Source organism: Streptomyces sp. NPDC059169, from assembly GCF_042755225.1.
Lineage (GTDB): Bacteria > Actinomycetota > Actinomycetes > Streptomycetales > Streptomycetaceae > Streptomyces.
Window position 1 is genome coordinate 82,499 of the sequence record NZ_JBHZCF010000021.1, and the last position, 57,494, is coordinate 139,992.

General features: G+C 70.9%; 46 protein-coding genes and 1 tRNA gene (1 of these 47 cut by a window edge). 27 read left to right on the top strand and 20 right to left on the bottom strand.

The window, feature by feature from the left end; all coding sequences use genetic code 11:
- Window positions 1–315 precede the first annotated feature (315 nt).
- Both ACFXOM_RS30805 and ACFXOM_RS30810 read right to left on the bottom strand, forming a co-directional pair.
- Entirely contained in the window at window positions 316–2,157 is a 1,842-nt protein-coding gene (locus ACFXOM_RS30805) for a transketolase (protein ID WP_384941524.1), read from the bottom strand.
- A gap of 1 nt (window position 2,158) precedes the next feature.
- On the bottom strand, window positions 2,159–3,601 hold the full coding sequence (locus ACFXOM_RS30810; RefSeq protein ID WP_385040598.1) for an NAD(P)/FAD-dependent oxidoreductase: 1,443 nt from the start codon (window positions 3,599–3,601) through the stop codon (window positions 2,159–2,161).
- 356 nt (window positions 3,602–3,957) lie between these two features.
- On the opposite strand from ACFXOM_RS30810, the gene ACFXOM_RS30815 reads away from it, so the two are divergent.
- Window positions 3,958–4,563, top strand: a complete 606-nt coding sequence (locus ACFXOM_RS30815) for an ATP/GTP-binding protein (RefSeq protein ID WP_384941520.1) — start codon at window positions 3,958–3,960, stop codon at window positions 4,561–4,563.
- Here the strand turns inward: ACFXOM_RS30815 and ACFXOM_RS30820 are convergent.
- Complete coding sequence (locus tag ACFXOM_RS30820; protein WP_384944589.1) at window positions 4,556–4,984, bottom strand: PPOX class F420-dependent oxidoreductase; 429 nt, start codon at window positions 4,982–4,984, stop codon at window positions 4,556–4,558. The genes ACFXOM_RS30815 and ACFXOM_RS30820 overlap by 8 nt on opposite strands.
- A gap of 151 nt (window positions 4,985–5,135) precedes the next feature.
- On the opposite strand from ACFXOM_RS30820, the gene ACFXOM_RS30825 reads away from it, so the two are divergent.
- Together ACFXOM_RS30825 and ACFXOM_RS30830 are read left to right on the top strand one after the other, a co-directional pair.
- On the top strand, window positions 5,136–5,549 hold the full coding sequence (locus ACFXOM_RS30825; RefSeq protein WP_384941516.1) for a roadblock/LC7 domain-containing protein: 414 nt from the start codon (window positions 5,136–5,138) through the stop codon (window positions 5,547–5,549).
- Window positions 5,550–5,669: 120 nt separating this feature from the next.
- Entirely contained in the window at window positions 5,670–6,908 is a 1,239-nt protein-coding gene (locus tag ACFXOM_RS30830; RefSeq protein ID WP_384941514.1) for a DUF6397 family protein, read from the top strand.
- 16 nt (window positions 6,909–6,924) lie between these two features.
- Here the strand turns inward: ACFXOM_RS30830 and ACFXOM_RS30835 are convergent, their stop codons facing one another.
- Complete coding sequence (locus tag ACFXOM_RS30835) at window positions 6,925–7,989, bottom strand: phosphatidylinositol-specific phospholipase C domain-containing protein (RefSeq protein ID WP_384941512.1); 1,065 nt, start codon at window positions 7,987–7,989, stop codon at window positions 6,925–6,927.
- Between the two features lie 677 nt (window positions 7,990–8,666).
- On the opposite strand from ACFXOM_RS30835, the gene ACFXOM_RS30840 reads away from it, so the two are divergent.
- Window positions 8,667–10,217 (top strand): ATP-dependent DNA ligase, encoded by a 1,551-nt coding sequence (locus tag ACFXOM_RS30840; RefSeq protein ID WP_384941510.1) that lies wholly within the window; start codon window positions 8,667–8,669, stop codon window positions 10,215–10,217.
- Window positions 10,218–10,860: 643 nt separating this feature from the next.
- Here ACFXOM_RS30840 and ACFXOM_RS30845 read toward each other — a convergent pair.
- The gene (locus tag ACFXOM_RS30845) at window positions 10,861–11,424 is read right to left on the bottom strand and encodes a TetR/AcrR family transcriptional regulator (protein WP_384941509.1); all 564 of its coding nucleotides are present in this window, start codon (window positions 11,422–11,424) and stop codon (window positions 10,861–10,863) included.
- 56 nt (window positions 11,425–11,480) lie between these two features.
- Between ACFXOM_RS30845 and ACFXOM_RS30850 the strand changes: the two genes are divergently transcribed.
- The 8 genes from ACFXOM_RS30850 to ACFXOM_RS30885 all read left to right on the top strand — a co-directional run bounded on the left by ACFXOM_RS30850 (window position 11,481) and on the right by ACFXOM_RS30885 (window position 20,999).
- Window positions 11,481–11,906 carry a DUF1348 family protein gene (locus tag ACFXOM_RS30850; protein ID WP_384941507.1) on the top strand — a complete coding sequence of 142 codons (426 nt, stop codon included), beginning with the start codon at window positions 11,481–11,483 and terminating at the stop codon, window positions 11,904–11,906.
- Window positions 11,866–12,747: a DUF2993 domain-containing protein gene (locus tag ACFXOM_RS30855; protein WP_384944584.1), complete on the top strand. Its 882-nt coding sequence runs from the start codon at window positions 11,866–11,868 to the stop codon at window positions 12,745–12,747. The genes ACFXOM_RS30850 and ACFXOM_RS30855 overlap by 41 nt, the downstream gene beginning before the upstream one ends.
- Before the next feature lie 30 nt (window positions 12,748–12,777).
- Complete coding sequence (locus tag ACFXOM_RS30860; RefSeq protein WP_384941503.1) at window positions 12,778–12,948, top strand: hypothetical protein; 171 nt, start codon at window positions 12,778–12,780, stop codon at window positions 12,946–12,948.
- A 711-nt stretch (window positions 12,949–13,659) separates the two neighbouring features.
- Entirely contained in the window at window positions 13,660–14,922 is a 1,263-nt protein-coding gene (locus ACFXOM_RS30865; RefSeq protein WP_384941502.1) for a phenylacetate--CoA ligase family protein, read from the top strand.
- Window positions 14,919–16,202 (top strand): MFS transporter, encoded by a 1,284-nt coding sequence (locus tag ACFXOM_RS30870; protein WP_385040601.1) that lies wholly within the window; start codon window positions 14,919–14,921, stop codon window positions 16,200–16,202. The genes ACFXOM_RS30865 and ACFXOM_RS30870 overlap by 4 nt, the downstream gene beginning before the upstream one ends.
- Window positions 16,199–17,335, top strand: a complete 1,137-nt coding sequence (locus tag ACFXOM_RS30875; protein WP_384944582.1) for a GNAT family N-acetyltransferase — start codon at window positions 16,199–16,201, stop codon at window positions 17,333–17,335. Before ACFXOM_RS30870 ends, ACFXOM_RS30875 begins: the two co-directional genes overlap by 4 nt.
- Window positions 17,332–18,498, top strand: a complete 1,167-nt coding sequence (locus ACFXOM_RS30880; protein WP_384944580.1) for an acyl-protein synthase — start codon at window positions 17,332–17,334, stop codon at window positions 18,496–18,498. The genes ACFXOM_RS30875 and ACFXOM_RS30880 overlap by 4 nt, the downstream gene beginning before the upstream one ends.
- Entirely contained in the window at window positions 18,495–20,999 is a 2,505-nt protein-coding gene (locus ACFXOM_RS30885; protein ID WP_384944578.1) for an aldehyde dehydrogenase family protein, read from the top strand. The genes ACFXOM_RS30880 and ACFXOM_RS30885 overlap by 4 nt, the downstream gene beginning before the upstream one ends.
- A 253-nt stretch (window positions 21,000–21,252) precedes the next feature.
- Here ACFXOM_RS30885 and ACFXOM_RS30890 read toward each other — a convergent pair whose 3' ends face one another.
- From ACFXOM_RS30890 to ACFXOM_RS30900, 3 genes are all read right to left on the bottom strand, one after another.
- Window positions 21,253–21,678, bottom strand: a complete 426-nt coding sequence (locus ACFXOM_RS30890; RefSeq protein ID WP_384941493.1) for a VOC family protein — start codon at window positions 21,676–21,678, stop codon at window positions 21,253–21,255.
- A 548-nt stretch (window positions 21,679–22,226) separates the two neighbouring features.
- Window positions 22,227–22,301: transfer RNA gene (locus tag ACFXOM_RS30895), tRNA-Trp, on the bottom strand.
- 119 nt (window positions 22,302–22,420) lie between these two features.
- A complete protein-coding gene (locus ACFXOM_RS30900) occupies window positions 22,421–23,785 on the bottom strand; it encodes a neocarzinostatin apoprotein domain-containing protein (protein WP_384944576.1) in 1,365 nt (454 codons plus the stop codon).
- 482 nt (window positions 23,786–24,267) lie between these two features.
- Between ACFXOM_RS30900 and ACFXOM_RS30905 the strand changes: the two genes are divergently transcribed.
- The gene (locus ACFXOM_RS30905) at window positions 24,268–25,044 is read left to right on the top strand and encodes a VOC family protein (protein ID WP_384941489.1); all 777 of its coding nucleotides are present in this window, start codon (window positions 24,268–24,270) and stop codon (window positions 25,042–25,044) included.
- Between the two features lie 195 nt (window positions 25,045–25,239).
- On the opposite strand, the gene ACFXOM_RS30910 is transcribed toward ACFXOM_RS30905, so the two are convergent.
- Together ACFXOM_RS30910 and ACFXOM_RS30915 are read right to left on the bottom strand one after the other, a co-directional pair.
- Window positions 25,240–26,352: an XdhC family protein gene (locus ACFXOM_RS30910; protein WP_385040604.1), complete on the bottom strand. Its 1,113-nt coding sequence runs from the start codon at window positions 26,350–26,352 to the stop codon at window positions 25,240–25,242.
- 341 nt (window positions 26,353–26,693) lie between these two features.
- A complete protein-coding gene (locus ACFXOM_RS30915) occupies window positions 26,694–28,172 on the bottom strand; it encodes a glutamate-cysteine ligase family protein (protein ID WP_384941485.1) in 1,479 nt (492 codons plus the stop codon).
- Window positions 28,173–28,668: 496 nt separating this feature from the next.
- Here ACFXOM_RS30915 and ACFXOM_RS30920 point away from each other — a divergent pair, with 496 nt between their 5' ends.
- From ACFXOM_RS30920 to ACFXOM_RS30930, 3 genes are all read left to right on the top strand, one after another.
- Window positions 28,669–29,016: a hypothetical protein gene (locus tag ACFXOM_RS30920; protein ID WP_384941483.1), complete on the top strand. Its 348-nt coding sequence runs from the start codon at window positions 28,669–28,671 to the stop codon at window positions 29,014–29,016.
- A 394-nt stretch (window positions 29,017–29,410) separates the two neighbouring features.
- On the top strand, window positions 29,411–30,007 hold the full coding sequence (locus ACFXOM_RS30925) for an HD domain-containing protein (RefSeq protein ID WP_384941481.1): 597 nt from the start codon (window positions 29,411–29,413) through the stop codon (window positions 30,005–30,007).
- 542 nt (window positions 30,008–30,549) lie between these two features.
- Window positions 30,550–32,538, top strand: a complete 1,989-nt coding sequence (locus tag ACFXOM_RS30930; RefSeq protein ID WP_384941479.1) for a transglycosylase domain-containing protein — start codon at window positions 30,550–30,552, stop codon at window positions 32,536–32,538.
- 176 nt (window positions 32,539–32,714) lie between these two features.
- Here ACFXOM_RS30930 and aspA read toward each other — a convergent pair whose 3' ends face one another.
- Both aspA and ACFXOM_RS30940 read right to left on the bottom strand, forming a co-directional pair.
- Window positions 32,715–34,157, bottom strand: coding sequence for an aspartate ammonia-lyase (gene aspA, locus ACFXOM_RS30935; RefSeq protein WP_384941477.1), 1,443 nt, complete (start codon window positions 34,155–34,157; stop codon window positions 32,715–32,717).
- 131 nt (window positions 34,158–34,288) lie between these two features.
- Window positions 34,289–35,311, bottom strand: coding sequence for an asparaginase (locus ACFXOM_RS30940; RefSeq protein WP_384941475.1), 1,023 nt, complete (start codon window positions 35,309–35,311; stop codon window positions 34,289–34,291).
- Window positions 35,312–35,506: 195 nt separating this feature from the next.
- On the opposite strand from ACFXOM_RS30940, the gene ACFXOM_RS30945 reads away from it, so the two are divergent.
- Window positions 35,507–35,962 (top strand): Lrp/AsnC family transcriptional regulator, encoded by a 456-nt coding sequence (locus tag ACFXOM_RS30945; RefSeq protein ID WP_384941473.1) that lies wholly within the window; start codon window positions 35,507–35,509, stop codon window positions 35,960–35,962.
- A 99-nt stretch (window positions 35,963–36,061) separates the two neighbouring features.
- Here the strand turns inward: ACFXOM_RS30945 and ACFXOM_RS30950 are convergent, their stop codons facing one another.
- From ACFXOM_RS30950 to ACFXOM_RS30960, 3 genes are all read right to left on the bottom strand, one after another.
- The gene (locus ACFXOM_RS30950) at window positions 36,062–37,564 is read right to left on the bottom strand and encodes a glutamate synthase subunit beta (protein ID WP_385040607.1); all 1,503 of its coding nucleotides are present in this window, start codon (window positions 37,562–37,564) and stop codon (window positions 36,062–36,064) included.
- Between the two features lie 92 nt (window positions 37,565–37,656).
- On the bottom strand, window positions 37,657–39,534 hold the full coding sequence (locus ACFXOM_RS30955; RefSeq protein ID WP_384941469.1) for a serine/threonine-protein kinase: 1,878 nt from the start codon (window positions 39,532–39,534) through the stop codon (window positions 37,657–37,659).
- A 442-nt stretch (window positions 39,535–39,976) separates the two neighbouring features.
- Window positions 39,977–41,689 carry a ricin-type beta-trefoil lectin domain protein gene (locus tag ACFXOM_RS30960; RefSeq protein WP_385040610.1) on the bottom strand — a complete coding sequence of 571 codons (1,713 nt, stop codon included), beginning with the start codon at window positions 41,687–41,689 and terminating at the stop codon, window positions 39,977–39,979.
- Window positions 41,690–42,152: 463 nt separating this feature from the next.
- Between ACFXOM_RS30960 and ACFXOM_RS30965 the strand changes: the two genes are divergently transcribed.
- The 4 genes from ACFXOM_RS30965 (at window position 42,153) to ACFXOM_RS30980 (ending at window position 44,598) form a co-directional block, all read left to right on the top strand.
- Entirely contained in the window at window positions 42,153–42,398 is a 246-nt protein-coding gene (locus ACFXOM_RS30965; RefSeq protein WP_384941465.1) for a hypothetical protein, read from the top strand.
- 81 nt (window positions 42,399–42,479) lie between these two features.
- Window positions 42,480–42,917, top strand: coding sequence for a cupin domain-containing protein (locus ACFXOM_RS30970; protein ID WP_385040613.1), 438 nt, complete (start codon window positions 42,480–42,482; stop codon window positions 42,915–42,917).
- Between the two features lie 172 nt (window positions 42,918–43,089).
- On the top strand, window positions 43,090–43,827 hold the full coding sequence (locus tag ACFXOM_RS30975) for a PP2C family protein-serine/threonine phosphatase (RefSeq protein ID WP_384941461.1): 738 nt from the start codon (window positions 43,090–43,092) through the stop codon (window positions 43,825–43,827).
- A 141-nt stretch (window positions 43,828–43,968) separates the two neighbouring features.
- A complete protein-coding gene (locus ACFXOM_RS30980) occupies window positions 43,969–44,598 on the top strand; it encodes an LAETG motif-containing sortase-dependent surface protein (RefSeq protein ID WP_384941459.1) in 630 nt (209 codons plus the stop codon).
- Window positions 44,599–44,701: 103 nt separating this feature from the next.
- On the opposite strand, the gene ACFXOM_RS30985 is transcribed toward ACFXOM_RS30980, so the two are convergent.
- From ACFXOM_RS30985 to ACFXOM_RS31000, 4 genes are all read right to left on the bottom strand, one after another.
- On the bottom strand, window positions 44,702–45,643 hold the full coding sequence (locus ACFXOM_RS30985) for an ornithine cyclodeaminase family protein (RefSeq protein ID WP_384944565.1): 942 nt from the start codon (window positions 45,641–45,643) through the stop codon (window positions 44,702–44,704).
- Window positions 45,640–46,773: an aminotransferase class I/II-fold pyridoxal phosphate-dependent enzyme gene (locus ACFXOM_RS30990; protein ID WP_384944563.1), complete on the bottom strand. Its 1,134-nt coding sequence runs from the start codon at window positions 46,771–46,773 to the stop codon at window positions 45,640–45,642. The genes ACFXOM_RS30985 and ACFXOM_RS30990 overlap by 4 nt, the downstream gene beginning before the upstream one ends.
- A gap of 77 nt (window positions 46,774–46,850) precedes the next feature.
- A complete protein-coding gene (locus ACFXOM_RS30995) occupies window positions 46,851–47,498 on the bottom strand; it encodes a transcriptional regulator (RefSeq protein ID WP_384941453.1) in 648 nt (215 codons plus the stop codon).
- A gap of 118 nt (window positions 47,499–47,616) precedes the next feature.
- Window positions 47,617–49,170, bottom strand: a complete 1,554-nt coding sequence (locus tag ACFXOM_RS31000) for a phospholipase (protein WP_384944561.1) — start codon at window positions 49,168–49,170, stop codon at window positions 47,617–47,619.
- Between the two features lie 426 nt (window positions 49,171–49,596).
- Here ACFXOM_RS31000 and ACFXOM_RS31005 point away from each other — a divergent pair, with 426 nt between their 5' ends.
- The 3 genes from ACFXOM_RS31005 to ACFXOM_RS31015 all read left to right on the top strand — a co-directional run bounded on the left by ACFXOM_RS31005 (window position 49,597) and on the right by ACFXOM_RS31015 (window position 52,846).
- A complete protein-coding gene (locus ACFXOM_RS31005) occupies window positions 49,597–50,433 on the top strand; it encodes a DUF427 domain-containing protein (RefSeq protein ID WP_384941450.1) in 837 nt (278 codons plus the stop codon).
- Between the two features lie 505 nt (window positions 50,434–50,938).
- Entirely contained in the window at window positions 50,939–52,021 is a 1,083-nt protein-coding gene (locus ACFXOM_RS31010) for an aromatic ring-hydroxylating dioxygenase subunit alpha (RefSeq protein ID WP_384941444.1), read from the top strand.
- Between the two features lie 261 nt (window positions 52,022–52,282).
- Window positions 52,283–52,846 (top strand): universal stress protein, encoded by a 564-nt coding sequence (locus ACFXOM_RS31015; protein ID WP_384941443.1) that lies wholly within the window; start codon window positions 52,283–52,285, stop codon window positions 52,844–52,846.
- A gap of 269 nt (window positions 52,847–53,115) precedes the next feature.
- On the opposite strand, the gene ACFXOM_RS31020 is transcribed toward ACFXOM_RS31015, so the two are convergent.
- A complete protein-coding gene (locus ACFXOM_RS31020; RefSeq protein ID WP_384941442.1) occupies window positions 53,116–54,387 on the bottom strand; it encodes a cytochrome P450 in 1,272 nt (423 codons plus the stop codon).
- 105 nt (window positions 54,388–54,492) lie between these two features.
- Between ACFXOM_RS31020 and ACFXOM_RS31025 the strand changes: the two genes are divergently transcribed.
- From ACFXOM_RS31025 to ACFXOM_RS31035, 3 genes are all read left to right on the top strand, one after another.
- A complete protein-coding gene (locus ACFXOM_RS31025) occupies window positions 54,493–55,725 on the top strand; it encodes an FAD-dependent oxidoreductase (RefSeq protein WP_385040616.1) in 1,233 nt (410 codons plus the stop codon).
- A gap of 415 nt (window positions 55,726–56,140) precedes the next feature.
- A complete protein-coding gene (locus ACFXOM_RS31030) occupies window positions 56,141–57,142 on the top strand; it encodes a serine/threonine-protein kinase (protein ID WP_385040627.1) in 1,002 nt (333 codons plus the stop codon).
- A gap of 217 nt (window positions 57,143–57,359) precedes the next feature.
- Window positions 57,360–57,494: the 5' end (the start) of a T4 RnlA family RNA ligase gene (locus tag ACFXOM_RS31035; RefSeq protein ID WP_384941439.1), read on the top strand. The gene runs 1,074 nt beyond the window's last position; 135 of the gene's 1,209 nt are visible here — the first part of the coding sequence; it begins with the start codon at window positions 57,360–57,362; its stop codon lies beyond the right edge, outside the window.

Sequence of the window (57,494 nt, forward strand, 5' to 3'; positions counted from 1 at the left end):
TGGTGGGGCCTTGTAGTCGTGACAGTATAGGCGTTCTTTTGGTTGTGGTGGCCCTGAGGGAAAAAACCGGCCTAGCGCGCCTGCTCCCCCCCTTCCTCCCCCTCCCCCCCCCCCCCCCCGCGTCCGGTGGCCTTGCCTTGGCTCTTGACCGGCCCGGCCGGCGTTGCCCACGGTCCCGCAGCACGCCGGCGTCCGTCCGCTTCCCGCTGGTCCCGCGGTCGTCCCGCTGGTCCCGCGGTACTCCCGGGGCACGACCAGGGGTGCTCCGCGGCGGGCGACCGGTACACGTCCGTCGGCCCGCCGGGCGGCCCCGGATCAGCCGACGACCCGTTCCACCAAGAGCTTCACTGCCGCCGCGATCGATTCGGCGTCGATGCCCGCAGTGTGCAATTGCTCCTCCGGTGCCGCCGAGGCCGGCATGTGGGACACGGCGAGGCGGGTGAGCCGGGGAACGGGCCGCCCGTCGGCGAACGCCTCGGCGACGGCGTCCCCGATTCCGCCTTCCCTGCGGTGGTCCTCGACGGTGACGATGCAACCGGTCGCGTCCGCGGCGTCGTGGAGCGTCTCCGCGTCCACCGGTTTCACCGAGTAGAGGTCGATGACCCGGACCCGGATCCCGTCCGAGGCCAGTACGTCCGCGGCGCGTAGCGCCTCGTGGACCGTCGTACCGGCGGCCACGATCGTGGCCCGGTCGTCCTCGCCACGGCGCAGCACCTTGCTCCCGCCGATGGGGAAATCCTCGTCCGGCCCGTAGACGACGGGCGTCTCACCGCGGATGGTCCGCAGGTAGCGGACCCCTTCGAGGTCTGCCATGGCCGCCACCAACTTCGACGTCTGATTGGCGTCGCACGGGTGGAGCACGGTGGAGCCGGGGACGGCGCGGAACATAGCCAGGTCTTCCAGACCCATCTGGGAGGGACCGTCCGGTCCGATGGCCACCCCTGCGTGGGAGCCCACCAGATTGATCCCCGCCCGACTGACCGCCGCCATCCGCACGAAGTCGTGGGCGCGGGTGAGGAACGCTGCGAACGTCGAGGCGTACGGCACCCAGCCGCGCGTCTGCAGGCCGACCGCCGCGGCGACGAGCTGTTGTTCCGCGATATAGCACTCGAAGAACCGGTCGGGGTGCATTTCCTCGAAGTACGCCGACCTCGTCGAGTCGCTGACCTCCCCGTCGAGCGCCACCACGTCGCCGCGGGCCGAGCCGAGGGCCGCCAGCGCCTTGCCGAACGCCGTGCGGGTGGCTTCCTCCGTGCCGAGTTCGTAGCGCGGGAGCTCCGGCCGGGCGCCGTCCCCCTGCGGTCGCGCCGGCGCCGACGGCGGTGCGTGTACCTCGACCCGGACGAAGCGGGGGCCGCCCAGTTCCGCGATCGCCGCGTCGGCGTCGGGGAGGGGCTTGCCGTGCTTGCCCTCGAGGTCTTCCACCGACGCGACGCCCCGCCCCTTGCGGGTGGCCGCGATGACGGCCGAGGGGCGCCCCTGCACCTCGGCGGCCTCGGTGAAGGCCTTGTCGACGGCCTCCACGTCGTGGCCGTCGACCTCCACCGTGTGCCAGCCGAAGGCCTGGAGACGCCGCGCGTAGGCGCCGAGGTCGTGCCCGAGGCGGGTCGGCCCCCGCTGGCCGAGCCGGTTCACGTCGATGACGAGCGTCAGGTTGTCCAACTGCTCGTACGCGGCGTGCTCCACCGCCTCCCACACCGAGCCCTCCGCCATCTCGCTGTCACCGGACAGCACCCACACCCGGTAGGGGATCCGGTCGAGGCGCTTGCCCGCCAGCGCCGTCCCCACCCCGATCGGAAGCCCCTGACCCAGTGACCCGGTGGCGACGTCCACCCACGGCAGCATCGGCGTGGGGTGCCCCTCCAGCCTGCTCCCCGGCCTCCGGAAGGTGAGCAGTTCCTCGTCGTCGATCACCCCCGCCGCCTTGTAGAGCGAGTACAACAGCGGGGACGCGTGTCCCTTGGAGAGGATCAGCCGGTCGTTCGCCGGATGGTCCGGGGCGTCGAAGTCGTAGCGGAGGTGGTGGGCGAGCAGCACGGCCGCGAGGTCGGCCGCGGACATCGACGAGGTGGGGTGGCCCGATCCCGCGGCGTCTGCTGCCCGCACCGAGTCGACGCGCAACTGCTGGGCCAGTTCGCTCAGTTCTTCGTACCGCATGTCACTCCTTGGTCGGTTCACTCCTCTGCGGGGAGCCCGGTACGCGGGCGAGCTCGGGCGAGGTCGAGTCCAGCGGCACCGACCACGAGCGGACCAGGCCGAGTTGCACCGCCTGCCGCGGCAGCACCGCGTCGAGCAGCCAGTCGGCCGCCACCCGCACCCGGTTGCCCGGCATCGCAGCGAGGTGGTAGCCGCGGGTGACCGCGCCCGCGAGTGGCCCCGACAGCGGCACGCCCAGGGGGTTGGCCGCCGCCTGCACCCCTCCGAGGTCGACGGCGAATCCGAGGTCGTGGTGCCGGTACGGACCGGCTTGGCCGTGGCCGAGGGACGCGGCGACGTTCCGCGCGGCGACGTCGCCCTGGCGGGAGGCGTGCTGCGCGGTCATCGGGGTCAGGGCGAAGTCCGTTCCCCTGTGCCCGTCCGTTCCTCCGTGCCCGGGCAGGGGCCGGGTCAGATCGGGTACCGCGGCCGCGTCCCCGCACGCGAACACCTCGGGATGACCGGGCAGGTTCAGCCGCGGCGTCACCCGGACCCGGCCGCGCTCGACGGGTAGCCCGAGGGCCTCCACGAGCGGATCGGGCCGTACTCCGACGCACCAGACCAGCGTCCTGGTGGGGACGAACGCGCCGTCGTCCAGCCACACGCCGGCAGCGGTGGCCTCCTTCACGGACGTTCCGGTGCGAACCTCCACGCCGCGGCCGCGCAGCACGCGGTCCGCCGTGTCCGACAGCCGTCTGTCCAGCTCGGGGAGGACCCGGGGCGCGACGTCGAGCAGTAGCCAGCGCGGCCGCACCTCCGGTGATCGCCGGGCCTGCCCGTGCCCGCCCGGCTGGTTCGCCCGGGTCGTCCGGGCGTGCAGCGCATCCGTGAGGAGCTGGCCCTGGGCGGCGACCTCGGTACCCGTGTAGCCCGCGCCGACGACCACGAACGTGCTCCGTGCCTCGCGTTCCCGATCGTCCTCGGCCACGGCCGCGAGCTCCGTCTGGCGGGTGATGTGGTCGCGCAGGTACAGCGCCTCCGGCATCCCCCGGAAACCGTGTGCGTACTCGGCGACGCCGGGTACGGGCAGCAGCTTGTTCACGCTCCCGACGGCGATCACCAGCCGGTCGTAGGTCAGGTTCCGGTGCCTGCCCTCCGGGTCGGTGTAGTCCACGCGGCGGCCGATCAGATCGATCGCGCCCGCCTCGCCCAGCACCAGCCGGACCCGTGGAAGGGCGTGGGTCAGGGACACGGTCACGCGGCGCGGCTCGAGGATGCCGGCGGCGACCTGGGGGAGGAGCGGAAGGTACAGGAAGTAGTCGGTCGGATTGAGCAGGACGATGTCGGCCCGTTGTCCGGCGAGGACCCGGGAGAGCGTCCGTGCGGTCCGGAACCCGGCGAATCCGGCTCCCACGATCACGATACGGGGCACCGACGCCCCGGACGACTTCTCGGTGTGCACCACGAAACGCCTCCCACGCGATAGGACGTGCTGTGGACGGGACCGTCCGGGTGCCCGTCCCGAGCGCCTGCAAACGCCTCCTCGTCCATCCCGGCTTAGGTGGGCCGTTTCTCGTCGATCTGTCGCGACCATGCGCAGGCCGATTTCTTACGAACAGATTTCATGTCTGGAACCATCACATCGCGTAAAAAGTGATCACGCCTCCCGGCCGGAGGGCTGCCATTGCCATACTGCTGACCCCACCAGAACAGTTGTACTGGTGTCGGCCTCCTGTCGACCCGACCGTCCGCAGTGGCGGTCACGACGACAATGACCTGGCCTTCACCCTGGTCGCGCACACTCAATGAGAGAAGTGATCGATGGGCCCCGAGTTCCATGGCGGTACCGGTGGAGAATCCACCGCTCTCGCTCTCAAGATATTGGTCGCCGGTGGATTCGGGGTCGGCAAGACGACCCTCGTCGGGGCGGTCAGCGAAATCCGCCCGCTGCGCACGGAAGAACAGTTGAGCCGGGCTGGAGAAGCGATCGACGACACGGGGGGAGTCGACCGGAAGGCCACGACCACCGTCGCGATGGACTTCGGTCGCATCACCATCCGTTCGGGACTCTCCCTCTACCTCTTCGGAACGCCCGGTCAGGACCGGTTCTGGTTCCTGTGGGACGAGCTCTCGCACGGAGCGCTCGGAGCGGTCGTCCTCGCGGACACACGACGCTTGGAGGACAGCTTTCCGGCCGTCGACTACTTCGAGCACCGGAAGATTCCCTTCGTCGTGGCCGTGAACTGCTTCCCGGGAGCACGTACCTACGGAGCGCATGAGGTCTCACGCGCGCTCGACCTCGACCGCGGTACGCCCGTCGTGCTGTGCGACGCGCGGGACCGTGACTCGGGGAAGGAGGTGCTGGTGCGACTCGTCGAGTACGCCGGACGGATGTACACTGCCCGGCTGCTCGACTCGGTCAGTTAGACACGCCGGCCTCGGCCACGACCTGGTCGATGCGGATCCGCACGAGGAGTTCGCCGGGTACTCCGTTGCGCCTGCCGTACTCCTCCGCGCGGTCCTCCCCCATGTACCGGGCGGCGATCCGGGTTGCCCAGTCCCGCAGCCCGGCCGGGTCCTCACTCAGTTCCACCCGACCGCGGACCAGAACGAACGAGTACGGCGGGTGGTCGTGGTCCACGCACATCGCTGCACGTTCGTCACGCGCCAGGTTCCGATCCTTGACGCCGTGCTTGGCGGTCGTGAACACGACGTCGTCGCCGTCGAGCACGAACCAGACGGGTGTGACGTGGGGACTTCCGTCCGCGCGTACGGTGGACAGCTTTCCGGTACGCGTCCCCTCGGAGACGAACGCCCGCCATTCTTCCTGGGACATCTGCTTCGCCATGCCTGACATCCTCGGCGCCACCGGTCGCGCCGCGAAGGCGACGCTCCGCCGCCGTGCGCCCCGGAACGACTCCTTGCCCGGACGGGAACGGTGAGGAAGGCTTACGCGCAACACGGGGCAATGGGGAACAGATGAACGGGGAGGAACGGACATGGCATTGGACAAAGGTCTCGACTGGCTCCTGGACGACCTGACCAAGCGGGTGGAGTACATACGCCACGCGCTCGTGCTCTCGAACGACGGCCTGGTCACGGGGGCCAGCACGAGCCTCGCCCGGGAGGACGCGGAACACCTCGCAGCCGTTTCCTCGGGCCTGCACAGTCTCGCCCGGGGGTCGGGGCGTCACTTCAGGGCGGGCAAGGCCCGCCAGACCATGGTGGAGTTCGACGACGCGATGCTCTTCGTGACCGCTGCGGGGGACGGCAGCTGCCTGTGCGTACTGAGCGCGGCAGAGGCGGACGTGGGCCAGGTGGCCTACGAGATGACCTTGATGGTGAACCGGGTGGGCGAGCACCTCGCGGTGGGCGTACGGCAACCGGGGCGTACCGTGGTCTCCGACTTCTGACCCGCCTGACCTGCGGCTTCCGATCGCAGCGGAGGGGTTGTCCACAGGCTCGGCGGCGCGCCGTGACATCTGGCTATCGTCATCACGCAGAGTTGTTCTTCACCTACGGGGGAGTTGGGCATGCGCGACGACACGAAGGCCGCTACGACGAACGGTGCTACGACGAACGGTGCTACGACGAACGGTGCTACGACGAACGCCGCGAGCGGCGTCGAGACCGCTGCAGTGAGTAGCGCCGCCACCATCGCGACGCCGGGTGCGCGGGCCCGTGGGGGACCGGGTGGAGACCGGCCCCGGGCGTCCGCACCGTCGGGGAGCGGGAGGGCCGAGGGGGACGGTGCGGCGGGCACGGAGATGTTGACGTTCAGCCGTGCGGCCCCGGCACTGGAGTTGCGGAAGGCCGAGTTCGACCTCGCGGTGCACCTCGGATACGTCCGCACGGTGCGGGACGCCGCCGGTGGGGCCGGATCCGCGTCGGTGACGGGCACGGGGACCAGGGTGCGGCGGGGCGCTGTGCCCCGTGGGGAGATCGACCGCCTGCGGGCGACCGACGGGTTCCCGGGTGCGCTCCAGGAACGCGTGCGTACGGTGGGCACGGCAGAGGCGGCCGGGATCCTCGCCATCACCGCTGCCCGCTTCACCAGGCTGGCTCGCATGGGGCACCTCACCCCCGTGAGGTTCTCTGTGAACCGCTACCGCGCGGTGGTCTGGATGTATCTGGCGTCAGAAGTCCATGAGTTCGCCCGCAGGAACCCGGATCTGCTGGTGGGGAAGTTGCCGGCGCCGCTGCGTACGAGGGTCGCCTCCGGTGAGGACTGGCGCGCCCGCAACTGGCGCGGACGGCGTCTCGGTGCCCTCTTGCGTCAGGCTGACGGATCCTTGGAGCGCGCGGCGGCGTTCGCTTCCCTCCTCGATCCCGCGCAGGTCGCGGAGGTTGTTGACGACCCGTACGAACGGGTGTGCCTCGAGCGGCTGCGTCCCGAACCGCCCTACGCACACGCAGAGTCATCCGCGGTCCGCGAGGTGACGGCCCTCCTGCTGCAGGCGGACGACCCGGACGAGGTCCTGTGGTGCCGGACGGGCCTGGCCCGGTCCTTGGACGAGGCTCGCGCATCGTGCCAGGCCCTGCGCCCGGACGGCGGCTTGGAGCGCCTGCCGGGCCAGGGAAGCCGCGCGCCCGCGCTGCTCACCGGCAACGGCGTGAGCGAGGTCGACGTCGCGCCGGCCCGTGCGTGCGCGTGGAGACCTCCGATGAATCGCTGCGATGCTGTCGGACACCGGGGGTCGCCCGGGCGGGCGACGAAGGGGCTGCCGGAGCGTACGCTCCGCCGCAGGCCGTCCCCGTCGCCCACCGGTTGACACGCCGTAGTCCGTGCTAATCGCCCGCTGTGCCCCGCGGCACCACGGTGGACAGTACGGACGGCAGCGGATACCAGTCCGCTGAGACGACGCTCGCGTGCTCGCCCGCCAGGAGAGCGACCCTGTCGCGGGCTTGTGCTTCGGTGGGACGGGTGCCGTCGATGGCGGGGGGTACGCTGCCCGCGCTCGTCATGATGACGAGGTAGTGGTTCCGGTCGTACCAGTCGGTGTCGATGGTGCCGCCCGCGTAGGTGGAGGCGGCGCCGTCGAAGACGACGAACCACGGGCGGATGCTGGTGTCGGAATAGCGGCTGCGGGGGTCGCCCGCTTGTGCATGGATCACGGCGGGGAAGGCGGCAGCCTCCTTCAGCCGGCCGGCCGAGGCGAGACCGCGCAGGTGCTCGGCGTACTCACGGTCGGTCCAGTACGTGTCGAAGGGGTTTTCCTGCTCGAGGGTTCCGGGGATGAGCTCCACGACGAACTTCCCCGCCATGCTCGCGCGGGCGGGCCACCCCTGCGTCCGGACGGCGGTGTCCAGGTCGGCGTGGCCACCCACCAGATCGGCCGGCCGGTACAGTGCATCGCCGAGTCGGGCCGTCAGCAGGGCGTCGAGTGCGGCGGGGCCCCGTCCGTACTTGTTCTGGAACCCGTCCTTCATCTCCATCTTCAGCAGGACGGGAGGGTGTCCGGGATGGGCGTCGTGCCAGGAACGGATGTCGGAAAGACAGCCCCCCAGGTCCTGGTTGCGCGATTTGGTGCGCAGCTCCGCCGCCGTCTTCGCGTTCACGCAGTTGTTGTCGTTGCCCAACGGGTTACTGTGGGAGACCCGCCATGATCTGCCGAACACATTGGTCCATATGTCCAGTTCGAGCATGCCGGCGCCTGAGTCGAGGGCGTCCGCGAAGTACGGGTACTTCGACTTCTCGTACGCGTTGTGGACGCCGACCCACGTCGTGGACGAGTACGTCGCTCCCTGCACCTGGGCGCGGGATTCGGCTGCGGGTGCCTGGGCCGGTGTGAGGGCGACACCCAGCACTGCCGCGGCGACTGCGGGTATGGCCGTACGCGAGAGCTTCCTCATGGTCCCCTGCCTGTCGTCGGAATCGATCAAAACTACTGCAGGGTAAGGGAGTTGACGGAAAGGCGGGAGACCTCCGGGTGTCACGGAGGGGCTCTTGCCGAGAACGCGGGCATGGGCACCGAAGCGAGCGCGGGGCTGATGTCGAGGGCGGGGTCCTGTGCCCCCGTCCGTGCCTGCCGCAGTCGAGGGCCTCCCGATCGGAACGCCTCTCGCACGGGCCACCAGCGACCTGGCGATGACGGCCCCGTCGCGGACGTCCGGGATGCGTTGGAGGGGCACGGGACGAAGGAGCCCGGCACGGTCCGGGACGGCCGACCACCACAGTGGAACGGTCGGCAACGCCAAGGGGGATTGGTGGCGCCGTGCACGGGGAGCGGACCGTGCCGGACCGGGTGGTGTCGGACCGCGGGACACACGAGCCGAAAGCGAAGCCGGCCCGGCAGCGGTACGGGTTGCCGGCCCGGCCGTCTTCCACGTTGCTCCGCGCTCACGCCTTGACGGGCAGCACCGTGCCGGCCGCTCGCGCATCGCCCGCCCCGAGCCGCTGCTGCACGCGGCTCCATCGCTGCGACGGTGCAGTAGGCGAGAGCAACGCGGGGCGGCCGCTTCCCTCGCACCGACGACAGGATCTCCGGCCGCAGGGTGCGGGCTGTGACGGGTGCGGGCACCATGACGGCATGCTGCTGACCCGTCTCGCGGACGTATCGCGGCAGGTTGCCGCGGAGCCGTCCCGCACGCGCAAGATCGACTTCTTGGCCTCCCTCTTCCGGGATGCCGAGCCCCAGGAGGCCGGGTTGGTCATCTCCTACTTGGCGGGGCGGCTCCCGCAGGGAAGGCTGGGCATAGGCTGGAGCGCCCTCAGGGACGGGCCGCCGCCCGCCGAGGGCCCGACGCTGACCGTGGGCGACGTCGATGCCGCGTTCAGCGCTCTGTCACGGGTTGCCGGAGCAGGCGCCCAGGGCGAGCGCAAGCGTCTGCTCCACGACCTCATGGGGGCTGCGACCGGCTCCGAGCAGGAGTTCCTGCTCCGCCTGCTGACGGGTGAAGTGCGTCAGGGCGCCTTGGACGCGGTGGCTCTGGAAGCCGTTTCCCGAGCCGCTGGAGCCTCCGCCGCCGACGTAAGGCGCGCGGTGATGCGGGAAGGGGCCCTCCCCCGAGTGGCGGAAGCGCTCCTCGCCGCGGGCCCGGACGTGCTCGGGTCGTTCCGCCTCGAAGTGGGTCGGCCGGTGCAACCGATGCTGGCCCACACCGCGACATCGGTCGCCGACGCAATCCGCACTCTCGGCGCGTGCAGTGTCGAGGAGAAGCTCGACGGCATCCGCATCCAGGTCCATCGCTCCGGTGACGACGTGCGTATCCACACCCGATCGCTCGACGACATCACCCGACGGCTGCCCGATGTCGTCGCGACCGTACGCGAACTCCCGGGAGACCGTTTCGTCCTCGACGGAGAAGTGATCGCGCTCGCCCCGTCCGGAAGGCCCCTGCCCTTCCAGGACACGGCCTCGCGCGTGGGGTCGCGGACGGACGTCGCGGCGGCGACGGCCGCGGTACCCCTGTCGCCCGTCTTCTTCGACGTCCTCGCCGACTGCGGCACTGACGTGCTCGACCTCACGGGACGGGAGCGCCACGCCGTCCTGGCTCGGCTGGTGCCCGAACACATGCGGGTGCGCCGCCTCGTCGTCGAGGCCCCGGCGACCCAGCTCGGTGAGGCGGAGGGCTTCCTCGTCGCCGCTCTCGAGCGCGGGCACGAGGGCGTCATGGTCAAGGCCCTGGACGCGCCCTACGTCGCCGGACGTCGTGGCCGCTCGTGGCTCAAGGTGAAGCCCGTCCACTCGCTCGACCTCGTCGTTCTGGCCGCAGAGTGGGGACACGGCCGTCGTACGGGACTGCTCTCCAACCTCCACCTCGGCGCACGTGCGGCCGACGGCTCGTTCGTCATGCTCGGCAAGACCTTCAAGGGGCTCACCGATGAGATGTTGCGCTGGCAGACGGACCGGCTCCGAGAGCTGGCGGTCGACGACGACGGCTTCGTCGTACGCGTGCGTCCGGAGCTGGTCGTGGAGATCAACTACGACGGGCTCCAACGCTCCACCCGCTATCCGGCGGGTGTGACCCTGCGCTTCGCCAGGGTGTTGCGGCACCGGCCGGACAAGAACGCCGCGGAGGCGGATTCCATCGAACACGTCCTGGCGTCGGGGCGCGGTCCGGCGTCACCTCGGCGGTGAAGGGGAGGAAGCCCCGGCCGGTCGGGGGAGTCCGGCCGGGGCGGCTGTGGGATGAGCCTGCCGTCAGGCGTGCCCATATTTAGATGAAAGATAAACCACAGGGTCGCGTTCCTCCTCCGTCCCCCGCCTGTCCGTGTTCGTCGCCACATGGCCCGTCGCCTCGCCTCGGACGTTCCCCGGTGCGGTTGTGCTCGCTGCGGGGGCGACTCGGCCGCCGCCACACCGTCCCCTGTTCATGGGGAACGGTGCGTTCTCGTCGAGCCGGGGGAGGGGCGGTCGGCTGCGCCCCATGCGGCTTCCGGGCCGGCACGCGCGCGTGCCGCCGTGTCCTTGAACGGCCCGGTCAACTCGTTCGGAGCCTGCGGAGGGTTCGCGGCGGGGCTTACCCGGCCGCTTCCGCCCCCCGGCGGCACGCGTCGACGGGGCGGTCGCGGCAAGCCCGACGCCGCCCGCTGCCCGCCGCCCGCCGTCATCGTGCGGTGGTGCGGTGGTGCGGTGGTGCGCGGTCCTGCCGGGGCATTGGCTGCCCGCGACCGTGGAGGGGCTGGGCGCCGGCTGTGGCGCGACCGTCTCCCCCTCCGTCCGGACAGCCATCGTGAAGCGGCGGCCGGCACCCCCGTTTCACGGGGCCGCCGTCGCACGGTCAGGTGGTCGCCGTCGTATGGATGAGCAGCCGCGCGGCGTCCTGTGCGTCTCGCGCGGGAATCGGAGATCCGGTGACGGCCGCAGTGGTCACCGCGCCCTCGGCGAGCAGCAGCACGGCAGCCGTCGTGTGTGTCGGGGCGCCCGTCTCCCGCACCAAGCCGTCGAGGTACGTCCGGAACGCCTCCTTGTGCCGACGGGCGGCTTCGGCCACCTCGGGGGACGTGGCGCCCAGTTCCCCGAAGGAGTTGATGAATGCACAACCCCGGAAGTCCGGCTCCTCGAACCATTGCTCCAGCCAGTCGAACACCCGCAGGACCCGCTCGTCGGCAGTGGTGTCGGAGGCGTCCACGAAGGCTGCGAGGCTCTCCCGCCACCGGGCGTCGCGCCGCAGCAGATAGGCCTCCACGAGGGCTCCTTTCGAGGGGAACGCCTGGTAGAGCCGTCGCAGGGTGACACCGGACGCCGCGCGGACGGCGTCCATGCCGACCGCTTGGATGCCCTGGCCGTAGAAGAGCCCTTCCGCTGCGTCGAGGATCTGCGCCCTGATTGCCGTGATGTCCATGTCCGCCACTCTGATTGCATGAGAACTAGCGTTCTCGATCGCGAGGGGAGAGCTCCATGTCCATGCGGCACCGCCTGCCCGTACCCCCGTTCACCGAAGAGACCGCACGCCTGAAGGTGCAGCTCGCCGAGGACGCCTGGAACTCGCGCGACCCGGAAAAGGTGGCACTCGCCTACACCGAGGACTCCGAGTGGCGGAACCGGGACGTCTTCCTCAACGGTCGCCGGGAGATCGTCGGATTCCTGACCGAGAAGTGGCGGAAGGAGCTCGGCTACCGGCTGCGGAAGGAGCTCTGGGCCTGTCAGGGCAACCGCATGGCCGTGCGGTTCGAGTACGAGTACCACAATGCCGCGGGGCAGTGGTTCCGTGCCTACGGGAACGAGAACTGGGAGTTCGACGAGGACGGGTTGATGCGCAAGCGGTACGCCAGCATCAACGACCTTGCCATCGAGGAAGGAGAACGACGCATCTCACTGGAGTAGTTGGCGACCCGACTTGCGGCTCGCCGCCGCTTCCGTGCTGATGAAGCTGGCCGTCGCCACGGTCGTGTGCGCCGCTCTCCTCGTCGCCTCCGACCGACTCGCCGTGGCGTACGCGGAGAAGAAGGTCGAGGAGGCGATCCAGGGCTCCCCGCATCTCGCCGCCCGGCCCGAAGTCGACATCGCCGGCTTCCCCTTCCTCATCCAGGTGCTGGGCCGCCGGATCGACCGGGTCGACGTCACCGTCCCCGACGTCGCCGCGGACAAGGTTTCCTTGGCCGAGGTGCACGCCTCGGCCAAGGACGTCCGCATCGTCGGGGATCTGCCGACCGCACTCAAGGGAGCCGTCGTCGACCGGATCGACGGGGACGTCCGGCTGTCCTTCGACGACCTCGACCGTGAACTGGGTACCTCGCGCATCAAGTTCACCGACGCGGGAGCCGAGGCGATCCGTATCGCGGGAACCCTGCCCGTCGCGGGACACAAGGTGGCCGTCCGGACCGAGGCGCACGTCCGGCGGCAGGGCGACCGGACTGTGTCCACCACGGTCGAGGACATGGTCCTGGACGTCCCGGGTCTGTTCACCTACCGCCCGGGCAAGGGCCCTTCGCGTTCCGGCCTCCACCTGCACGCCCAGGCCGCCGCGCGGATCGGCCGGGAGGCGGCGCGCGTCAAGGCGCTCTTCGCGGTGCCGTCCGTGGTGAAGCGTCTCGGCATCCCCCGGGAGCACATCGACAGGGCCCTGCGGAGCGAGGAGGAGTTGAACAGGCTCACCGGGTCGCCCCGCTTCCTTCAGCAGTTGATGGGGGTGAATCTCGTCGACCTGGTCGTCGACCACCCCTGACTCCTGGAGAAGGCGGGAGTCGACCCCCAGGTGGTCGGATCCCTGCTGAAGCTCCGGCCGCCCGAGCTCTCGGACCGGCTGGCGCTGTCCTTCACGCTCCCCGAAACGGCCACCGGCGACGTACGCCTGCGGGACGTCCAGGTGGAACGCGACGGCGTTCGGGCAGACCTGACGGGTAGCGGTCTGAGCTTCGGCCGCTGAGGCGCAGTGGTTCGCGCCCGGCCCGTCGGTGGTAGGCCGTCGGTGCAACGGGTGGGGCCGCTTGCGTCGTACCGCCACGCGGATGTGGGCTGCCACGCAGTTCCCGCCGCCCGACCCACGGAAGCGGCGACGGGGCGCGCGGTCCCGCTGCCGGGCCCTTGGGGCGGCACGTCGTGCGCCATGTGGCCCGCCACCCCCCGTTCGGCGTCGGGGAGGCCGGATGGCCGATGGTGCGGTCAGGGGTGCGGAAGGATACCGACCTGCCCGGTCCGATGATCCGTCACCTTGCCGCCCCGCCCGGCAGCGGCGGCGGGCAGAAGCGGGTGGCTTCGCCGTGCGAATGCGGTCATGGCTTGAAGTGTGCGCCGCGTCCCCATAAAGGGCTTCTGCAGGGTGCTCAAGAATTCCTGATGTACTGGTCATGCGTCAGCTGTGGTGTCTATCACCGGGGTTGGCGGAACCTGATGGCACCCGCACGCGTCGTTGCCCGCCTTGGCCAAATCCGAGACGGTGCGGAGGGCTGGTGTCAACGCTGTTCTGAATAGTGGGATATCCTTCGTGTGCGAGCGCCCAGTTCACTTCGGGCGCCCATGAATTCACATCGTCAGTGATGGATTCCTCCGCCCTGTCGGAGCGAATCCCTTTCGTCGACCGGCGTCGGCCGTTCACGGCTGCCTGCGGTTCGACGAGTATGCCTTCGAGCAGGATTTGATGCCCGTTCAATCTCTCGCGGAGCTGATACGCTTCGTGCGCCACAACTCGCCTTTCTACCAGCAGCTTTACGCCCACCTCCCGGAGAGCGCGGCTCATCTCACCGACCTGCCGGTCGTCCCACAGGACGACTTCTGGCGAGCCAACTCGCCGCGTGACAACAGGCTGCTGACCGCACCGTTGAACGAAGCGGTCGTCTTCCGTAGCGGCGGCACCACAGGCTCCCCGAAGTTCTCCTGCTACACCCGCACGGAATGGCACGAGTTCACGACGGCCTTCGGCTCCGGACTCGTCACGGCCGGGCTACGTCCGGGCCACCGGGTGGCGGACCTGTTCTACGCCGGTGACCTCTACGCCAGTTTCACCTTCATTCTCGATTCACTGCACCGCTCCCCGGTGACCAATGTACGTCTTCCCCTCGGTGGCGCGACGCCCCCGGAATCCGTCACGGCCACCCTGGAGGAGTTTGGGGCACAGGTCGTCGCCGCGACGCCCACGACGCTCTGCTCACTCGCCGAACACATCAGGTCCACCGGACGCACCCTGCCGGAGGTGGAATTGCTGTTCTTCGGCGGTGAGTGTCTCTTTGGCGACCAGCTTCCCCTGCTGAAGGACGCTTTCCCGAACGCCGAGGCGCGTTCCCTCGGTTACGCGAGCGTGGACGCCGGGTTGCTCGGCGAAGCTGTCCCCGGTGGCGACCCGCGGGTGCACCGGACGTTCCGCCCGCACTCCCTCGTCGAGATTCTCGACGACGAGACCGACCGGCCGGTCGACGGCGAAGGGGTTCCGGGCCGACTCGTCGTGACGGACCTCCGCAGGCGGTTGATGCCCATCCTGCGCTACCCCGCCGGTGACCGGGCGGCATGGGTGGACCGGGATGCGGGCGTCTTCCGCATCCTCGGCCGCGCGGAGGAGGGCGTGCGGGTCGGTCCCGTCTCGCTCTACACCCAGGACGTGCACGACATCGTCACGGCGACCGACGCCGCCGGTGAAGTGACCGGAGTGCAACTCGTGGTGCACCGCCAGGACGGCAGGGACGGCCTGACACTGCGTCTCGCCGTGGGCGAACCGGGCACCGACCACCGCCCCTTGGGCGAATCCATCGCCACGGCCGTCCTGGCGCAGCGCCCGCTCTATGCGACGGCGACCGCAGCCGGGTACGTCAACCCGCTCGCCGTGGAATGGGTACGGCACCGGGACCTGGCGTTCAACGCACGCTCCGGCAAGCTGATCCGCGTCGTCGACGAACGGCCGCACTCATGAGCACATCGGGTACTCCCGCGCGGCGTCTGCCCGTCGTCCTGCGCAACCCGTCCTTCGGCGCCGTGTGGGCGGGGCAGCTCCTCACCCAGGGAGCGATCAGGATGTTCCAGGTCGGAGCGGTGTGGTGGATCGTCAGTGCCGCGGGCAGCGACCACCGCGGGCTCGACGCGGGCCTGTTCCTCATGGTGAGCACCCTGCCCGCGGTCACGCTCGCCCCGGTGGTCGCCCGCATCGTCGCCCACCACGCCCACCGTACGGTCCTCGCCACCGCGGCGGGAGCAGCAGGTGTCGTCGCCGCGAGCACCGCCGCCTGTGCCTACGCCCAAAGCCTGCCGGTGATCGCCGCGTACGCGGCCGGCATGGCGCTGGCCACCTGCCAGGCCGTCTTCGACCCGTGTCTGACGACTTCGGTGCCCGAACTCGTCGAGGACGCCGACATCGAAGAGGCCACCGGTTTTGAGCTCTCCACCCAGTCACTGGCTGGGCTCGCCGGAGGACTGTTGGGCCCCCTGATGGTCGATGCGGGCGGCCTCGCGGGCGTCGTCGCCGTGTGCGCGGGCGCCTACCTGCTGGCAGCCGTGTTGATCGCCCCGGTCCGCTTCCCGTACGCCGCGGCGCCGGAGGCGACGGACGAGGACGTGCCCGCGCGGCGCACACTGCGCCAGGTGCTGACCGGTCTCCCGTTCATCCGCCGCGTCCTGCTCTGCTTCGCCGCGGCCAACGTCTTCACCACCGCCGTGTTCGTCGTGATGCCCCTGTACACCCAGGGCGTGCTGCGCTCCACGGGCTCCACCGTGGCCGCACTGGAGGCGGCCCTGGGCGCGGGCACGCTGCTCGGTTCGTTCACCGGCGGGCGTCTTCCGGGCCGGCCGATCACCGTGGGCAGCGTCTGCCTGGCCGTGATGGCCGCAGCCCTCACCCTGCCGGGGCTGCTGACCGGACACGCGGTGGCGATCGGGTCGCTGGTCGTTGCCGGATGGTGCGTCGGTGTGATCGGCGTCCGGTTCGTGGCACTGTTCCAGCGGCTGGTGCCCGCCGACGACAAGCCGGGCTTCTTCGCGATGATGCAGGCCCTGCTCGGCGCCGCATTCCCGCTCTCCTCCCTGGTCTTCGGCGCACTGGGGGACCACCTGACCGCCCGCGCCCTCTGTCTGGTGCAGGGCGCCGGCCTGGTTCCGGTCACCCTTGCGCTGTGGTGGTTCGGCAGGGACGCGGCGGACGCCGAGCCCCGGCCCTCCACCCAGGGGCGCCCCGTGGCGTTGGCGGGAGACGCCTCATGACCGTCGCCCTCGCGCCGGCAGCGGTCCAGGACATCGCGGAACTGCGGCAGTTGTACTTCGACGTGTACGGGCACGGCTATCCGGTGCCCCTCGGCAGCGACCCCGGCGTCATGCGCCGGCTGATCACCGATGGTGCGGCGCACTGGCTCACCGCCCGCACGGCCTCCGGCGACCTCGTGGGCTCCGCGGTCGTACAGACCGACCCCGGCAGCCGCATCGGCAAGCTCGTCGGGCTCGCCGTACACCCCGAACGGCGCGGCGGGGGACTGGCCTCGCGGCTGACCGGCGCGGTGTGTGGCGAGGCGTTCGGAACGGGCCGTCTCGACTCGGTGTACGCGACCGTCCGCGTCGTCACGGAGGGCCCGCAGCAGGTCGTCGTGCGCAACGGGTTCCGTCCGCTCGGACTGATGCCCAACGCGGTGGAAGTCGAAGGCTGCGAGAGCCTGGCCCTGTTCGCCCGCTATGCGGACGGCGTGCTCGAACACCGTGCCCCGATAGCGCGCGTACCCGAGCGGCTCGCGGCGCTGCTGACCGCGGCGGTAACGGGCATCGGCATCGACTACGCGGACGCCGGGCGCCTCGCCCCACGTCCCCCGGCGCGCTCCGCCGGTGGGTTCGAACCCATCGAACTGATCGCCGCTCCGGCCTTCGTGCGCCGCCGTTTCCTGGAGCGCTTCCCCGACGCGGGGGACCGGTTCTTCCCGCTGCACACGCCGAACGCCGTGCTCGTCGCAGCCGACGGCCGCTTCGAGGCGTACGCCGATCTCGACCCCGTGGCCGGTAGTTGTGCCCTGGTGGCCGTGCACCCCCGCCCGGTTGCCGTGACGGGCGCGCTGGAGGCACTGGTGTCGGCGGTCACCCGGGCCGGCGCGGACTACGCCGAGACGCTGCTGCCGCTCTCCGACACCGAAGCCCTGGAGGTCTTCCTGGCGTCGGGTTTCGTACCGAGCGCGGTCTACCCCGCGATGCGCCGCATCGGCGACCGCTTCCACGACTACGTGGTGCTGTCGCGGACCAACCGTCAGATCGACTTCAGGCAGACGGCCGTCAGCCCACTGCTCCAGCCGTACCTGAGCGCCTACCTGAGCGCCTGGGCCTCCACCTACCTGCCCCTTCACGAGGTGTCCCGATGAACCCCCATCTCGCTCCCGTCGAGGTCCCCGACCCGGCGGACCTCGGCCACGTCCAGCGGTTGTGCGACCTGGCCACGCCGTACGCGACCGGCCCCGAAGCCGACGAACTGTTCGCCGCGGCCATGGCCGAGGTCAATGCCTGGCACGCGCAGCGCTCCCCGTTCTTCGCGTCCCTGCTCCAGGACACGCCGGAGGCGCCCGCACCCACCGTCGGAGAAGACGTGCGAACGCCGCTCGTGCCCGCGGCGTTCTTCAAGCGGCACGAGGTGCTCTCCATCCCCCGCGACGAGGTCTTCCTCCATCTGACCTCCTCGGGCACCACCGGTCAGAAGTCGCAGATGTTCTTCGACGAGTGGACGATCCGCTCGGCACAGCGCATGGTTGCCCGGATTTTCGACCACTACGGCTGGATCACCCCCGACCAGCCGGTCAACTACCTCCTCTACAGCTACGAGCCCGCGCCATCAGTCAAGCTCGGCACCTCGTTCACCGACAACTACCTGTGTGACTTCGCCCCGGCCCGGCACACCGCGCACGCGCTGCGGCACACCGGCTCGGGCCACGAGTTCGACGTGTACGGCTGCATCGCGGCCCTCCGGCGCTACGCCGAAGAGGACGTCCCGGTACGCATCCTGGGCTTCCCGGCCTTCCTGTACTTCACCCTGGAACGGATGCGCACGATGGGGCTCCCACCGCTGCGGCTCCCCGAGGGATCGCTCGTGGTGCTGGGAGGCGGCTGGAAGGGCCACGCCGACCGGCAGATCGGCAAGGAGGAGTTCTACACCGAGGTGACCGAACGCCTCGGCATCCCGGGTGACCGGGTGCGCGACACCTTCGGTTCCGTCGAGCACTGCGTGCCCTACGTCGAGTGCGAACGGCACCGGCTGCACCTGCCGGTGTGGTCGCGCGCCGCCGTCCGCGACACGGCGACGCTGTGTCCCCTGCCGTACGGCGAACCCGGCTTCCTGCATCTGGTCAGCCCGTACATCACTTCCGTGCCGGCGCACAGCGTCGTGATGGGCGACCTCGCCTCGCTGCACCCTGGCGATGAGTGCGGCTGCCCGCTGTCCACCGAATGGTTCACCGTCCACGGCCGTGCCGGGGTGAGCCGCAACCGCAGCTGCGCGGTCGCCGCCGCCGAACTCCTGAAGGGAATGTCGTGACCACCTCCGCACCCCACCTCTGGCAGGGCGAGTTCGTCGATGACGCAGAGGCGGCCCGCAGGCTCGCCCGCCTGCCCGAGCTCACCGGGCGCGTGCTCGAGCGGGTGTTGCCCACCGATGTGGTCCTCGGCGCCTGCGCCGCAGTGGGCTCCCAGCTGGCCGACCCCGCTTCCGCGCTGTACGGCCGGCTGGCGGCGCACTTGCCCGAGGACGAGGCCGCCGCGACCCTCGCGGAGCTGGCCGCGGCACTCACCCGGCAAGCCCTGGAACGCAAGCTCCGCCGCGAGCTGGGCGACTTGCGCCCCGAGCGCCTGACCCGCCCCGACGCCCGTGAGACGGTGTACGAGTCCTGGGCCCCCGTCGGGCTGTTGGTGCACATCGCGCCCGGCAACGCCTCCGCCGTGGCGCCGCTGAGCGTGGTGGAGGGCCTGCTGGCCGGGAATCTGAACGTGCTCAAGGCGAGCAGCTCCGACACGCTCCTCGGCCTCGACCTGCTGGCAGCGCTCGGCGCCGCCGACACCACCGGGCTGATCGCCGAACGCGTGGTGGCCCTGCGCTTCCCGTCGTCCCGCCGGGAGTGGCTGGAAGCGCTGTGCGGGCAGGCGGACGCGATCGCCGCTTGGGGCGGCGAAGAAGCGGTGCGGGCCGTGCACGAGCTCGCGCCGCCCGGTTGCCGGGTCATCGAGTGGGGGCACCGGATCTCCTTCGCCTACCTGTCCCGGGGCGCCGCGGCGGACGACCTGACGCTCGACGCGCTCGCCGAGGACGTCTGCCGTTTCGAGCAGCAGGCGTGTTCCAGCCCTCAGGTGGTCTACCTCGACACCGACGACACCGAGGAGGTCTTCGCGTTCGCCGAGCGGTTCGCCCGGCGGCTCGCCACGGTCTCCGACGCACGGAGCGCACCACAACCGGACCCGGCGGAACGGGCCGAGATCACCACCGTGCAGACCCTCGCGCGGCTCGAGCAGCACCTCGGTCTGACCAAGGTGATCGCCGCGGACGACGGCTCCTGGCGGGTCCTCGCCGACAGCCGTCCCGGTCTCGACGCCTCCCCGCTGTACCGAAGCGTGTGGGTGAAGCCGTTGCCCCGGCACGCGGTCACGGCGACGCTGCGGCCGATGCGCCGCTACCTGCAGACCGCCGCCATCGGCGGTTGCCGGGCGGACGTGGCCGCGCTGTCCCGTGCGGTGTTCGCCGCCGGTGTCACCCGGGTCACCCCGGTCGGCTCCATGCTGGACGGCTACGAGGGCGAACCGCACGACGGCGTCTACGCGTTGCAGCGATACAGCCGGCGCGTGACCGTACGGGCCATCGACTCCGAGTTCCGCACGGTGGCCTGCCTCGACGACCTGGCTGCACCCCCGGTGCTGCCGGCCTCGCCGCAGGGACCGCTACTGGGCAAGCAGGAAGTACAGCGGGCACTGCGACACCTGGCCCCCGCCCACGCCCATCTGCACTTCCGCAGCGGCGGTTCCACCGGTTCACCTGCGCTGTCGGTGTTCACCTGCGACGACTACGACAACCAGATGCGCGCCGCCGCCCACGGGCTGCTCGCGGCAGGGTTCGACCCGGCCCGCGACCGGGCGGCCAACCTGTTCTACTGCGGGGGGATGTACGGGAGCTTCATCAGCTTCTTCTCCATCCTGGAACGGCTGAACGCCACTCAGATCCCGATGGCCGCGGGCCCCGACCACGCCGCGGTCGCCGAAGCTCTGGTCACCCACGAGGTGGACACCGTCTTCGGGATGCCCTCCTACCTGTGGCAGCTCTTCCACGACCAAGCGGAGAAGCTGCGGGACTACGGCGGCGTCCGCACGGTGTTCTACGGTGGCGAGCACTTCACCGAAGAGCAACGCCGCGTGCTGACCATGGAATTCGGCGTCGAGGTGATCCGTTCCGCGGCGTACGGCAGCACCGATCTCGGACCGCTCGGCTACCAGTGCTCCGAATCCGAGGGTTCGGTCCACCACCTCTTGACCGATCTGCACACGCTGGAGATCCTCCAGACGCACGAGGACCGGCCGGTGACACCGGGCGAACCGGGGCGACTGGTGTTCACCTCACGGGCGCGCGCCGGGCAACGGCTGGAGCGCTACGAGATCGGTGATCTGGGCCGCGCCGTCGAGGGGGTGTGCCCGTGCGGTAGTCACGTGCCGCGCGTGGAACTCCTCGGGCGCTACGGTGACGTCGTGCGCGTCGGCACGTACTTCTTCAACTACCGGCGCTTCCTGAAGGCGGCGCAGGAGCGCCTCGGCTACCACGGAGAGGTGCAACTGCTGGTCGCCGCGGATCCCGGGCGGGAGCGCATGACGATCCGCCTGGACGAGCGGTACGCTCCGGATCGCGCGACCGCACGGGCGGCGTTCGTCGCCGAGGAGGCGGACCTGGCCTCGGCCGAGTCGGAGGGACTGCTGGCGTTCGCCGTGGAGACCGTTCCGATGGCCGCGTTCGAGCGCACCACCACCAGTGGAAAGCTGCGCACGGTGGTCGACCTGCGCTGACGACCCGCGCTGACGACCGGCGGAGAGCCTGGTCGCCGGCCCCTCCGTGGTAACGGTGGGACCGGCGACCTCGTCATCCGGACCGCGGCGGAAGCCGACCGCGGTCCCGTCGTGCGTGCCGGGCGCGCGGGCGGCGCCGTCGACCGGGGCCGCGAGGGCTGCCCGGTCGTTGCCGTGGAGGTGCCCGGAGGCCGTGCCGTCGTGCCGCCGGGGGACCCCTGGAGGCACGACGGCGGACGTCCTCCCTGAGCGGCTACGGCCGCGCGTACGGCCTGGTCATGATCTCCATGTTGTGGCCGTCGGGGTCGTCGAAATACGCACCGCGCCCCCCGAACAAGCGGTTGATCCGGCCGGGTTCGGTGTGGCGCGGATCGGCGTAGTACGTGACCCCGGCCGCCTCCAGCCGGCCGAGCATCGCGTCGAACCGCTCCTCGGGCACCAGGAAGGCGTAGTGCTGGGATTGAACGGGCTCGTCGCGCTTCTCGTAGTAGTCCAGGGTCACGCCGTTGCCCAAGTCCACGGGCAGGAACGGGCCGAAGGGAGCGCCCACCTCCAAGCCCAGGACCGCGGCGATGAATTCGGCCGACAGGCTCCGGTCCGTGGCGTAGACGGCGGTGTGATTCAGCTGGATGGCAGTGGACTGCCCCGCGCCGGGTAGATGGTGACGGTCATGTGGCATGTGCGGATGTCTCTCCTGGTCATGGTCCGTTGAGGGCGCCGTTGCTTGGCGCCGGGGAAGACGAGGAGGAGGGGCGGGGCTCGGGCCCGCCTCGCGCTCACGCCGAGGCCGGGTTACCCACTCGTGCATGGCCTCTGGCCGACCCGGTAGTCACATGATCACTCTACGGTTCTCCGGCGTGCCGGGCAACTCCCGGGCCGATGCACGACATGCCCGAGCCGCCCCGGCCGCCCGGAGGAACGAATCCGCTGGTGGCGCGCGGACGACCGCCCCGGATGCGGTCGCACCGGCCCCCGGTGTCCGGCGTCCAAGGTCCTGGAGCCGGGCACGGGTGGCGGGGTGTGATCCTCGCGGCGCCTCTCCAACGGCTCCGCGCACGCTCCTCGTTGCCGTCGGCACCGCACCCCGTGATCACCGTGGGCGGTGCGTAGCCGGGCGCGCGGTCGTCGTCGTACCGCCACCCGGCACTCCGGTGCGTCGTGCGGAGGAGATATCCGGAAAACGGCTGTCGCGCGCCGCCTGGACCCGGGCGTGCGTGGCAGGGGAGGTGAAGCCGGCCGGAATCGAACCGGCGTCCTCGCGATGGTGGAGACCGCGCGCGACGACCTCTGCGCTACGGTTCCGCCTCGACCGCCATCCTAGGACTCCCGGCCGTCCCGAGTCGCAAACCATCGGTGCGGCTGGTTTCGCTGACCCGTGTGGGTCGGGTAGCGCCGGTCAGTGGCGCGTCACCGGCCGGGCGTCATCGGGCCGTGGCCAGGAATTCGAGCGGCTGTCGCACCGAATCCGGCCCGCGGACCCGGGTGCCGAAGACGACCAGCTCGCAGGCTCCCTCGGTGCGGCAGTCGATGGTGCGGCCGTCGATGCTGGTGAACGTCACCGACAAGGTGACCGTCTCGTCGACCTGTCCGCTGTCGCTGGTCGCCGGCGGTCTGCTGCGTGGGCGGCAGCCGAAGGTGTCGGTCGCGCCGCTGGCACACTCCATGACCACCACGTGGTAGCGCGGTTCGTAGCCGTCGCCCGTCGCGCGCACGGACTGGCCGTCCACCAGGCCTTCGTGGGGGTCCACCCGCAGGGTGGGTGGTGCCTCAAGGCTGCCGTCGGGCTGGAAAGTCAACGGGAGGGTAGCCAGCAGGGCCCCCGTGTTGTCCGTGAGGGCCAGGGAACACGGTTGGTCCGGCCCCGCGGTGCGGCAGTCGACACTGCCGGCGCCGGTACTGAGCTGGGCGTAGAGCTTCTTCGGCGCGGGCGCGTAGGTGCCGTCCGGGTACACGCGGAACTGGCGCCCCGTGGCGTTGTCGCAGGTCGTTGCGGATGCCGAGGGGCCGCACTGCTTGACCCAGACGTAGGCCTTCGGCGGCCCGCCCGTGATGGTGAACGTGACGATGTCCCCGTCCAGCAGCGACGTGGTGCGGTTCGCTTCGAGCCGGGGGCCGCTGGTGATCAGTGGCGTCGCTGCACCCCTCCCCGTAGCGGCGGCCAGCAGTGGCTGCGTGCTCGGCGTGGACTGCAGCTGCCAGGGACCCCACTCGCCGCCCGGTGCCGTCTGGAGGATCTCCCAGGTACGGTTCCTGTTCCACTCCCGCGCCGTCACGTGGAGCCGTCCGTCCTTGAGCTGTTCCACCGTGCTCGGCTGGCCGAGGCCCACGTTCGCTTCCGGCACCCGACCCATGGACCGGACGGGTCCCCAGCCGCTGCTGACGTCCTGCTGGTGCCGTACCTCCATCGCGAGTCCGTCACGCGACCCCGAGGCGAAGGCGTCGATGCTGCCGTCCCGCTCCTTGAACAGCACGACTCCGCCGTGATACGGAGTCGGCGACAGCCCGAAGGGGGAGGGCAGGCTCCAGCCGCCCGTGCTGTCGTCCTCCCGCACATGGCAGTACGAGCCGTAGCTGGGGAACAGGACCTCCAGTCTGCCCGCCGCGTTCTCGACGGCGGAAATCGTGTAGTCCTTCGGCCCCACGGTTGCCGCACCGACCCGCTGCCACGGCCCGAACGGATCCCCCGGAGCGCCCTGTTCGCGCTGCCAGACGAAAGGCAGGCCCCCGCTCGCGGAGACGTCGTGGAAGAGCTGGAACTGGGCGATGCGGCCATCAGCGCGGTCCACGGACACCAGACTGTCGGATACCGGCGTGCCCGCACGGCCCTCGGCAGTGGAGTCGGTGGAGCACGCGCCAACAGTCGATGCGGCAGCCGCAGGATCCGCCTGTGACGCTGCCGGGACCACCAGGGCACCGGCGCAGGCGAGCATCAGCACGACCGCGCCACGTCTCAGCGCTCCCGTGCGCGAGCCGCCCCGTGTTCTTCGTCGTAAACCCATGTACTCCCGTCCTTCATCGACATCCTTGGCCATGGACATCCTTGTGGTCGGCTCGTGACACTGCCAGCGGCAACTTCAGCCAGCGTCACCGACGGATACAAGCCGCCGTGTGGTACCCCGCGTGCGGACCGGGACACCGAGTCCGGCCGCCGGGAATCCTGTTCCCCAGCGCGGGTGAAACCCCGGCGCCGACCGGACGGGAGGGCCGCACCGCGTCCGTACGGTCGGCATAGTGACGGGTCTGCGCACCGTCCTCGAGGAGGAACCCCATGCTCGGCACCGACTTCCGCACCGGCTCTCCCAACTGGATCGACCTCGGCAGCCCGGATATCGACACGGCCGCCGCCTTCTACGAAGCCGTGTTCGGGTGGCAGATCGTCTCCGCCGGCCCCGAGACGGGCGGGTACGGGTTCTTCACGAAGGACAGGAAGATCGTCGGCGCTCTCGGGCCCCTGACCGAGGAAGGGGCCGCGTCGGCCTGGACGACGTACTTCCGCAGCGACGACGCACAGGACACCGCCCGCGGTGTGCGTGCCGGTGGTGGGGCCGTACGCGTCGAGCCCCTCCAGGTGGGAGAGGGACGGCTGGCCCAGTTCACCGACCCCCAGGGAGCGCAGTTCGCCGTGCTGCAGTCGGGAGCGGGGCTGGAAAGGACGTCGGAGGACGACAGCCTGGTGTGGGTGGAGTTGCACGTCGACGATCCCGAGGCGGCAATCCGCTTCTACGCCGGGCTGTTCGGCTGGCGCTCGGAGGAGATGCAGGTGCCGGGCATGACGTACCGGGTGCTCAGCATCGAGGAGGGCGACCGGCAGGAGGGATCCTTCGGGGGCGTGGCACCGCTCTCGGGCCGACCTGGGGAGGAGGCCCGCTGGGTGCCGTACTTCGCGGTGGCGGACGCGGACGCGACCGTCCGCTCGGTGCAGGAGAACGGCGGCGCAGTGCTCATGCCCGCGTCAGACGTACCGGACGTCGGACGGATCGCCTGGCTGGCGGACCCGGGCGGGGCGGTGTTCGCCGTGCTGAAGCCGCGCCCGCGTCAGGGGTGAACACCAGGGGTGGTGAACGCGCGACGACGAGGGCTCGGCGCCGGCACGCCGGTCGACCGGTGCCGCCGGCCCCAGCACGTCCCTGCCCGGGACCCGCTGGCGCCGGGTCCGGCGGACACCGGCGGCGGCCGTCAGCGACACCGGACCCTCGTCGCCCCGGCACCAGGAGGTCCCATGCCACCCGGCACCAGGAGGTCACACGGGGCCGGGCCCACCGGGATGGATCGCGCCTGCCGTCGTCGCCAGCGGGGCCCCGCTGCCGCCCCACCGCAGGGCGATGATCTCGGCGGCCACGGACACGGCGACCTCCTCCGGCGTGCGGGCCCCCAGATCGAGTCCGACCGGTGAGCGCAACCTGGCCAACTGACCGTCGTCCAGACCTGCTTTCTGAAGGCGCGCCGTGCGGTCGTCGTGCGTGCGGCGGCTGCCCATGGCACCGATGTACGCCGCGGGACGGCGCAGAGCCTGCTCCAGCAGCGGCACGTCGAACTTCGGATCGTGCGTCAGGACGCAGACGACCGTGCGGGAATCGGTCTCGGTGCGGTCCAGATAGCGATGGGGCCAGTCGACCACGACCTCCACGCCTTCCGGGAAGCGCTTGGGCGTGGCGAACACCGCACGCGCGTCGCACACCGTCACCCGGTAGCCGAGGAAGACGCCCATCCGGGCGACAGCAGCCGCGTAGTCGATCGCGCCGAACACCAGCATCCGCGGCGGCGGTGCGAACGAGTGCAAGAACACGGCGATGTCGTCCTCCCTGCGCTGCCCCTGCGGTCCGTAGTGCCGCAGAACCGTCGCGCCCTGGGCCAGCTCGCCCCGTGCGTCGGCGGTGACCGCGGCGTCCAGGCCGGACGCCCCGAGCGAACCGGCCGTGTCATCGGGCCAGACGGCGAGGGCGGCGCCGCGGAGGGCGGGCCCTTCGGTCACCGTGGCGACCGTCACGGGACGGTGTGCCGCCACGGACTCGGCGACGGCACCGAACGACGGATCCGTGTCGGGGGCGACGGCCCGTACGAGCAGGGTGATCTCGCCGCCGCACGTCAGCCCCACGGCGAACGCGTCCTCGTCGCTGTACCCGAAGGTGCAGAGCCGCGCCTCGCCGTCGACGACGACGTCCTTCGCGAGCTCGAAGACCGCGCCTTCGACGCATCCGCCCGACACGCTGCCCACCACCTCGTCGCCCGGGCCGACTCCCATGGCCGCTCCGGGTCCGCGCGGTGCGCTGCGGCTCACGGCCACGACCGTCGCCAGACCGAACGGCTCGCCCGCCGCGTACCACCGGCTCAGCGCCGGCAGGATGTCACGCATCCTCGGCTCCTTCCGCCACTCGTTCCTCGTGCACGTTCACCTGCTTCCCCCGGTCGCGGGGGCACCTCCCCGGAAGTTCGCCCGGGTGGCCCCCGCAGCGGACGGTGCCGCAGGGAGGACGGGGCTGTGCCCGAGCGGGAGGCGTGTGCCGGGCGCCCTGCTCGCCTGTCACCCCTGGGGCGCGGCCTCCTGCCCGGGTGGTGTCGTCCGGGCGACCGCGGTGGGTCACCCGTGGTCGCGCTGCGGAGGCGCGACGGCGGGCGGGCAGCCCACCCGGTCCGCCGCACGCGTAGCCCGCCCCGGTCCGCGTACCCCGCCGCGGTCCGCGCCATCCTCGCCGCTCAGTCGACGGGCCAGGTGTGGGCGGGGGCGTTGAGGTGCATGTACTCGATGTACTGCTGGGTCATGCGCCGCAACGCCTCGTGGTGGCTGACGTGGGCGGTGTCGTCGATCTGGTGGTACATCTCCGCCTGCCAGACGGCCCCGTTCCGTGCGGTGACGCACCGCTGCTCGATGATGCCCAGCAGGGGCTCGCGCCACGCGCCGTCCATGCCGGAACGTTCGAGTCCTTCGTGGGCCATGGGCAGCAGCCGTCGCAGGACGAGCTCCGCGACCGGTACCTCGCCCATGCCCGGCCAGTACAGCCGGGCGTCGATACCGTGCCGGGCGGCCGTGTGCAGGTTGTCCTCGGCCGCCGAGAACGACATCCGGGACCAGACGGGCCGCTCCTCCTCGACGAGCGCGCGCGTCAGTCCGTAGTAGAAGGCGCCGTTCGCCAAAACGTCGGCGACCGTGGGACCGGCGGGGAGCACGCGGTTCTCCACCCGCAGGTGGGGCTTGTCGTGGGTGACGGCGTAGACGGGGCGGTTCCAGCGGTAGATCGTTCCGTTGTGCAGAGTCAGCTCGGCGAGTTCCGGCGTGTCGCCGCCGTCCAGGGTCTCCATCGGGTCCTGGTTGTCGCACAGCGGCAGCAGCGCGGGGAAGTAGCGGAGGTTCTCCTCGAAGAGGTCGAAGACGCTGGTGATCCACCGTTCCCCGAACCACACGCGCGGGCGCACGCCCTGCACCTTGATCTCCTCCGGGCGCGTGTCCGTGGCCTGCTCGAACAACGGGATGCGGGTTTCGCGCCAGAGCTCCTTGCCGAACAGGAAGGGTGAGTTCGCCGCGAGGGCGACCTGCACGCCCGCGATCGCCTGTGCCGCGTTCCAGTAGTTCGCGAACTCGTCCGGAGAGACCTGCAGATGGAACTGGGTGCTGGTGCACGCCGCCTCGGGCGTGATGGTGTCCGCGTAGGTGCGCAGCCGGTCCACCCCGTCCACCGCGATCCGCAGATCCTCACCGCGGGCGGCGAACACCTGCTCGTTGAGCAGCCGGTACCGGGGGTTCTCCGAGAGGGCTCCCTCGCCCACGTCGGACTGTCGCAACGTGGGCAGGATCCCGATCATGGCCAGGTGCGCCCCCACCGCCGCGGCCCGTTCCTCCGCGTGGTTCAGGGCGTCCCGGATCTCCTGCTCCCAGGCGTCGGGGCCGCCCGCCGTCAGCCGGCGCGGTGGAATGTTGATCTCGAGGTTGAACCGGCCCAGCTCGCTCGACCAGGCCGGATCCGCGATCGCCTCCAGTACGTCGGTGCTCCGCATCGTGGGCTCACCGCGCGGGTCGACGAGATTCAGTTCGATTTCGATGCCCACCTGTGGGCGTTCGTACTCGAAGCGCGCCTCGCGCAACATCAGCGCGAAGGTGTCGAGGCACTGCTGCATCTTGTTCCGGTAGCGTCGGCGGTCGTCACGCGTGAACACCAGCGCGGGGACGTCTCGGCCCATCGGCCCTCCCGCATCTACTCGGGCCCGCACCCCCCGCCTCTCAGCCTCCCACTCCCCGGGAGCCGCGACCAGCGAGAGAGGTATTCGATCTTGGGGGAGTGGCCGTGGACCGGTGTCACCGGTGGCTCCCGTTCGGCCGGGACGGCATCGTACGACCGGCGACGGCGCCCCGCACGTCCGCGCTTCCGGCGGCGGGAGAGGTGGCCGGTGGCGCGACGGAGCGCGCGGGGCACCGAGGTCCGCGGCGAGGATCCCCGCCGACGGCGCGGGCCCGCCGAGGCCCACGGCACATGCCCACGGGGGCGCTGACGCGGACGGAGCACGGTAGGGCATCCGGCACGGGAGACCGATGGGGTCCGCTGACTGACGCCCCATCACCGACCGGTGTGACGACATGCTTTAGGCGACGTTCGAGTGATGTGTGGTCCAGAATGCAACTGCCCGAGGTCCGCCGAGCGCCTTCAGTGGTGTCAGTGACACAACCCGGGAGGCATCCATGAGTGCTGAGCCCCTTCTCACGCTGTCGTCGGCTCTGTCGGAGGGCGGGATCGATCCCTACCGTTTCCCCGGCTCGTTCGACGTCGACAGCTACCCGGCCGTGACGCCGCTGGACGACGACGACCTCCTGCCGCCCCCGGACCCGAAGCGGCGACTGCCCCTTCCGCTGGCGGCGCACGACAAGCGCCGACTGGAGCTGCACGTCGCCCTGACCACTGCGGGGGTCGCCCCGCTGCCCGGCGACCTGGAGGCCATCACGATCCTCTGCGGGCTCGACGACGGCACCGTCGAAACCGTCCTGCGGTGGATCACCACGGCACGACCCCGGTCTTCCTCCGCCTGTTGACCGCAGCGCCAGCGCACCGGACCGAGCCCGCGCCCGGCCGACCACCCCGTCCACGTCGACCGGGCGCGGGGCGGCAATGCGGGCGTCCGGCCAGTCCGGAGCGACGGCCGGGACACGCCCCCTGCCGACCCGTGCATCGGCACTACAAGGGACGGCGACGGCCGGGGAAGCCGGCGCTGCCGAGGGCACGCCGCTGCACAAGAGCGGGTGACACGGCCCGGGGGCTGCCCGGCGCGCGCCGAGGCGTCGCCGCGTGTGGTCGGCCCTGCGGCTCCACGGTGCCGGGTGCGCGGTCCGGCCGGCAGATCGGTGCCCGGACGAGGTGTGGTGGTGTGCGACCGCCGGCCACCCAGGACGGCCACCCAGGACGTGGTGGCGCCGTTAGGCTCCCCGGATGGACATCCCCACTCCCGCAGAGATCCGTGCCCTGCACGAGAAGTACGCGCCGACCTCTGAGGCGTTCGAACTGGTCCACACGCACTGCGAGATCGTGTGGCACATCGCCGAGCAGCTCATCGTCGCGTCGGGTCTGGACGTCGACGCCGAACTCGTCCGCGCCGGGTGCCTGCTCCATGACATCGGGGTGTACCGCCTCTTCCACCCCGACGGGCGCTTCGACCGGCAGAACTACGTGCGCCACGGGCTACTCGGTCACGAACTGCTCGCCGAGGAGGGGCTCGCGGAGGAGGTGTGCCGGTTCTGCTCCTGCCACACGGGCGTGGGGCTCACGAAGGAGGACGTCGTTCGCCAAGGGCTCCCGATCCCGCCCGCCGACTACGTGGCCGTGTCGGACGAGGAGAAGCTGGTGATGTACGCGGACAAGTTCCACAGCAAGTCGCAACCGCCGCGTTTCCTGTCCGTACGGACGTACGCCAGCAGTATCGGACGCTTCGGGGCGGACAAGGTCGCGGCCTTCCACACCTTGCGGTCCGCGTTCGGCGACCCCGATCTGGCCCCCTTGGTCGCGGTTCACCGGCATGCACTGACGTGAGGCGGCACATCGTGAGGCTTGTGCGGCGGCCGACCGGGGCGGCTGGCTTGCGGGACGGCCGGAGGCGCCGCGGCGGGCCCCCGCGCGCGTCAGCGGCCCGGGCCCGCGCCGTTCACGCGGCCCTGCGGGAAACGGCACCGGTGCACCCCGTGCCGCGTGGGCTCCTCGACGCGTTGCGGGACGCGGCCGCCGGGTGACCGCCACGCGGGGTGCGTAGCGGTGACGGCGCGGCTGCACGGCGGGAGGCGCCCCGTCCCGCCTGGGGCGATCTCCCCGCCTAGGGCGATCTCCCCGCGCGCACGATCTCCCCGCGCGCACGATCTCCCCGCGCGCACGATCTCCCCGCGCGCACGATCTCCCCGCGCGCACGATCTCCCCTGCGGGGAGGGGAGTCGAAAGGACGTCATGAGGTTCCGTCGGTCTGAGGTGCCATGCGTCACACCGCGTCGGTGCAACGCGGTGCCGCCGGCCGTCGTATTGGTCCTAGAGATCCGCGCGGCACCGCTGGTGAGCGCGGGGAGCGACCGAGGAGCAGCCGCATCATGAGCGCTAAGACGCGTCCGACCCGCTCACGCCGCAGGCGAGGCACAGAGCGACGCCGACTGGTCGACTATCCTCGCCACGGCAGACGCGGCGTCCGGCGCTGGCTCCCGTCCTGGCGGCTGGTCGGCGGTACGTTCCTCACCCTCGTCGGTGGGGTCCTCGGCCTCTTCGCCGCCGTCTACGCCTACGTCGACGTCCCGAGCGAGAACCTCGCCGCGCGCCAAGAAGCCAACGTCTACTACTGGGCGGACGGCAGCAAGATGGTGAGCGTCGGAGCAGTGAACCGGCAGAACGTCCCGCTGGCGAAGGTTCCGGTAGCCGTACGGAACGCGGCCATAGCGGCCGAGAACGCCGGTTTCTACTCGGATTCCGGAGTCTCGTTCACCGGGCTCGTGCGGGCCGCCGCCAACATGGCGAGGGGGCGTGAGACACAGGGTGGTTCCACCATCACCCAGCAGTACGTGAAGAACACCTACCTCTCGCAGGAGCAGACGCTCTCGAGGAAGGTGCAGGAGTTCTGCATCGCGCTGAAGATGGACAGCCGGAAGTCCAAGGACGAGATCCTGCAGGGCTATTTCAACACCAGCTGGTTCGGTCGCGGCGCCTACGGCATCCAAGCCGCGTCCGATGCCTACTACGGCGTCGGCGTCGATCAGTTGAATGCCAGCCAAGGCGCCTTTCTGGCCGCCCTGCTGAAGGGCGGGAACGACTACGACCCAGCGCTGAGCGAAGCCAACCGGAAGCGCGCGGTCGAACGCTGGTCCTGGATCCTCGACCGGCAGGTGGAGCTGGGCATGATGACGGTCCGAGAGCGTGCGAAGCACACCGTGTTCCCCATGCCCCGAGCGCAGTCCATGGCGACGAACCTGAGCGGCCAGACCGGATACCTCGTCGACGTGGCCAAGCGGTACGTGAAGAAGCAGACGAGCCTCACGGACGCCGACCTGGACCGCGGTGGCTACCGGATCTACACCACTTTCGACAGGCGCGCCGTGCAGGAACTCGACCGGGCCGTCAAGGACGTGGTCGCCCGTCACATCGACCCGAGGGCCAGGGAGGAGGACCGCTACGTCGAAGTCGGTGCGGCCTCGGTGCGGCCGGGGGACGGAGCGATCACGGCGATCTACGGCGGCCGCAACGCGACCGAACACTTCACCAACAACGCCGACACCTCCGGCGTCCCCGCGGGTTCGGTGTTCAAGCCGTTCGTCCTCGCCACCGCGCTCCAGCACGGTGTCCTCGCCGAGGGCGGCGCCGTCCAGCCCGTGTCGGCGGACAGCTTCTACGACGGCGCCGGACGGCTTTCCGTGGGGTTGTCCCCCGTGAGCCGACGGGATTCCTTCGTGTCCCCGCTGGCCGCATTCGCCCGGTTCACGACCCTGCGCGAGGCGATGGTTCAGTCGATCAACGCCCCGTTCCGCAAACTGGGCACCGATGTGGGCCTGGGGCGCGTGGAGGACATGGCCGTCGGGGCCGGGATGCTCAGAAGCAGCATGGCCCCCCACAACAAGGAGTTCCCGCTGGGCACTTCGTCGCCCAGCGCCATCAGGGTGGCCGGTGCGTACGCAACGTTCGCGAGCGAAGGGGTTCGCCACGACCCGTATTCGGTGACCCGGGTGGTGAGGGGGGACGAGACGGTCAGTGGACTGGGGAAGCCGGCGGCACGGCGGGTCATGGACAGGGGCGTGGCGCGCGACGTGACGGCGGTGCTGCAGGACGCGGCGGGAAGGACCCGTGCAGCTGCGGCCGCGGGCACCGTGGGGCGGTTCGCCGCCGCCTCCACCGGAGAGGGAGACGTGCAGCGGGCCGCGTGGTTCGCTGGCTACACGGAGAAGCTGTCGACGGCCGTCACGATGTTCCGGTCGCAGCCTGGTAAACCGCTGCTCCCGATAGGCGGCACGGGCGGTGAGGGATCACGGAGGGGCAGTGTCTTCCCGGCGCAGATCTGGTCCGAGTACACCGGGAAGGTGTCGCCGTCCGGTCGGTAGGGCAGCGCTCCGTGGCGGACGCCGCGGGGACGGGGCAGCTCGTCCCCCACGAGCCCCACCGGACGGGACGCATGAGGTTGGGCGCCGACTCCGGTGGGGCGACGAACACGCGGGCGGCGGCCTGTACCCGGCCGCGTGGAGCCGGCCCGCCGCCCGCACCGGACGTCGGCGATCGGTCAGCCGGCCGCAGCGACCGCCGGGGTGACGCTCAGATGCGGGCGCGCGAGGTTGTCCGGCTGCAGGATGAGCTGGAGCTCCTCCTGCGTCAGCAGACCCTTCGCGAGGACGAGTTCGTGGACGCTCCGGCCGGTCTCCAGGGCCTCCTGGGCCACCGCGGTCGCCTGCTCATAGCCGATGTGGGGGTTGAGCGCGGTGGCCAGGCCGATCGAGTGGGCGACGAGGCCCGCCAGGTGGTCCCGGTTCGCGGTGATGCCGGAGACGCACCGCTCGGCGAGCGTCAGGCATCCGGCCCGCAGGTGCGTGAGGCTCTTGAGCAGGCTGTGGGCGATGATCGGTTCGAAGGCGTTGAGCTGGAGCTGACCCGCCTCGGCGGCCATGGTCACCGCCACGTCGTTCCCGATGACCTCGAAGGCGATCTGGTTGACCACCTCCGGGACGACCGGGTTCACCTTGCCCGGCATGATGCTGGAACCGGCCTGGACCGGTGGAAGGTTGATCTCCGCGAAGCCGGCCCGAGGCCCGCAGGAGAGCAGCCGCAGGTCGTTGCATGTCTTGGAAAGCTTGACGGCGATGCGCTTCAGCACACCTGACAACTGCACGAACGCGCCGGCGTCCTGCGTGGCCTCGACGAGGTCGTCGGCGACGACCAGCGGCAGCCCGGTGATGCTGCGCAGGTGCCCGGCGGCCAGGGAGGCGTACTCGGGATGGGCGTTGAGGCCCGTGCCGATCGCCGTACCACCCAGGTTGATCTCGCGGATCAACGCGCACGCCTCGGTGAGGCGTTTGTGGTCCTCTCCCACCATGACGGCGTACGTGGCAAATTCCTGACCGAGGGTCATGGGTACGGCGTCCTGCAACTGGGTGCGGCCCATCTTCAGCACGTCCGCGAATTCCTCGGCCTTCGCGGCGAACGCCGAGCGGAGCACCTCCATCGCGTCGAGCAGCCGTCGGGTGGTGAAGTCGAGCGCGATCTTGACGGCCGTCGGATAGACGTCGTTGGTGCTCTGCCCGGCGTTCACGTCCTCCAGGGGGTGCAGACGCCGGTACTCGCCTTTGGGGTGGCCGAGGAACTCCAGCGCGCGGTTGGCGATGACCTCGTTGGCGTTCATGTTCGTGGAGGTGCCCGCACCCCCCTGGATCACGTCGACCACGAACTGGTCGTGCAACCGCCCGGCCCGGATGTCCTCGCAGGCACGCACGATGGCCTCGGCCTTGCGGCCATCCAGCAGGCCGAGGTCGCGGTTGGCGAGGGCCGCCGCCTGCTTGACGCAGGCGAGGGCGGTGACCAGCTCCGGATAGGCGGAGATGGGGGTGCCGGTGATGGGGAAGTTCTCCACCGCCCGCAGGGTGTGGACGCCGTAGTAGACGTCGGACGGAACGTACCGGTCGCCGAGCAGATCGTGCTCGGAGCGGACCTCGGGCTGGTCGTGCTTGGCCATGGAGGCGCGGACTCTCCTGTCGGGATGCATGGGCTGCGCGGGGTGGACGAAGGGGGATGTGAGGCGGGCCCCCGGGAGGGCGGGGGCCCGCCCGGTCTCCGTGGGGGGTACGGAGACCGGCCGGCCGCCGGCTATGCGGGAAGAAGGGCGGCCGGCGGATCGGTGCCGACGGACACGGGCGTGCCGAGGACGTGGCGCAGTACGTGGGCCTGCTCGTGCCGGTCGCTGGTGGCGAGCAGAGCGGTGAGCACCGCGATGCGCGCCTGTCCGGCCCGGAGGGTGCCGGTGGGCACGGCGCCCGCGGCCACCAGGTCGACCCCACCGCCGTGCGTGTAGATCTCCTTGACCGCGCCGGACGCGACACGGGTGGTCAGTGCCACGAGCACGCCCCTGGCGGTGGCCGAGGCGACGGCTTCGACGAAATCGGGGGTCGCGTTGCCCGCACCGGTGCCGACCAGCACGATTCCGCGGGCTCCGGCGCCGAGTGCCGCCTCCAGCAGCAGGGGGTCCGCATCGCAGTGGTGCATCACGACGTCGACGCGGGGGAGGGTGTCCGGAGCGGGGGGAAGGGCCAGCGGGGACGGGCGCTCGGGGTGACGCAGTACCGAGACCCGGCCGAACCCGACGTTGCCGATGCGCGCGCCGGACGGGTCGCCGAACGCATCCGCCGCGAGGGTCCGGGTCTTGACGGTGCCCCGGGCGGCGTGGACCTTGCCGTCGAAGGCGATCAGCACCCCGAGGCCGCGCGTCGTGGCAGCGGTCAGCAGGGCGTCATGCAGGTTGCCAGGACCGTCGCCGTCGGCCGTGTCGAGGGGAAGCTGGGCGCCGGTGAAGACCACGGGGCGGGGGTCGTCGTGGTGGAGGTCGACGAGGAACGCGGACTCCTCCAGGGTGTCCGTGCCGTGGGTGACGACGACGCCGTCCACCGCCGGGTCCGCGAGCACCTCGTGCACGGCCCGGAGCAGCGCGAGTTGGTGCGTCGTGGTGAGGCGGGGGCTGTTCACGCTGAACAGGTCGACCACCTCGATGTCGACGCCGTCGGGCACGGCGGCCGTGGCCATCACGTCACGGCCGCTCGCATCGGCGGCGAAGCCCGATCCCTGCCAGCGGCTGGCTATCGTCCCACCGGTGCTGATGACGACGATCCGTCCCACAGAACCACTCCTCCCTCGTGCCGCAGAGGCGGTGCGGCGCGTCCGACCGGCACGCTGCCCGGCTCCGGCCGGGTTGCGCCCCCAGACATGCCCGGGAAGCCCCGAACAGTCGAGCGCAATGGTAGAGGGGATCTAGCGCAATAGGATCGCCAATATTTGCCCACTCGACCAGGTTCCATGGTGGATAATTGCTGTGTGGATCAGATTGATAGAGCAATCTTGCGTGAGCTCCAGAACGATGGTCGGCTGAGCAACCAGGAGCTGGCACAACGGGTCGGGTTGACGCCCTCGCCATGCATGCGCCGGGTGCGACAACTGGAGCAGGACGGGGTGATCCGGGGCTACCGTGCGGTGATCGATCCGGAGGCGGTCGGCCGCGGCTTCGAAGTGCTCGTGTCGATCGAGGTGAAGCGCGACCGGGATGTCGTCGAGGCATTCGAAGCCGCTCTGCAGGGCATTCCCGACGTCATCGAGGCCCATCGGCTGTTCGGCAGCCCTGGATGCCTGCTGCGCATCGCCGTGGAGGACCTGCGGGCCTACGAGCGGCTCTGGATCGAGAAGCTGACCACGCTGTCCGGCGTCACCGAAGTCAACTCGCAGATCATCATGAAGCGGATCAAGGAACCTCGAGGTCTGCCCGTGGACGGCTGAACCGCCCGCGGCGGCGCTGCTCCCTGCCGCGGCGTCTCGGCGACGTCATCCGAGTGCCGACACGCCATCGACTCCGCGGCGTACCCTTCGGCTCCGCACTCACGCCACGAGGGGCCGGTCGGTCGGGGCCACCGGAGCCGGCAGCACCGTGGAACCGGTCAGATAGCGGTCGGCGGCCGCGGCGACAGCCCGACCCTCGGCGATGGCCCAGACCACGAGGGACTGGCCGCGCCCGGCGTCGCCCGCGATGAACACCCCGTCCGCGGCGCTGTGCCCCGGCTGACCCTCGACGGCTGCTGCGAAGCGGTCGTCCCGCGCGAAGTTCCCGCGTGCCGTCAGAGTGAGGCCGAGCTGTTCCACCAGGCCGTTGTCCCGCTCCGGACCGGAGAAGCCGAGCGCGACCAGTACCAAATTCGCCGGGATCACCCGCTGGGTGTCCGGCCGGGGGCTCCTGTGCACGGGCTCCACCTCGGTCAGCCGCAACGCCCGGACCCGACCGCGGGCGTCCCCCTCGAAACTGAGGGTGGCAGAGGAGAAGAGCCGCGGGTCGCTCCCCGCCTTGCCCCGGGCCTCCGCGTGCGCGTGGGAGATCCGGTAGACCTTCGGGTGGGTGACGGGCCAGGGTTCCCCCTCAGGCCGTGCCGCACTCGGCTCCGGGTTGATGTCCAGCTGCACGACGGATGCCGCGCCCTGGCGCAGAGCGGTGCCCAGGCAGTCGGAACCCGTGTCGCCGCCACCGATGATCACCACGTGCAGGCCCGCTGCCGTGAGGGGCGAGTCGGCGTGGTCGCCTTCCCTCACCCGGTTCGCCAGCGTCAGGTAGTCCATCGCCTGGTGGATGCCCGTGAGGTCACGGCCCGGCACGGGGAGCTCCCGCCGCTCCGTGGCGCCGACGGCCACGACGACCGCGTCGTGGCGCCTCCTGAGCTCCTGGGCGTCGATGTCGTTCCCCACGTCGAGACCCGGGCGGAACTTCGTCCCCTCCGCGCTCATCTGCTCGATGCGGCGGTCCAGGTACTGCTTCTCCATCTTGAACTCGGGGATCCCGTAGCGCAGCAGCCCACCGATGCGATCGGCACGTTCGTACACGGCCACGGTGTGGCCGATCCTGGTGAGCTGCTGTGCCGCGGCCAGTCCCGCGGGCCCGGACCCGATGACGGCGACGCTCTTCCCACTGAGCCGTTGGGGCGGCTGCGGCGATGCGTACCCGAGCTCCCATGCCTGGTCGGCGATGGCTTGCTCGACGTTCTTGATCGTTATCGGGTCCGCGTTGATGGCGAGGACGCAGGCGTCCTCGCACGGCGCGGGACACAGTCGCCCGGTGAATTCGGGAAAGTTGTTCGTCGCGTGCAGCCGTTCGGCCGCCGTCCGCCAGTCGCCCCGCCGCGCGTACGCGTTCCACTCGGGGATGAGATTGCCCAGCGGACAGCCGCTGTGACAGAACGGGATGCCGCAGTCCATGCAACGCCCGGCCTGCTCGGACACCAGGGGGAGCAGTGCCTGGCCGGCGTAGACCTCGCGCCAGTCGTTCAACCGCTCCTCGACGGGGCGGGCGGGAACCGGCCGGCGGGGCACGTTGAGGAAGCCGAAGGGATCCGTCATACGCCGCCTCCCTTGACTGCTCGGGTGTACACGGCGTTCCGACCAGCGTACGCCCGCTTTGTTCGGCTTTCATCGGTCGCCGCCTCCGTGCGTCAGGAGCGGGCGACGGAGAAACTGCTGCAGCCCGCCCCGTACACGGTGCCGTCGAGGTGGTCCGGGGTGTCGGGGTCGTACCGCGCCAGCAGGTTCACCATCAGGTAGTCCGGGGGTCGGACGATCCAGTGGGTGGCGTCCAGCACGAGCCGACCGTTCCGGTACGTCCCGCTCATGGCGAACGAGCCGCGCGGGACGAGAGGGTTGGACGGGGCCGGGAAGAAGCTGAAGACCGCTGAGACGTCCCCGCCGCCCTCGTCCTCGACGTTCAGGGACAGGCCCGTGATGCCCTGGTTGCAGACGTAGCTGCCCAGCCACCTGCCGGTGACCTGCCGGACCCCGCTGCTGTCCGACGGCTCGGGGTCCGATGCGGGGCTGTCGCGCTCCACCGGGGACGGCTCGGACGAGCCGCCGCTCGGTAGGCCCGCCGCTGCGTCCGCGGTGGAGGCTTCCTGCGGTGGCGGCTCCAGGCCGTCGGTCTCCGCGGCTCCCGGTGCGGAGGCAGCGGATCCGGCGGAACCCGCACCGGAGCCGCCGGATCCGAAGATCGCCCCGGCCTGCCAGACGAAGATCGCCACGAGTGCCACGGCGGCGGCGGACGCGGCGAGGGCAAGGCGCTGTGAGCGGTGCGGGTGACAGCCGTGGACGGTGCCGCCACCCGGGTCCGGCCGCGGGCCCCCGTCGGGCAGGGCGGTCGGCGCGGAGCCGGGTACGAGAGGAGGTGCAACCGACGGATCAGGTGTCCCACCGGCCGGTGGCGGTGTCGTACCGGGGCCGGCCGGTGGAGGCGAGGGCGGCACGGAGGGGGGAGGCACCGGCGGGCCGGTCGGGGCCGATGTGGGCGGTACCGCGGGCGGTGGGGTCGGTGGCACCCAGGGGGGCGCCGACGCCACGCCGCCCGGTGCCGTCCGCGTGGCCGCGTCGGCGAGCGGGGACCGGCCGTCCGGCCCCACGGACGCCGGACCCGCCGCCTCGGCAACGGTCCGCGCGTGCTCCCGCACCGTCCGTGCGATGCTCTCCGGTAGCCAGGAAGCGCTCGTGAACAACAGCGTGGGCTCCGCCGCCCCCGCGGACTCGGTCACTTCGGCGAGCACCTCGCCGAGCGAGGGTCGGTCACCGGGTTCCTTCGCCAGGCAGCGGGCCACGAGCGGACGCAGCCCGGGAGGCACCGCATCGAGGTCGGGCTCGGAGTACACGATCCTGAACATCAGACCCTGTGCCGAGCCCGTACCGAAGGGCCCCGTGCCGGAAGCGGCGAAGGCCAGTACCGCGCCCAGCGCGAACACGTCGCTCTCCGGGCCGATGTGACGCCCCGTCAACTGCTCCGGTGACATGAAGCCCGGGGTGCCGATCACGGCTCCGGTGCGCGTGATGGCGCTGACCTCGCTCGCCGCGGAGATGCCGAAGTCGATCACCCGCGGCCCGTCCGCGGCCAGCAGCACGTTGGACGGTTTGAGGTCGCGGTGGACGAGCCCCACGGCGTGGATGGCCTCCAGGGCCTCCGCCAGTCCGGCAGCCAGCGAGGCCACCGGCCCCTCCGGCCACGCCCCGGATCCGGCCACCGCCATGTCGAGGGACAGCCCCGGCACGTAGGCGGTGGCGAGCCATGGGGGATCGGCGTCCGTGTCGGCATCCACCACGCCTGCGGTGAAGACCCCGTTCACCCGCCGGGCAGCGACCACCTCGCGGGCGAAGCGCAGCCGGAACTCGCCGTCCTCCGCGAGCTCCGGGCGCACCACTTTCACGGCGACAGCCCGGCCGCCCCGCGAACGGCCGAGATACACCCTCCCCATGCCGCCCGCACCCAACCGCGCGATCAGCCGGTACGGCCCCACGTCGCGCGGGTCGCCCGCCCCCAGCGGCTTCAGCGATGCCATCGCCACCCCCAAGTCCACCCAAGTCCGCATGGGTACAGCACGGATGGCTGACATGGTGCAGCAGGCGAGCGTTCACATGGGCAGTTATGCCGAAATAAGGTCGCGGTATGGCCACCCACGGTGGGGAAGCGGCCGCACCGCCATCGCCTACGGTCTCGTTGCGCCCCGCAGGGAATCGGGCCGCAGCTGTCGGGACCCGCGGCACACTTCGCGCGTGGTCGGACGACCGCCCCCTCACAGCCGGACGGGGCGGCACCGGCGTCCGTTGAGACGCCCGCCCCGCCTCTGAGGCAACGGAGCGGCTGCTGCTGAACCCCGCCGAACCCACCGGTCGCTCCCGACACGGCGGGGCGGTGGTGCGGTCCCGTGCCGGCCGCTCTCCCACTCGTCACGGGGGAGGAGATCCGGTCGAAGTGGAGCTTCCGGCGCCGATCCGCCGTCGTCAGTCCGAGGAGGGGCCCGCCGTCCATCGCTGTGCCCCGCTGCCGTCGGCCCGGTCGAAGCCCACGCTGCTGCCGTCGGAGCCTCCGGAGGGCGCCAGGGCGAAGTCGGGCGCGATCCTGGGGCGTACCGCACCCGAACCGTCCACGGTGAAGAGGAGGTTCAGCCCGTTCCGCCCGTTGACGGAGGAACAGTTCCAGATGCCGGCGCCGCGGTCGACGTTCCCGCGTGAATCCAGGCAGTAGTCCGGATCCGCCCCGCTGCGGACCAGGCCGTTGGGGTCCACCTTCCACGACTGGGTACGTGCACCGGTGCACCGGGCCACGATCACATCGGTGCGGTTCTGCAAGAGACCGTTCTCGATGTCCAGGCACCGCCCGGAACCCGAGTTGACGACCGGAGCGTAACCACCCCCAGGGAGCAGGGGCACAGGCAGGGGCCGGGCGCCGGCCGAATGCCCCGCCGATGGACGGCTGACCGCGGTGGGGGACGGGGTGGGTGTCGGGGTGGGTGTCGGTGCGGGCGACGACGGGCTCTCCGACGGCGACGGACTCTGCGACGGTGGGGCGGTGGCCACGGACGGGGTGGGGTGCGCGGTGCGGGGGGAAGGCGCGGCACTGCGCCCGGGGCCCGGGCGAGGACCTTCGGAGGCCGTTGCCGCCAGAGTGCCGGCGACGAGGGCACTCGCGACGGCAGCCGCGGCTCCGACGAGGAACACGGCCCTGGACAGCGGTGGCCCAACGGCGCGCAGGCCCCTGACCCGCCGGGACGGCCCGGGCCCTTCGACGGGCGCCCGGCCGCCGGTCGCCGTGCCCCGCGCTGCGGAGTCTGCACGGAGCGAGCCGTGCGGGAGCAGAGCGGACACGTACGCGGTTCCGCCCCACCGCAGCAGTCCCTCGGCGAGCACCATCCGCGGATGCTCTGCCATGAGGGTCAGTTCGTCGACGAGCCAGCTGCACCTCGGGCACTCCGCGAGGTGGAGCACGAGGTCCTCGCTGCGCCGCCGGTCTCCCGGACGCGCCGCCGCCTCGATGATGCGGCGGAATCCCAGGCACCTCTCGTCCCGACTGCGCTCCAGGTAGGCCTGCAGGAACGCCAGGCGCATGGTGCCTTCGGCCTGCCGCCGAACGTCGGGGACGACGTCCCGGTGCACCCTGAGGAACGTCGTGACGGAGGCGTCCGGTTCCTCGTCCACCACCGAGTACCACAGGACGTTGCGCGCCAGCTCCGGAAGGCGGTAGAAGCCGGTGAGCATCGCCGCCGACGCCTCGAAGGGCAGGCGGCGCTGCTCCGGTAGGTCTGCTGCCGTCACGTCCGCCAGGGCCCGGGCCTCGGCGGTGTCGTCGATCCAGGCGACGAAGTCCGGTGCGAGTCGCTCGCGGCGGCTGTCGGACGCCCAGGTGAGGCCCACTCGCTGCACCAGCAGCAGCAGGTGGTGGCGCCAGTTGCCGCGGGGGCCGATGCCCCGGCGGGCCTCCTGAGCGGCGATGCCGAAGGCCTGGACCGCCAGCTGGTTCCCGGCAACCTGGTTGCGTCCGCAGAGCCTGGCGTACTCGAGGACCGAGGACAGGTGGCGACGCCGGAGCTCCTGGGTCGCGGGCCGAGCCGTTGGCGCACCGGAACGGATACGCTCGGTGAGCTCCGCGTCCGACAGGATGGTGACGTCCGGTCTCGCGTCCCACGGGTGCGAACCGACACGCTCGAACTCTTGCACCCTCGTCGACTCCTCGCTGCACACCGTCGGGACGGCCGATCGCCGACAGGCCGGAGCCGCGCCGGTGTTACTGGCTGGAAACAGGAGCCCATCGTGGAGCAGGGACGTCTCCGGGAAAAGGGGTTTCCGCGGGTAAGTCGTTCGGGTAAGTCCCGGCCGCACCGGAGCGTGCGGCACGGCTACCATGCCCGCGCTCCGGGCGCACGCCGAGGCGGTACCGCGCCACCGGCGCCCCGGCCCCGCCCGAGCTGCCGAGGAAGCCGGTCGGGACCGACTGCCACCAGCGCTTTTGCATCTGCCCCCGGTGCCGCGCCACCGGCTGCGGCGTGCGGGCTCCGTCCGCCTGGGGCACGCTGTTCGTGGAGCTGCCGGTCTCCCGGCCGGCGGTCGTGGCGGAAGGGGTGCTGCGATGTTTGCCAGGCTGAGCACCTATCAGGGGTCCCCCGTCCCTACCGAGGGCGACTTGTCGGCGAGTTCCGAAGCAGTCGTCAAACAGGTGAAGTGGATGCCGGGATTCCTCGGCGTCTACTACCTCGTCGACCGCGCCACGGGAAGGGCCGTCTCGCTCACCTTGTGGGAGGACGAGGAGACCATGAGGGACAGCGAGGAGCGGACCGACCAGATCCGTCAGGACACCGCACGGCGTGAGGGTCAGCGCGTGCTCTCGGTCGAGCGATTCGAGGTGGGTTTCAGCCATCTCAAGCCGTGACCGCGGTCGCACCCGTGCGGCGTCACCCGGGCCCCGGGGTGCCCGTGCACCGTCCGATGCGTTCCACGAGGATGTGCCCCCATGGCAGACACATCGCCTTTGGTCGAGCTTCTGGGGCTCCAACCCCATGTCGAGGGCGGGTGGTTCCGGCGGACCTGGAGGACCTCCGCCGGTGCCGAACCCGAGGGCTACGGAGGGACGCGTCCCTACGCGACGGGCATCTACTTCCTGCTTCATCCGGGCGAGGTGTCGAGGTGGCACCGCGTGCGCTCGGACGAACTGTGGCTGTGGCACCGGGGCGGTCCGTTGCACATGGTGTTGGGCGGAAGCGGTGACCGCCCGGACGAACCGCGGGCGGAGGGGGCGGTTCTCGGGCCCGCGGTGGAGCGGGGCGAGCGCCCCCAGTTCCTCTCACCCGGGGGCACGTGGCTGCGTGCGGAGCCCGCGGGCGACGAACCGGTCCTCGTGACCTGTGTCGTCGCCCCGGGCTTCGATTTCGCCGACTTCACGATGGTGTGAGGGGCGCGCCGCCGTCCCGGGATCAGCTCGCTCGTACGGATGTCGCGCGTAGGTCCGCCAGAATTCGTGTTCGATGAGTGAATCTGAAACATGTGTCCTGTGTGGTGGGACAGTCGCCCCCGACGGATTCTGCTGGGACTGCGGGGGAAGGCAGCCGGCGTTCCGCTCGCACGTGGAAACCACGACGCACAGCGGCGCCGCAGGAGTCAGCGACCGTGGCAGCCGACGGGGCGTCAATGCCGATGCCATGGCGCTGACCACGGCCGGATCTTGGACGATCGGCGTCGTGTGCGACGGGGTGTCGATGGCACCCAGGGCGGACCGTGCCGCTCGGGTCGCGGCAGAAACGGGGGCGAGGGTCCTCGCGACGCGGCTGCGGGAGGGCACCCTGCCCGAGTACGCCCTCGGCGAGGCCGCGGCACTGGCGGGACGTGCGGTCGCCGCGCTGGCGGGCACCGAGTCCGTGGCGCCGGCCTGCACGTACGTCGCAGGCATCGCCAGCGCGGAAGGGGTGTGGGCCGCCGGGATCGGCGACAGCCGCGCCCATTGGATCCCGGACGAGGGGCCGGGGATGGTGTTGACGGAGGACGACGCGGACGAGCACGACGTCCTCACCGCATGGCTCGGGGCCGGAGCCGGCGAGCCGGCACCGCGGGTCCGCAGCTACCGGCCGGCCGTCCCCGGACGACTGATGTTGTGCACGGACGGTTTGTGGCGCTGTTTGCCGGGCTTCGCGGAGGGAGGGGGTGCACGGGCCATCCACGATCGGGGGAGCGTTGTGGTCGCCGAACTTCTGGACGACGCACGCTCACTGGTCGGACGTGCACTGGACGCCGGAGGTCACGACAACATCACCGTCGTCCTCATCCCGGTCACTCCCGGTGCGCCGACCAGGTCTGATTCCGGTTGAGCGGACCGTGCGCCACATCGGTCCGCATCCCGGTTCCCAGGTTCAGTGCCGATTCGGTTGGGGTGGAAGGGTGTTCGAGGGGGTGACAGGAGTACTGTGCGCTGGCACGAGACCCGCTGTACTGATGTGCATGGAGGATTGATGAAGGTACCAACCCGCGCGTGGAAGCGCTCGGGCGCTCTGATAGCGAGCGCGGCCGCAGGACTCGTTGGAGTGGGACTGTGTGCCGCTCCGGCGTCAGCCCACACCCCGCTCTGGACGGTGACGTGCTCCGAGGTCACGATTGATCTCAAGGCGTACAACAACAAGGTCACCAACACCGTGACCGTCACCGTCGACGGCAAGGACCTGCTGCCCACCAAGGAGTTCGGCCGCACGTTCCATGACACGATCAAGCTGCCCGAGCACCAGAGCGTCGCTCAGGTGCGGTTGGTCGTGAAGGCGGGCGACGGCGACCGCTTCTCGCACGACGAGACGAAGTCCTCGCCGGTGTGCGAATCCACGCCGCCCTCGGAGCCGCCCGAGACCTCCGAACCGCCGAAGCCCTCGGAGCCCGCTGAGCCTTCGGACACGCCGTCCACCGAGCCGCCCACCACCGAGCCGCCCACCACCGAGGCGCCGCCGGCGGGGAGTACGCCGCCTCCCGGTGGCCTGGCGGAGACGGGTGGATCCAGCGCCACTCCGGTCATCGCCGGGGGCGCGGCCGTGGCCGTCCTGGCCGGTGGCGGCATCCTGGTCGCGACCCGCAAGCGCCGCGCCTCGCGCGGCTGATCGTCACCAGCTCGTCGTTTTGGTCCGTGCCCCGCGCGCCCTCGGGTGCGCGGGGCACGGGTGCGTCCGACGCGGGCCCGCGCCGGAGCCACGGGCAACCGGCCTACGGATCGAGCCGATCGAGGACTGCCGAGGCGACCGCGGCGTCGAGCGCGCCGACTCCGGTGAGGTCGGCGACGGTGACGGCGTCGTCCGCCCGCGCGGGGCGTGCCGCGAGCACGACGCCCGCCGCAACGTCGCTGTCCTCGGCCGTGGTCCCCGCCCTGACCGCGTGGCCGAAGTCACCGTGGTCCAGGCACTGGTCGTGGTCGTCGGTCGCGATGATGCGGGCACGGCCGAACAGCGCGGCGGGCAGCTCGTTCTTGTGCGGCATGTCGGTACCGATGCCCGTGACGTGCGTGCCCTCCCTTACCGCAGCGGACTTCAGGACCGGGGTCGTGGCCGGTGTCGTCGTGAGGACCATGTCGGCCCCCGCCGCCTCATCGGCCGATGCGGGCCTGGCGTCCAGTCCGCGTGCGGCGAGCCAGTCGCACACCGCCCGGGACCGCTCCATGCTGCGGCCGTGCACCAGCACCCCGCTGATCGGGCGGAGTTCGGCAAGCCAGGTGATCTGGAGGCGTGCCTGTTCGCCGGTGCCGAAAACGGCGGCGGTCGTGGCGTCCCGGCGCGCCATGGCGTGCGTGACCAGTGCGCCCGCCGCGGCCGTCCGCCAGGCGGTGAGCATGCCGCGGTCGTCCAACACGGCACGGATCCGGCCGGTTCGGGCGCTGATCACGCAGACCAGACCGTGGTTGGCGGGCAGCCCGAGTCCCGGGTTGCCGTAGAAGCCGGTCGCTACCTTGACGGTGAAGTCGGCCGAATCGGTGAGCCGGCCGGCCTTGACGTGGCAGTCCCCTTCGGCATCGGGGAAGTCCATGTGCAGGGGCGGCGGTACGACCGTGCGGCCCGCGGCGTGCGCGATCAGAGCATCGCGGACGGCGTCCAGCACGAGTCCGGGGGAGGCGGCCCGCTCGATGGCCTCGGGGTCCAGGACGCGGAGCTTCACCGGCGTGTCCGCATCCACCGGTCGAATGCGGCGAGGCCTTCCTCCGGGTTCCTACGACCCACGCCGATACGGAACCGGTCGGCGGGAGTGGCGGTGAGGTCCGAGCGGTAGATGCTCGCCGGTAGGAGCAGGACGCCCGCCTCCTGGACCAGACGGGTGCAGAACTCCTCGACGCCGTTCGCTCCGAGGTAGCGGGGGTAGGCGACGCAGCCGCCGTCCGGCGCCCGCCAGGCGAAGTCGTCGGCGTACGTCGCGAAGAAGGCGTCGAACAGCGGCAGGTTCGCGGCGATCAGGGCCCGGTTGCGCTCCAGGATGGTCTCCCGTGCCTTGAGTGCGATACGGGCCAGGACCTCGCTCGGCCCCGCGTTGCAGATGGTCGTGTAGTGCTTGGCGCGCTCCAGGCGGGACCGCAGGGCTCGGTCCCGACAGGCGATCCAGCCGATCCGAAGCCCCGGCAGGCCCAGGGACTTCGAGGTCACGTTCAGGGAGAGGGCGCGTTCGGACAGGTCGGCGGCCTGCGGGAGGGTCCTCGCGGGATCGCGTTCCAATCCCCGGTAGACCTCGTCGCTGAAGAGGTGGATGCCGCGCTCGTCGCACATCCGGGCCAGAGCCGCGAAGTCGGCGGCACCGATGACCTTGCCGGTGGGATTGTTGGGGAAGTTGACCGAGACGACCCTGGTGCGGGGCTCGATCGCCGCTGCCACCGCATCGAGATCGAGGGCCCAGTCCCGGTCCGGGTCCAGAGCCACCCCGGTCACCTCGCACAGCGCGAGCGGCACGGTCTCGGCGGCCTGGTAGTTGGGGGTCACGACCACCGCGTGGTCGTCCGGGCCGAGCAGGACGTTCATGGCGAGGTAGAGCGCTTCCTCAGCGCCGGCGAAGCAGATGACGTCATCGGCGTCCGCCTTCTCGTACGTCTCGGCGATGACCTCGCGCAGCGCGGGGTCGCCGAACGTCTCGGTGTATCCGAGGGACAGGTTGCGGAAGGCGTCCCGGTCCGTGTCGTCGGCGAGCCCGAGCAGTTCGCCGAGCGTCATGGTCTGGACGTCCGAGGCGGTCATGTGGTGTCGGGCGCGGAACTCCCAACGGGAGAAGTAGGTTTCCAGCCGGAAGTCGGGCAGCCGGGTCATGGCGCGGTCCTACCTTTGGGGAGTGGTTGCTCTGGTCATGCGCAGATCGGAGGGGCCAGGGGTTCCGGGTACGGCTGTCAGGGCGGCGCCGCCCCTTGCGCTCTGTGCTCGGAGAGCAGGGCGTAGATCGTGGAGCGTGAGGCTTTCAGGGCGGCGGCCACGGCGGGTGCTGCGCGGCGTACCGAGAACACGCCGGCTTCGTCGAGCCGACCGATCACCGTGAGGCGGTCCCGTCGTCCGAGGCGTTCGACGGGACGTCCCGTCTCGCGTACGTACGCGCCGACGACCTGGTGGACGCGTTCGGTCCAGTCCTGTTCGAAGAGGGGCTCAGGTCGCTGGACGGTCGGTGCTCCGAACGCGGCCAGCACGGTCGAGGCCTGCTCGAGAGGCGTTCGGTCGAGGTTGATGCACAGTACTGCGTTCGGTCGGCCCCGGTCGTCCCGCAGGACCGCGCTGACCGAGGAGAGGCGCCGCCCGTCCGCGAGCATCTTCCCGTACGGCCCGTAGACGTCGTGAGCCGAGGGGTCGAGTGCGTCCAGTTCGCCCAGGAGCGACGGGTCACCGGGCTTGCGTGAGGTCATCGGGTTCCAGACGGCCAGTACCCGGTCGGTGTCGGGATCGTGCAGGACCACCTCGGCGTACGGGCCGAGGAGGAGCACGACGGCCTGGCACACCGGTGCCCACGTCGCCACCCGGGGATCCGGCTCCTCTTCCGCGTTCGTCATGGACTGGACTGTACGTCCAGACTGGACAGACTGTCCAGTCACGCCGGAGTGGAACGCGAAGGGCGGGTCTCCGAACCGGAGACCCGCCCACCCGCCTGACATCCGGGCGGGAAGTGACTCAGCCCTGGCAGATCCCGCGGGCGTAGTCGAAGGTGGCCGTCGCCTGCGAGTACGCCCACTGGGGCGCCAGCAGGTCGACATCCAGCTGGGCCGCGGCCGACGGGCTTTCGACGATGTAGCCGAAGTCCTGCAGCCAGGACGGGTACAGGTTCTTCGACCCGAGGTAGAACGCCGAACCGTCCACGGACACCAGCTTGTGGTGCTGGGCGTAGGGCTTTCCGTCGGCCCACGTGGCGCTGTCGGCACTACGGCCCGTGGCGAGCTGGAGATTGGCGCACATCGCTGCCTTGGCCTGCGGGACTCCGCCGGTGCGCAGGGCTAGGCGGCCCCGCAGGGCGTCGCTGATCTCGTTCAGCGATGTGATCTGCGAGTAGCCGCCGCTGCCGATCGCCCCCCGGTTGGCGGGGTCGCTGACCACGATGCGCACCTTCACCCCGGCCGCCAGCTTCGCCGCGAGCACGTCGTAGAGGCGCACGTCGTAGCGGGGCAGCGGCGGACAGGTGGCGTGCAGGTCCTGCTGGGAGATCTCGATGTGCTCCTTGGCGCTCCCGACGAGTGCCCGCAAGGCGCTCTCCTCGGGGTTCACCGTGTCGTAGTCGCGGTCCGCGTTGGTGTAGTCGTGCACGCCCACCAGGCACTTGGTGTCGGACGCGGTGGGCAGGAACGGCTTGAACGACGATGACGGATCGACGCTCCTGATACCGACGCCGAGGCCACCCACGGCGATCACGGGAACGTTTCCGCTCGGGGCGGTCGGCTCGGTTCCGTGGCCGAGCGTCGGTATGCAACCGGCTCCTCCGGAGGAGGCGAACCAGACCTTGGCGAGGTTGCCGGAGTTCTGGCACGTCCAGGACCAGAGCTGGTCGAGGTACCTACTGGCCGACCCCGCCGCGGGGCCGGTCAGCGCCAGGTCGACGTCGGCCACCGGGTGCGTGGTGGTGACGTAGTCGTTCTTCCAGTTGTTGATGCCACCGGTGACCACCGACCGGCCGTCGACGACCAGCAGTTTGGAGTGGTTCCACGAGAATCCGGTCTTGGACGTCGTCATCGACGCCACGTTCAGCGTGACGCTGTCGGCGTCCGCGCCGAGCCGGGAGCGCAGCTCGTCACGGTACGTCGACGGCACCACGTTGAGGTGGTAGATCGGAGCGGCGCCCACGAGGACGCGCACCGTGAGCTTGTTGCCCGCACCGGCGGACTTCTTGAGACCCGCGACGATCGCGTCCTGGAAGGGCCCGTCGGGGAAGGGCGCCAGGGTGGATATGTCAACGGTGTGCGTGGCCTTCGAGATGTTCTCCGTCATCCTGGCCAGCAGCTTGTCCGTGCCCGGACGCTCGGTGCAGTGGGGATCGCCCCAGCAGCCCGGGGTCTGCAACAACCAGTCGGACGGACCGCCGACGCCGGTGTCGAGGGCGTTGCCGCCGGTGCGCTCCCACACCTGTCCCTCGAGGCCCGGAGAGACCTCGCGGAGCGTCCGCTCGACGACGTCGAGGTGGGGTGCCGGCGAGTCGGCCAGCGCCGGAGTGGCGGGCAGGGCCGGACCGATGAGCACGGAGACCGCTGCGGTTCCTACGAAACGTGGTAAACGGCGGAGCCGGGTACGAGCCAATGTCACTTCCTTGTCAGAAGGTGCTGGTACTTGGGGGCCGAAGGGTGCGGACACCGGAGCAGCGCGCGGCGATCCGCAGGCCGTACGCCCTCACGGGTGATCAGGCACGTTGAAAATTACCAGTGGTGCGACGCGGGCTTCCGCCGCAGGGTGCCGTGATGCCGATGCCGATGCCGATGCCGATGCCGATGCCGACGCGAGCCGAGTGGGGTGCCCGGCCCGGGCCACGCGTTCGCCTGCGCGGGCGCCGGTCGCGACGCGTTTGCGGGAATCGGGTGTGCCGCACGGGGCGGACGGGGAAACCGTGATGGGCAAGGCATGGGATCCGTGCGACCGGAGGAACGGCGCGCCACGCTCCGAGGAGGAGAGATGACCGCAGGCCACGGAGGCCCGCCGCCGGTTCCGATCGTCCGTCGTCCGCCCGACCCGGACGACGCCGTGATCTGGGAGCCCAGCGAGCGTTGGGTGCGCGGAGTGAAGGAGGGCGTCACGGTCGTCGACAGCCGGCGCCCGCTTCTGGTGTGGGAGCCGGGCCGTCCTGTGCCCCTGTATGCCTTCCCCACCGGGGACGTCCGGATGGACCTGCTCCGCAGGACGGTGCGGCCCGCCAGCGGCCGGCATGCGGGGTCGACGGTGTTCTACGACCTCGAGGCGGGCGAATCGGTGGTTCCTGCAGCGGCGTGGACCTACCCCGGAGAGGAGCTGGGCGGTCACGTGTCCTTCGAGTGGTTCGGGCGCAACGCGCTCGACCACTGGTACGAAGAGGAGGAGGAGGTCTTCGTGCATCCACGGGACCCGCACAAACGCGTGGACGCGCTGCCCAGCACCCGTCACGTACGGGTCGAGATCGACGGCACGGTCGTTGCCGATACGCACAGCCCCGTCCTGCTGTTCGAGACGGACCTCCCGGTCCGCTACTACGTCCCGCGCGTCGACGTCAGGCTCGACCTCCTCACCCCGGTCCGCATGCACACGCGGTGCCCCTACAAGGGTGTGGCCGGTGAGTACTGGTCGTGGCCCGGCGGCGGGACACGGCGGGACATCGCGTGGAGCTATCCCGATCCGCTGCCCGCGGTGGGCGTCATCAAGGACAGGGTGGCGTTCTACAACGAGTCCGTCGACATCACCGTGGACGGCGAACGGCAGCAGCGGCCCGTCACCTTCTTCAGCAAACCGCCGCGCCGGGGTCCCGCCCCGAACCGCTGAGCACGAGCCGGGAGCCGTACGCGCATCCAGCAACCCTTGCCGAACGCAACGCCGTTCCCGGAGGCGCACGTGCTCCTCACGGACTGCCGGGCGTCCGTCCTGACGGACCGTCACCGCTGCAGCGATGCCGGCGGCTGTCCGGGGGCGGTCGTACGTACGGGATCACGGGGGACGACGTCGAGGAGTCCGCGCGTGCATTGCTTCGGCAGGTGGCTTCCGCGGAAGTGGAGCAGTGGCGGCGTCGCGCAGGGGGCCACCTGGGTGCGGTAGACCGCGCCGATCCGGTGCGGCTCCTTCCCCGGTGTCGTCCGGGCCTACGGTCGGCCGTCGGGATGCGGCCGGCGCCCTCCGCTCTTCCGTCCGGTGGGGAAGGGGACCCCGTTCCGGGTCGTTGACACGCGAGGAGTCGCGGGTGTTCACTGATTAATTAGTTAGTCAGAAACTTTGCCCGAGTGATGAGGGTGTGGCCGGCCGAGGCCGACGGCACTCAGGGAGAGGCGGGGACATGCTCCGGGAGACACTGCCAGGGACCGACTACTACGCCCCTGAGGTCTTCGCGTTGGACCGGGAGAAGGTGTTCTTCGCCTCCTGGCTCTGCGTGGGTCGGGTCGAGGACGTCGCGGAGCCGGGGCAGTGGGTCACTGTCGACGTCGTCGGCGAGAGCGTCCTGGTCGTGCGCGGGAAGGACGGGGTCATACGGGCCTTCTACAACGTCTGCCGGCACCGCGGGTCCCGGCTGTGCGACGGCGAAGCGGGACGGGTCACCTCTGGATTCAGCTGTCCGTATCACGCCTGGCGGTACTCGCTGGAAGGACGGCTCCGGGGTACGCCCAACGTTCCCCGCGAGGAGGTCCCCAGGTCCGACTACGGGCTCTGGCCGGTGCACATCGACACCTGGCAGGGGTTCCTCTTCGTCAACCTCGGCAAAGAAGACCCGCCACCACTCCGGGAAGCGCTCGACCGAGACGGCGTGCTCGACTTCGAACGGTTCGACCTCACTGGCCTGCGTCGGGGGTTCAGGGTGACGCACGAGGTGCAGGCCAACTGGAAGATCATCGTCGCGAACTACAACGAGTGCCTCCACTGCCCCACGGTCCATCCGGAGCTCGTCGACATCGTCCCCGTCTTCCGCTCGGGCGTGGTGGCGGAACAGGGACGGACGGACGGAGGGGTGTCCTTGGCGGGCGGCAGGACCAGCATGTCGGCGTCTGCGGAACACGATCTGCTGAGGATTCCCGGGATGTCCGACGACGAGGCGGGTTCGTACTACGGCGCCCTGATCTTCCCGGGCATGTTCCTGGACGTCAGCGGGTGCGAGGTCGTCGCGAGCATGGTCCAGCCGACGGGTCCCGCGTCCAGCAGGATCGTCACGGACTACCTGTTCCACCCGGACAGCGTCGCCAGTCCGGACTTCGACCCCAGCGCCGTCGTCGAATTCAATGAGCTGGTCGCGGGGCAGGACAACACCGTGTGCGAGCGCACGCAGAAAGGCGTCATGTCGCGGGCTTTCAGCCGAGGGGTGTATCCGGAGAAGGACGCGGACGTCCACGCATTCGAAAGTCGATACACGAGCATGAGGGATTCCTGAGGGCGTACTCGGGGCCGGGTGCCCCGACCGTTCCGCCGTTTCAGCGTGCCGGGTGCCGATATTTCCCGATTTCCCGCACCGCTCCGCGATGCGGATCCGACGGCGACCGGATCACTCTCACTATCTTCCTCACGCATGTCTTCCTCACGCCCGGACGGCGCATGGCACGAGCGTTTGTGCGAGGCTCTCCGTAGGGAGTGGTGAAGCACAGACAGTGCATCGCCCGGTCCTCATGCTTCTGTACCACGGGAGCGGCGAGCCATGAACGCATACGGATCACTGCCGAGCGCGCATCGCGCTGAGCGCGTCGTGGTCGGGGTCAGCGGCTCCCCCGGTAGTCGGACGGCCCTGCGTGCGGCCTTGTCGGAGGCCGTTCGCCGCGGAGCGGAATTGTGGGCGGTGACTGCCTGGGTGGTTCCTGGCGGACTGGTCGCCACTCGACGTGCCGCCCCCGACCCCCTCATGGCGCAGCAGTGCCGGAGCCTGGCCTGGGACGCACTCGTGGACTCGCTCGACGGCACGCTCGGCGGTACCGACCCCGGGGTACCCCTTCGGGCCCTTCCCGTACACGGTGCACCGGGCCGAAGCCTGGTGGACCTGGCGGACCGCGAGGGCGATCTGCTCGTGGTGGGTGCCGGCCGCAGCGGTGCCCTCCGCCGCTTCCAGCCCGGCCCGGTGGCCCGCTACTGCCTCATGCACGCCACGTGCTCGGTGATGGCCGTACCGCCTTCACCGCTGGAGGCGGAGTGGAAGTCCGTCCGTCGTCGCAATGCCCTGGGGCTGCCGCTCGACACCGGCCGGTTGCTGGGCACCTCCCACGGGTGAGGACACCGTTGTCCGAGCCGGGTCGCCGGGGACCGGCGCGCCATCGCCCAGCAGCAGCCCGCAGGTCCCGCCGGGCCGACTCGGATGGCCGGTGGCGTCCCCGCCGGGCCCCGTTCCCGCTCGCCGCGCCGTCAACAGCGTGCTGTCGCGGACACCTCGCCCGGCTCGGTCGCCACCTCGCCGGGGTCACGTGAGTCGGCGACGACCCTTCCTTGGGGTCGGGGACCACCACGGTCGCCTTCGGCTGACCGTCTTCCGCGTCCGGCGGGTCACCGGGTCCGTGACCGCCCACCGTCGCCGTCTCGCGCCCCGGTACCGACGGGGGCCGACGGAGTGAACGTGACGGGCAGGCGTGTGGGTCCGCGCAGCCCGCCCGGGCGCCAGGTCAGCTCGCCCGGCGGGACCGCAAGGGCGATGTCGGGGAGCCTGCGCAGTACGGACCCGATCGCGATCTGGCCCTCGAGCCTGGCCAGGGGTGCCCCCAGGCAGTAGTGGATCCCGTGCCCGAAGGCGAGGTGCGCGTTGTCCCGGCGGGTGATGTCGAGCCGGTCGGGATCGTGGAACCGGTCGGGGTCGCGGTCGGCGATCGCGGAAGCGATCAGGACGGTGTCTCCGCGTGGGATCGTGACGCCCGCGATGGTCACCTCCTCGCGCGCGAAGCGTGCGATCCCCGGACTGACGGGCCCGTCGTAGCGGAGGAACTCCTCGATCGCCCCGGGCAGCAGCTCGGGATCGCCGCGTAGCAACGCCAGCTGATCGGGATGGGCGAGCAGGGCGGCCATCCCGCCCCCGATCAGATTGACGGTCGTGATGTACCCCGCCACCAGGAGGAGGAACGCCATCGCGATGAGCTCGTCCTCGTTCAGCCGCTGCTCCTCGTCCCTGGCCGTGACCAGCGCACTGAGCAGGTCGTCCCCGGGCCTGGCCCGCTTGTCCGCGAGCAGCCCGGTCAGATACGTGCGCATCTGGCGCCACGCCGCGTCCACCACCTCGGGGTCCGGCTGCTGCGCCCTCCGCAGGATCATGTCGTCGGTCCAGCGCTGGAAGTCGTTGCGCTCCGTCGTCGGCACGCCAAGCAGTTCACTGATGACGGTGACCGGGAGGGGGAGCGCGAAGTCCGCGACGAGGTCGGCACGTCCCGCCGGGGAGACCGCGTCCAGCAGTCGGTCGGTGACCTCCTGGACCCGGGGCCGCAGCTCGGCCACCCGGCGTGCGGTGAACGCCTTCGAGACCAGCCGGCGCAGCCGGGTGTGGTCCGGTGGGTCGGAGCGGAGCATGTTGCTCAGCATCGACTCGCGCTCCGTCGCCGGCAGGGACTGCATCAACCGGGGGTCCGAGGCGTCGCGGACGTCGCTGCTCAGTCTCGGGTCCGACAGGGCTTCCAGGCCGTCCTCGTAACGGGTGACCAGCCAGGCCTCCAGGCCGCCCGCGATGACCGCGCGGCACACGGGCCCTTCCTCGCGCAGCCTGCGGTAGAGCGGGAAGGGGTCCGTGAGGAAGGCAGGGTCGGCGTAGGGCAGAAGGACCGGTTGCTCGCTCACCGTGACTCCTCGGGCAGTTCACTGGCCGAATTCATGGCAATGATCACTTCTTGAGGGTATATGTGCCCATGCTGGTGTGCCGGATTCCCGGAGGGAGCGTCTGTGATGGAGCGGACCACCTGTTGTGTGGTGGGTGGCGGACCCGCCGGAATGGTCCTCGGCCTGCTCCTGGCGCGTGCCGGCGTGGCCGTCACGGTCCTGGAGAAGCACGGAGACTTCCTCCGGGACTTCCGGGGGGACACCGTCCATCCCTCCACCCTGTCCCTGCTCGACGACCTGGGACTGGCGGAGCAGTTCGCCGGGCTGCCGCAACGCCGTGTGACCAGGGTCCAGCTGCCGCTCGGTCCCGGTCGTTCGCTCGTCACCGTCGGGGACATCGGCGCACTGCGGGGACCGTACAACTACATCGCCATGGTGCCGCAGTGGGACCTGCTGGACCTCCTGGCCGAGGAGGCTCGGCGCGAGCCCTCGTTCTCGCTGCGCATGAACACCGAGGCGACGTCCTTCCTGAGGGAACGGGGACGGGTCACCGGGGTGCGCTATCGGACCTCCGACGGTGTCGAGGGAGAGCTGCGGGCGACGATCACGGTCGCCTGCGACGGGCGGGGCTCGCTGGCGCGGGCCATGCCCGAACTGCGCCTGGAGAGCTTCTCCTGCCCGATGGATGCGTGGTGGTTCCGGCTGCCGCGGAGTGAAGGGGACCCGCAGGGGCTGGTGGGTGGCGTCGGTGACCGGTTCTTCACCGCAATGATCGACCGTGGCGACTACTGGCAGTGTGCTGCGCTCATTCCCAAGGGGACGGACGCCCGTCGCCGCTCTGCGGGGCTCGAGGCGTTCATGGGGGAATTCGCGGCGGCAGCGCCGTGGATGGCGGACCGGACGGACGCGCTGAAGTCCTGGGACGACGTGAAGCTGCTCGACGTGCGGCTCGACCGCCTGCGGCGCTGGCACCGGCCGGGGCTGTTGTGCATCGGCGACGCAGCACACGCCATGTCACCGGTCTTCGGCATCGGCATCAACCTCGCCGTCGAGGACGCGGTGGCGGCCGCCCGCCACCTCGTCGAGCCGCTGCGCGAGGGGATTGTCGGGCTGCGGGAGGTGCGGGGGATCCAGCGCCGCCGGTGGCCGACCACCGCTGCGACGCAGGGACTTCAGCGGTTCGCCCACGCCCGGGTCATCGAACCGCTGTTGGCGGGTCGTCCCGCCTTCGGCGACCCGAAGCTCGCGCAGCGGGCGACGGAACTGGTGACCGCGTCGCCCTGGGTGAGGAGGGTCCCTGCGTACTTCCTCGCCTACGGGGCGTTGCGCGAGCGTCCCCCGGCGGCCTCCGTCCGCTGAGTCGTTCCCCGGGCGGCCGAGGTCCCGCTTGAGGGCGGCCTCGTGTGGTGCGACGTGCCGTGACGGTACGTCGCGCCGGTCCGGCGTTCGGCCTGTTCCCGGTCGGTGCAGGGGCACGGGCGCGGCAGTACAAAGTGGTACTCATAGGTAGAATTCTGGTCATGGGAGTGGCGTTCATCGTGTCGACCGCCCCCGGGTGGGGTGGTCACCCCGACGGAACCGCCGGCGTTCGGCGGGGCTGGTCGTTCCCGAACGCCCGTGCCGATGGTGGGACGCCGTCCGGCGGAGACCGCGCCCACCGCCCCGGCCCGAAGCGGCGTCGGGGGGATCCGGTCGCCGAGTCGGGCATCGGGAACCGCACCGTACGGAGCCGGACGGCCGGCGGGGGACCCCGATGGCAACGGAAGCGGACGGCATGAGCGAGTACGCGGGCAGGCCCTCCGGCCTGATCGGCACGCAGATCGCGGGCTACCGGGTGGAGCGCGAGATCGGCCGCGGCGGCATGGCCGTGGTCTACCGGGCGAAGGACCTGCGTCTCGACCGCACCGTCGCACTCAAGCTGCTCGCCCCCGAGCTCGCCCGCAACGACACCTTCAGGCGCCGGTTCACCCATGAGTCGCGGGTGGCGGCGGCCATCGACCATCCCCACATCGTGCCGATCTTCGAGGCCGGGGAGACCGAAGGCGTCCTGTACATCGCCATGCGGTACGTTTCCGGTCTGGACCTGAGGGCGCTGCTCGACCGGGACGGCCCGCTGCCCTTTCCGACCGCCGTCCGTGTCGCCGCCCAGGTGGCCTCGGCCCTCGATGCGGCCCACGAGCACGACCTGGTCCACAGGGACGTCAAACCCGGCAACATCCTGGTTGCCAAGGGCACCGACAGCGAGCATCCCGAACACGTCTACCTCACGGACTTCGGGCTGACGAAGAAGTCGCTGTCGTTGACGGGGTTCACCACCGTGGGCGAATTCGTCGGCACGCTCGACTACGTCGCGCCGGAACAGATCTCGGGCCGTCCGGTGGACGGCCGCTGTGACCTCTACAGCCTCGCCTGCGTGGTCTACGAAACACTCACCGGCCGGCCGCCCTTCCAGCGAGAGGAGGACCTGGCGCTGCTGTGGGCGCACCAGTACGACCAGCCGCCTCCGCTGAGCGAAAAGCGGCCGGGGCTCCGACCCGCCGTGGACGACGTGCTTGGCAAGGCCCTGTCGAAGGTCCCGGACGACCGCTACGGCTCGTGTCTCGAGTTCGTGGCGGCCCTGCGCGCCACCGACACCGGTGGTGCACCGAAGGGGGCCCGTCCACCGACCCAGGTGGACGCACTGGTCGCGGCGTCCACCGAAGATCCGGAGCACCCCGGTTCGCCGCCGGAACCACCGGCCTGGGCACGTCCCGTCTTCAGGGCGCTGCCGGACTGAGCGTCCCGGGGGAGGGAACGCCCGCGCTCCGGAGCCGAGTCGGCAGCCGGCCGCACGCGGCGCCGGGGCGCGGGCGCCCACGGCGACAATGAGGCGCACGTCCGTTCCACCGCGCACGCCTGGTGTACCTGCATCCTCACCCCGCGGACCACCCTAATTCACTACGCGATCACGCCTCCCGCACGTGACAATCAAGGCCCACCAACGGGAGGAACACATGAGCCAGGACCACCTGACTCTCCACGAGCTGCTACCGCAACAGGAGTTGGCGGCAGCCGTCGAAGCGGGTCACATCACCCGCAAGCGGCACCCCGAACTGCCGCTCTCCATCTACACGTACACGAGGACGTGC

Excerpts from the sequence above, each read along its gene's own strand:
- ACFXOM_RS30820 (WP_384944589.1), bottom strand. The coding sequence starts at position 4,984 with ATGGCGAAGCAGATGTCCCAGGAAGAATGGCGGGCGTTCGTCTCCGAG.
- ACFXOM_RS30815 (WP_384941520.1), top strand. The coding sequence starts at position 3,958 with ATGGGCCCCGAGTTCCATGGCGGTACCGGTGGAGAATCCACCGCTCTC.
- ACFXOM_RS30930 (WP_384941479.1), top strand. The coding sequence starts at position 30,550 with ATGAGCGCTAAGACGCGTCCGACCCGCTCACGCCGCAGGCGAGGCACA.
- ACFXOM_RS30995 (WP_384941453.1), bottom strand. The coding sequence starts at position 47,498 with ATGACGAACGCGGAAGAGGAGCCGGATCCCCGGGTGGCGACGTGGGCA.
- ACFXOM_RS30925 (WP_384941481.1), top strand. The coding sequence starts at position 29,411 with ATGGACATCCCCACTCCCGCAGAGATCCGTGCCCTGCACGAGAAGTAC.
- ACFXOM_RS31030 (WP_385040627.1), top strand. The coding sequence starts at position 56,141 with ATGAGCGAGTACGCGGGCAGGCCCTCCGGCCTGATCGGCACGCAGATC.
- ACFXOM_RS30905 (WP_384941489.1), top strand. The coding sequence starts at position 24,268 with ATGCTCGGCACCGACTTCCGCACCGGCTCTCCCAACTGGATCGACCTC.
- ACFXOM_RS30875 (WP_384944582.1), top strand. The coding sequence starts at position 16,199 with ATGACCGTCGCCCTCGCGCCGGCAGCGGTCCAGGACATCGCGGAACTG.
- ACFXOM_RS30920 (WP_384941483.1), top strand. The coding sequence starts at position 28,669 with ATGAGTGCTGAGCCCCTTCTCACGCTGTCGTCGGCTCTGTCGGAGGGC.
- ACFXOM_RS30825 (WP_384941516.1), top strand. The coding sequence starts at position 5,136 with ATGGCATTGGACAAAGGTCTCGACTGGCTCCTGGACGACCTGACCAAG.
- ACFXOM_RS30915 (WP_384941485.1), bottom strand. The coding sequence starts at position 28,172 with ATGGGCCGAGACGTCCCCGCGCTGGTGTTCACGCGTGACGACCGCCGA.
- ACFXOM_RS30950 (WP_385040607.1), bottom strand. The coding sequence starts at position 37,564 with ATGACGGATCCCTTCGGCTTCCTCAACGTGCCCCGCCGGCCGGTTCCC.
- ACFXOM_RS30830 (WP_384941514.1), top strand. The coding sequence starts at position 5,670 with ATGCGCGACGACACGAAGGCCGCTACGACGAACGGTGCTACGACGAAC.
- ACFXOM_RS30970 (WP_385040613.1), top strand. The coding sequence starts at position 42,480 with ATGGCAGACACATCGCCTTTGGTCGAGCTTCTGGGGCTCCAACCCCAT.
- ACFXOM_RS30910 (WP_385040604.1), bottom strand. The coding sequence starts at position 26,352 with ATGCGTGACATCCTGCCGGCGCTGAGCCGGTGGTACGCGGCGGGCGAG.
- ACFXOM_RS31010 (WP_384941444.1), top strand. The coding sequence starts at position 50,939 with ATGCTCCGGGAGACACTGCCAGGGACCGACTACTACGCCCCTGAGGTC.
- ACFXOM_RS30870 (WP_385040601.1), top strand. The coding sequence starts at position 14,919 with ATGAGCACATCGGGTACTCCCGCGCGGCGTCTGCCCGTCGTCCTGCGC.
- ACFXOM_RS30865 (WP_384941502.1), top strand. The coding sequence starts at position 13,660 with ATGCCCGTTCAATCTCTCGCGGAGCTGATACGCTTCGTGCGCCACAAC.
- ACFXOM_RS30980 (WP_384941459.1), top strand. The coding sequence starts at position 43,969 with ATGAAGGTACCAACCCGCGCGTGGAAGCGCTCGGGCGCTCTGATAGCG.
- ACFXOM_RS30805 (WP_384941524.1), bottom strand. The coding sequence starts at position 2,157 with ATGCGGTACGAAGAACTGAGCGAACTGGCCCAGCAGTTGCGCGTCGAC.
- ACFXOM_RS31025 (WP_385040616.1), top strand. The coding sequence starts at position 54,493 with ATGGAGCGGACCACCTGTTGTGTGGTGGGTGGCGGACCCGCCGGAATG.
- aspA (WP_384941477.1), bottom strand. The coding sequence starts at position 34,157 with ATGGCCAAGCACGACCAGCCCGAGGTCCGCTCCGAGCACGATCTGCTC.
- ACFXOM_RS30840 (WP_384941510.1), top strand. The coding sequence starts at position 8,667 with ATGCTGCTGACCCGTCTCGCGGACGTATCGCGGCAGGTTGCCGCGGAG.
- ACFXOM_RS30990 (WP_384944563.1), bottom strand. The coding sequence starts at position 46,773 with ATGACCCGGCTGCCCGACTTCCGGCTGGAAACCTACTTCTCCCGTTGG.
- ACFXOM_RS30955 (WP_384941469.1), bottom strand. The coding sequence starts at position 39,534 with ATGGCATCGCTGAAGCCGCTGGGGGCGGGCGACCCGCGCGACGTGGGG.
- ACFXOM_RS30845 (WP_384941509.1), bottom strand. The coding sequence starts at position 11,424 with ATGGACATCACGGCAATCAGGGCGCAGATCCTCGACGCAGCGGAAGGG.
- ACFXOM_RS30890 (WP_384941493.1), bottom strand. The coding sequence starts at position 21,678 with ATGCCACATGACCGTCACCATCTACCCGGCGCGGGGCAGTCCACTGCC.
- ACFXOM_RS30880 (WP_384944580.1), top strand. The coding sequence starts at position 17,332 with ATGAACCCCCATCTCGCTCCCGTCGAGGTCCCCGACCCGGCGGACCTC.
- ACFXOM_RS30835 (WP_384941512.1), bottom strand. The coding sequence starts at position 7,989 with ATGAGGAAGCTCTCGCGTACGGCCATACCCGCAGTCGCCGCGGCAGTG.
- ACFXOM_RS30850 (WP_384941507.1), top strand. The coding sequence starts at position 11,481 with ATGTCCATGCGGCACCGCCTGCCCGTACCCCCGTTCACCGAAGAGACC.
- ACFXOM_RS31005 (WP_384941450.1), top strand. The coding sequence starts at position 49,597 with ATGACCGCAGGCCACGGAGGCCCGCCGCCGGTTCCGATCGTCCGTCGT.
- ACFXOM_RS31015 (WP_384941443.1), top strand. The coding sequence starts at position 52,283 with ATGAACGCATACGGATCACTGCCGAGCGCGCATCGCGCTGAGCGCGTC.